Source organism: Xanthomonas sp. WHRI 1810A, from assembly GCF_040202885.1.
Classification (GTDB): Bacteria; Pseudomonadota; Gammaproteobacteria; order Pseudomonadales; family Pseudomonadaceae; genus Aquipseudomonas.
In genome coordinates this window covers 215,987-273,238 of sequence record NZ_JBEGED010000008.1, presented here as the reverse complement: position 1 = coordinate 273,238, position 57,252 = coordinate 215,987, and the positions used below count along the sequence as shown (strand labels likewise).

Genomic DNA, 57,252 nt, shown 5'->3' with positions numbered 1-57,252 from the left:
CCTGCCGATTACGCCGCGTGCGTCTTCCCCAAATGGCAGAAGGCCCGGCCCGAAGCGACCCTGTCCGAGGGCAGGAACCACTTCAGGATCCTGGTCTCCAGCAAAGTGTCGGGCGACGAAATCCTCGAGATCTACAAGGGCAACCCCACCACTCGCGTCTTCCTGTATCAACGCACGCCCCTGGCCTCACTGGTCCACAACCGTCTGGAGAAGGCCGCGCGGGACTGCCTGTGATTCAGCGGGCCGACACCCTCAAGCGATAGCCCGGCCCGTGGCCTCACACAGACTCGGTGGTACGCCCCTCGAACGCCTTGGCCAGCTTGGCCGCCAGTTCATCTTCGCTGTAGGGCTTCTGCACGATCAGTTGCTGGTCGACGTTGAGGATGTCGGTGTCGGCGAAGCCGGTGATGAACACGATGGGCAGCGACGGATAACTGCGATTGACGATGTCCGCCAGCTCGGCACCGGTCATGTTCGGCATGGCGAAGTCGGTGAGCATCAGGTCGATGCCGCTGCCGATCTTCTTCAGCGCATCGTTGCCGTCCTCGGCCTCCACCACCGCGTAGCCCAGGGCATCCAGCATCATGGCGGTCACCGAGCGCACGTCGACGTCGTCGTCCACCAGCAGGATGGTGCGACCGGTAATACCCCGTGCCGCGACCGGACTCAGCTCCGCCTGCAACGTCACCCGCTGGACGGCGTCCGGAATGCTCGGCAGGTACACCTTGATGGTGGTGCCGACATTTTCCTGGGTGACGATGCTGACCCCGCCCCCCGACTGTTTGGCAAAGCCGAACACCTGCGCCAGCCCCAGCCCCGAGCCCTTGCCCACTTCCTTGGTGGTGAAGAACGGTTCGAACGCCTTGGCCAGCACTTCCTCGCTCATGCCCGAGCCTGAATCCCCCACCGACAGCACCACGTAGGCCCCCGGTTCCGGGTCTTCGGGGCGCTGCGGCAGGCGATAGACCATTTCGTTGTACGTGTGCAGGCTCAGCTCGCCGCCCTGGACCATCGCGTCACGCGCGTTGATCGCCAGGTTGAGGATGATCATCTCGGTCTGGGTCGGGTCCACCAGCGCGCTCCACAGATCGTCCGCCAGGGCGGTCTCGACCCACACGCTGCCGCCGAGGGCGCGGGCCAACAGCTCGCGCATGCCTTCGATGGTGTGGTTCAGGCTCAGCGGCACCGGTTCCAGGCGCTGGCGACGGGAGAACGACAGCAGCTGGCTGGTGAGTTTGGCGCCCCGCTCCCCCGCTTCCTTGATGTTCTGCAGGCGGCTGGCGGATTTGGTGAACACGCCTTTGTCCAGGTCCCGCACAAGAAAGCTGGCGCTGGTCAGGATCACGGTCAGCAGGTTGTTGAAGTCGTGGGCGACGCCGGCGGTCAGTTGCCCTACCACTTCCAGGCGCTGCATCTGCTGCAGCGCGGCCTCGACCTTTTCCCGTTCCTGGATCTGCTCGCGCAGGCGTTTGTTGGTGGCCGCGAGTTCATCCAGCACGGACCGTTCACTGGTGGTGTCACGCACTGCGGCGTACATCAGCCCATCGTCCGGCACCATGGTCCACGACAGCCAGCGGTAGCCGCCATCGGCGTGGCGCATGCGGTTGATGAAACGGGTGGTCACGCTGCCGCCGCCGACATTGGCGGTTTCACGCACGGTGGCCGCCACGTCATCCGGGTGAATCAGGTTGCGCAGCTGTTGCCCGGCGAGATCCGCGCGGCTCCAGCCCAGGGTCGATTCCCAGGCAGGGTTGAGGGCAATCGGGGTCATGTCGAAATGCAGCACGCCCAGCAATTCCCGGGACAATTCCCAGGTGCGGTCGCGTTCGCGGGTCCGTTGCACCACCCGTTCGCCCAGGGTTTCGTTGAGCTGATGCAGGGCCTGGGTGGATTGCTTGCGCTCGTCAATGTCTTGAATGACGCCGGTAAAGCGCACGCAGCGGCCGTTTTCGAACAGAGAGCGGCCGTTGGAGAACACCCAGCGCTCACCCACGCCTTCCACCAGCAGGCGGTACTCAGCCTGGAACCCGGTGTCGGCCTTGAGCGCGGCATCGACCTTGGCGCGCAACATGGCGCGGTCATCCGGGTGGCAGTGGTCGAAGACGAACGCCATGTCGGCCGGCGCATCGGGGGCCAGGCCGTGCATGGCTTTGCAGCGCTCGTCCCAGAACATCGTCTGGCTCAGCGGATCGTAGGTCCAGACGCCCATGTCGGCGGCTTCGATGGCCAGGTGCGCACGCACTTCGACATCTTGCAGGCTCTGCTCGGCACGGCGGCGCTTTTCCCGTTCACGGACTTCAGCCACTGCACGGTTGACCGCCTTGGGCAGCATCTTGAGGTTCTGCTTGAGGACGTAATCCACCGCCCCCAAGCGCATCATTTCGACGGCATGCTGCTCGCCGAAAATGCCGGACAAAAAGATGAACGGGATCTGCGGCGCGATGCGCTGGGCGCAGTGCAGCACCTCGGCACCGGACGAACCGGGCAGCAGGAAATCACACAGAATGAGGTCGTAATGTCGGGCCGACAGCGCCTGTTCGACGCCGTGATGATCGTAGACCAGCGTGGATTCAATGGTGAGGCCTGCACGCTCAAGCGTGAACAGGGTCAGCTCGGCGTCGTGCGGACTGTCTTCAACCAGAAGCAACTTGAGAAGCGATAGCGGCATGAATAATCGTCAATGGAAGCTAATAGGGCTCGCCCCGCCCTGCGTCTGCCGAAGCCAACGCGGGGATGGTACGCGTGCCATCAAGACCCGGGACGTCGGGCCAGGCGCAATGAACCGGGGGGTGGTTCGTTGAGTACGGCCCAGAAAATGCCCAGGTCGGAGATGGCCGACACAAATTCCTTGAATTCGACCGGCTTGACGACGTAAGCGTTCACTCCCAGCGCGTATGCCCGCTGCAAATCGGGTTCTTCGCGCGAGGAAGTGAGCATCACCACCGGGACGCTGCGCACTTCCTCGGATTCGCGGATGGCCTTGAGCACTTCCAGGCCATCAACCTTGGGCAGCTTCAGGTCCAGCAGCAACACCGCCGGGTTGCCGAGCTTTCGGTCGCTGTGATCGTTGCGCCGGAACAGGTAATCCAGCGCCTCTGCGCCGTCGCGCAGGACAATCACTTCATTGGCCAACTGACTGCGCTCAAGGGCGACAAGGGTCAGCTCCAGGTCGTTGGGGTTGTCTTCCACCAACACAATGGGTTTTAACATTGGGCGTCTCCTCGGACACTCAAGGGGTTACGTTCAGGTGACGTTTCGGGAGGGAGAAAAAGAAGGTAGCACCCTCTCCCAATTGGCTTTGGGCCCAAACCTCGCCGTCGTGACGCTCGATAATCCGGCGCACACTGGCCAGGCCGATGCCCGTGCCCTCGAATTCTTCCATGCGATGCAAACGCTGAAACACGCCAAACAGCTTGCCCGCGTACTGCATGTCAAAGCCTACGCCGTTGTCCTGGATGCAGACGACGGTCTTCCCATCGACTTCGCGTGCGGTGATCTCAATCACCGCCGGGTCGCTGTCGCGGGTGTATTTGATGGCATTGGAAATCAGGTTACGCAACGCCAGGTGCAGCAACGCGGCGTCGGCCACGATCACCGGCAGCGGTCGGGGGATTACCCATTCCAGTGTGCGGCCCTGATAATCGGGCTGCATTTCCCGGCGAATGGCTTCGACCAGCGCCTGCAGGTCAACTTCAGAGAAGCGCATGGCCGAGCGGCCCATCTGGGAGAAGCTCAGCAGGTTGTCCACCAGGGTCCCGGCGAAGCGCGCCGACTCACCGATGTTGTCGAGGAAACGCATGCCGCGCTCGGACAGTTTCTCGGCTTCGATGTCGGCCAGCAGCTCGGCGTACCCGGCGATATGACGCAGCGGGGCGCGCAGGTCATGGGACACGCTGTAGGAAAACGCCTCAAGCTCCTTGTTGGACTTTTTCAGTTCCTGCGCCAGCTCGGCCATTTCCTCGGCCTTGCGCAGGACAATGCCCAATACCGCTGCGCGCAGTTCGACCACGCCTTCGGTTTCCAGCGCATCCCACGGCGCCGAGTAGCCGCTGACGGTTTCCTGCCAGGTCTCGAAGCTGTGCCGGGGGCTGAGTGCGCCCGTCTCGGTGCTGACCGCTTTTTCCGGTTTGCCGGCCCAGTTCACCAGACGTCTGCGCTCGGGTTTGAACCAGAGGATGAAGTTGGAATGCAGTTCGGAAATGGCCACGGCCAGCACCCCTGCCACCGACTCCGCCAATTCGGGCAGCTGGGCGATGTCACGGCCCACGTTATCGGAGTGGAACACGTCCGCGTCGCCACGTTGGGTCAACCATTCGGTGAGCGCGACGATGTGCTCCCGAGCCGGTGTTTCGCCGTAGACATCAATCGTCGAGCCGGACACCACGGCCGCGCCGCTGGCCTGTACGAAGTTCAACAGCACCTCGGGCAAGGCGCGCAGGCCCAGGCTCACGCTGTCCAGATCGGCCATGGCCGCCAGCATTTGCACGATCTGCCGACGCAGGCTCAACAGGCGCTGGCTGCTGGCCTGGGCTTCCTTGGTCTCGATCTGCAACGACAGCGCGCTGCCCAGCAGTTCGCAGGCGGTGCGCGACTGAAACCGCACCCCGCGCGGGGTGGCGTGGTGACAGGAAATCAGCCCCCACAACTGGCCGCGGACCACGATGGAAATCGACATCGAGGCCATCGTCTGCATGTTGCGCATGTACTGCAGGTGCACCGGCGACACACTGCGAAGCGCCGCAAAACTCATGTCCAGCGGCGCGCCGGTCAGCGGGTTTTCGCTGGGCACCAGGGGCGACGGCTGGTAATTGGCGTCTTCGATGACCCGAATGCGATTGGCGACGTACAGCGCCCGCGCCTGGGACGGGATGTCCGACGCGGGAAAGGTCAGGCCCAGGTAGCTCGGGTAGTCCGGATCGGCTGCCTCGGCGTTGACGTGGCCGTTGCCATGCTCGTCGAAGCGGTACGACTTGACCCGTCCGAACCCGGTGATGCGCTTGATCTGCTCTACCGAGCGCTTGCACAACGCGTCAATCGTCTCCGCGTCGTCCATGTGCCCGACGAAGTTACGCATCAGCGGGTAGACGTTGCTGTAGGCACCGGCCATGTCGCCGGCCGGTTCGAACTCGGCGATCAGCACCTGATCGTGACGGTGGACCATCATGTCGATGGGCGCGCCCGCCCGGATGCCACTGCGGAAACTGACTTCGCCTGCATGGAAGGGGTTCTGGTCGTCCTCCGGCAGGCTCTTGAGCACCGAGGACAGCCGATCGGTCTGGTTGATGACATCGTGCAGCGTCATGCCCAACAACCCGGCAGGCGCGATGCCCAGCCAGGTGTCGACGTTGGCGCTGACCTGCACGATGCGCATCGTGGACTCATCAATGACCAATAAAAAGCCGTGGGGCTGAATGCTGCCAGGGATTTTGATGGGTTCGCGGGCGCATTGATCAATCGCGCTCTGCAAGCCCAAGTCGTCTATGTTCTGGAGCAAACCAATTCTCCTACAGTTCCAGTCAGTCGATGAACGATGGGAACTTCATTAAACCCAACCGTTCAGTGCGCTGAGCGTTCGGGACAATCATGTGGCGTCTACCCGCCGTCAGCGCGTGTGGCGCTGTCGAGCATGTGGCTGACCTTTTCAAGAAATTCGTTGAGCTGGAACGGTTTGACAATCATGTCCATGCGCTCGCCCAGGAAATCCTGGCGGTTCAACGCGTTCTCGGCGTAACCGGTCATGAACAGCACCGGCAGGCTGGGACGCCAGCGACGTGACAACTGTGCCAGTTCGCGGCCGTTCATGTGCGGCATTCCGACGTCTGTCAGCAACAGTTCGATGGAACCGTCGTGTTCCAGCATCTCAAGGGCCGTCTTTACATCGCCGACCTGGGTGCAGCGGTAGCCGGCGTCCACCAGTACTTCATTGACGAACATCCGCACCGAGGCCGTGTCCTCGACGATCAGAATATGCTCGCCGGCACCGGGCTCGGTGGGGGCCGGCTTTTCCGGGTCAGCCACCAGATCGTCGCGGCCCGCCGGCAGCATCAGGGTCACCTCGGTGCCGTGGCCGACCGCACTGCGAATATGGGCGTCGCCGCCGGACTGACGGGCAAAACCGTACAACGTCGACAACCCCAGGCCGGTGCCCTGGCCGATGGGTTTGGTGGTGAAAAACGGGTCGAACACCTTGTCGATCAGGTGGTGTTCGATGCCCATGCCGTCATCGCGCACGGTCAGCGCGATGTAGGGGCCGTCTACCAGGCGCGGGTTGCCCTGAGAGTAGGCCTCGAAGGTGGTGATCCAGATATTGCCGCCGTTGGGCAAGGCGTCCCGGGAGTTGATCACCAGATTGAGCACCGCACTTTCCAGCTGGCTGGAATCCACCAGCGCCACGGCGCTTTTGGACGTCAGTTCCAGGGTCAGGGTGATGCGCTCGCCGATGGTCCGGCTCAGCAGGTCCTCGACAGACCGCACGTGTTTGTTGATGTCGATCGGCCGCGCATCCAGCGGTTGCTGGCGGGCGAAGGCCAGCAGGCGATGGGTCAGCGCGGCGGCACTGCGGGCAGACGCCAGCGCAGCATCGGCGTAATCAAGGACTTTGGCCGGGCGATTGTCCAGCGTGCGCTTCTTGATCAGCTCAAGGCCGGTGGTGATCCCGGTCAGCAGGTTGTTGAAGTCGTGGGCGATCCCCCCGGTCAGTTTGCCGATGGCGTCCATCTTCTGCGCCTGGAGCAACAGCGCCTCGCTGCGGGCGCGCTCGGCCACTTCATGGGCCAGCCGCGTGTTGACCGAATCGAGCAACTGGCGCTGGGACAGTTCGCGGCGCCGCTGCTCGGTGACGTCTTCGACGAACACCAGGCTCAGGCCCGGTGTGCGGTACGGCGATACCTGCCATTCGGTTTCCCGGACTTCGCCCTTGACCCGCATGCTCAGGGTGCCCTTCCAGCGTTCTTCCTCGTGCAACGCGGCTTGCAGACCGTGCAGCACGGTGGCCTGATCCTCGGCAAAGCTCTGCGCCAGGCTGGTTTGCGGCGTGTCGTGGGTGATCAGTTGGGCGAACGCGTGGTTGCATTCGTGGACTTGCAGGTCCTTGTCAATGACCGCAATGGGCGCAGACACATTGACGAAAATCTCGCGAAAGCGGTCTTCGCTGTCACGCAGGGCGTATTCGGTGTCACGCACTCGCAGCAGCGTGCGCAGGGTCGCCAGCAGCACATCGGGGTCCACCGGGTGCACCAGGTACGCGTCGGCGCCGGCTTCGAGGCCGGTCACGATGTCGCCGGTCTGGATCGACGCGGCCGACACGTGCACCACTGGTAACAGCGCGGTCCGTGCTTCGGACCGCAGCTTGCGGACGATGTCGAAGCCACTCATGTCCGGCAGGTTGACGTCCAGAATCAAGGCGTCCGGCAACTGGGCGGCGATCATCTCCAGCCCGTCGCCGCCGGTGCCGGCCTCGAGCACGTTAAAACCCTGGCGCTCCAGGCGACGGCGCAACGCGTAACGGGTGGCCGCATTGTCATCGACAATCAGCAGGCGGCTTTCACGCTTCATCGTTGTGCTCCGGGTCAAGCGCCAGTGGAATGATCACGAAGAAGGTCGACCCCACTCCGGGCTGGCTTTCGACGCCCACGCGCCCGCCCAGCAGCTCGGCGAAACGCTTGCACAACGACAGCCCCAGGCCGGTGCCGCGCAGGCGTTTTTGCAGCGGCGAATCAACCTGGGAGAAATCTTCGAACAGCGCGCCGTGCATTTCCTGGGGAATGCCGATGCCAGTGTCGCTGACCGCAAAGCGCACCGCGTCCTCGCCTTCCAGCCGCGCCGACACACGGACTTCACCGCGCTGGGTGAATTTCAGGGAATTGGAAATGAAGTTGCGCAGAATCTGCGCCAGCTTTTTATCGTCGGTGAACAGCCGGGGCAAGCCCGACGGCTTCTCGAAAATCAGGTCCACGGTGGAGGCGTCGACAATCGGTCGGAACATGCCGCGCAACGCGGAGAACAGGTCGAACATGTCGAACCAGGCCGGAGAAATGCTGATGCGCCCGGCTTCGATCTTGGCCAGGTCCAGCAGGTCGTCGACCATGTCGCTGAGCTCGCGGGCGGCAGTGCGCACGAAGATCACCTGCTTGTGCTGCTCGGGGCTCAACGGGCCGTCGAGTTCGTCGGTCAGCAGGCTGGCGATGCTCAGGATCGAGCCCAGCGGCGTGCGGAACTCATGGCTCATGTAAGACAGAAAGCGGCTTTTCAGGTCTGAGGCCTGACGCAGCTGGTCCGCCTGCATGTCGAGCTCTGCGTACAACGCCAGCACGCCCTGATTGGTCTCATCCAGTTCGGCGCGCAGCGCAGCGGCCTCGTCCCGCAGCTGTTGGAGCTCCAGGGACTCGGCATGCACGTTTTGAGGGGGAAGTTCAGGCATCGAGCGTCTCCAGGGCGATTACCAATACTGTTACGTCATCCGTGGCGCGACAAAAATCGCGGTGCAGCACGGCAGCGATTATTGCCGGGTGACGAAACATCAGACCCGGATAATCACGCAGGTTCCAGCGCGATTGCAGGCCGTCGCTGTACATGATCAGCAGTTGCCCGGCCGACTGCGGATAATCGAACGCCTGGTGCTTGCGGTACTGCAAACCGACGATGCCCGGATGCGAGACCAGGCCCCGGGTTTTCTCGGTGCCGATCAGGGTCCCGCCGATGTTGCCGATGCCGATGAATTGCAACGTCTGGCTGACCGCCTCGAAATGCGCAATCGCCACCGCCCCACCGCGAGTGCCACGCATGGCGTGGTGCATGTCTTCCAGCAGCAAGGCCGGTGAAGCCAGCGGCTGGCGCTGATAGACCTCGGCGCCGGCCATTGCGCCTGCTTCGGCGTCTTCGCCATGGCCCAGGCCGTCGATCACCAACACGCTGATGCGCGCGCCGTCGAACGCCAGCCCCCAGACATCGCCACACGCCGGATCGCGGTGCAACGAGTGCTGGGTGATCCCCACCCGTGGGTCCTTGAACCCGGAATGACGCGGATAAAAGCGCGTCAGCAGCACCGTCCCGCGGTGATCCGTGTATACGTCGAACACGTCGGCCTGACGCTGGATCGCGCTCAGGCCGATGCCTTGCGTGCCACGGGTCGAGAAACCGTCCGCAAGCCCTTCCTGCAGATCGAAGCCCTTGCCCCGGTCCACCGCAATGACCTCCAGACCCGGCACGTCGGAACCTGCGCTACACAGGGTGCGCAGGTGCAGCTCGCCATGACGCGCGTGCTTGAGGATATTGCTCGCCAGTTCGGTGACGATCAGCGCCACCCGCCCTGCATCGGTGGCGTCGAAGGCCAGGTCCTCGGCGAGTTTCTGCGCCGTGCGACGGGCGTAGCCCACTTGGCTCTCGTCTTCGACCGGTATGACCAGGGTCAGGCTGCTGCGCAGGTTCAGGTCCATTTGGCGATCATTATTCGCGTGCCTTTACCGGGTTCGGTCTGCAGATCGAAATCATCCACCAGCCGCTTGGCACCGGTCAGCCCCAGGCCCAGCCCGCCACCGGAGGTCCAGCCGTCGGTCATCGCCAGTTTGAGGTCGGGGATGCCCGGGCCTTCGTCACGGAAGGTCAGGCGCAGCCCGACCCGTAACCCGTCTTCCACGATTTCCCAATCCATGTCGCCGCCACCGCCATACACCATGGTGTTGCGCGCCAGCTCGCTCACCGCAGTGACCAGCTTGGTCAGGTCGATCAGGCGCAGGCCACACTCCTGCGCCAGCTTGCGGGTCAATTGGCGTGCGAGCACCACGTCCTGCTCGATCAGGATCGGCTGACTGCCATTGCTGCGCACGGTCATTGCGAATACGCCCGCTCGCGCAGCAACTTCATGCCCCGCTCGACATTCAGCGCGGTGCTGACGCCCGGCAGGGTCATGCCCAGTTCAACCAGGGTAATCGCCACCGCCGGCTGCATGCCGACCAGCACGGTTTCGGCGTCCATGATGCGCGAAAGGCCGGAAATCATGCCGATCATGCGGCCGATGAAGGAATCGACCATGTCCAGCGCGGAAATGTCGATCAACACGCCCCGTGCCGAGGTGTTGCTGATGCGTTCCGACAGGTCGTCCTGCAAGGTCAGCGCAAGCTGGTCGTGCATGTCGACCTGAATGGTGACCAGCAGAAAGTCACCCATCTGCAGAATCGGGATGCGTTCCATCGGCTTACACCGCCTTGCTGACGGTGACGCCCAGGCGACGCAAGGCCAGGGCCAGCGCGTCGGCCAGGTTGGCTTTGGTGACCACGCCCTGCAAATCCAGGCCCAGGTGAACGATGGTCTGGGCAATCTGCGGACGGACGCCGCTGATGATGCAATCGGCGCCCATCAAGCGGATGGCGGTCACGGTTTTCAGCAAGTGCTGGGCCACCAGGGTGTCCACGGTCGGTACGCCGGTGATGTCAATGATGGCGATTTCCGAACCGGTGTCGACGATGCGCTGCAGCAAGGATTCCATGACCACCTGGGTGCGCTGGGAGTCCAGGGTGCCGATCATCGGCAGCGCCAGCACGCCATCCCACAGCTTGACCACCGGGGTCGACAGCTCCAGCAGTTCTTCCTGCTGACGCTTGATCACTGCTTCACGGGATTTCTGGAAGGTGCGGATGGTGTGCATGCCGAGGGCGTCGAGCAATTGGGAGATTTCCCACAATTGTTCAGCCAGCAGCGACGGCTCGGTGCCGAATTCGTTTTGCAGCATGGTGAACAGCGGACCCTTCAACGAGAAGATGAAGTTGGCGGTCTGCTGGGAATCCTGGCCGACGATGGCCCGGTTGTGCGAGAGCTTTTCCAGAAACTGGCGGGTTTCGTCCCATTCCGGGGACGTGATGTTCAGGGAGCCGCCTTTTTCGGCGACGCTGGTCATCAACCGCAGGAAATCAGCGGTTTGTTGTTTGAGTTCTTCAGCCTTGAGGTTGCGCGTCGCGCCACTCTGTTCCAGATCGGCCAGCCATTGGCTGGTCAGTTGTGCATCGCTGGTTTTCAATGCATTCACGGTGCGCTGTTGCAGTACTGCCATGTGACTGAGCTCCTGATGCCTCCGGTTTCGACGTATCCATGCGACGGCATCGACTGAAGAAGGCTGACAAGGTGAGAGGTGGGCGGCTGAGTATATGAGTCTGTCTCGCGCTGTGCGAGAGATCCGATGCTCAAAGCGCGCGGATTTGATGCGCACTGTTAGCGTCGGCCAGCGATAGTGTCAACGTAACATCAGCCAACCGCAATCGTTCCAAATGCGCCGCGTCGTCCCTGCCCCGCAAGCCTGGCACTAACAGCCCTGAGCCCAACGCCCCGGAGAAGCCCGTCGTAGACGCATGCAAAGGCCCGGACGGTCACCCGTCCGGGCCTTCGAAACAACATGGGCCGCCGTAAATCGATCAAGCAGCTTTCATCGACAGGCTTTTTTTCATGTCGGCTTTCATGTCGGCTCGCATGGCTTCCATTTGCACGCCCAGCTCGTCGAGCTTGTCCTTGCCCAGCAATTCGAGGGCCTGAGGGAACATTTCTTCCTCTTCCTCCTCGATGTGGTGCTCAAGCAGTTCTTTGACCACTTTGACGCGGCCGGAAAATTCCGGGGTGCCTGGATCGGTTTGCTTGAGGTCGGGAAGCACCAGCGCGTCAACGGTGCGGTGCTCTTCCTTGGCTTCGTAATACATGACGTCCTGTTCCTTGCCGCCGGCTTCTTTGAACGCCGGGTACAAAATTTCTTCTTCCAGCTGGGTATGGATGGTGATCTCCATTTCCAGCTTGGCCAGCAGCTCAACGCGCTTCTTGAGGGCGCGATCGGTGGATTCACTGAGCTGGGACAGGATGTCTTTGACGCGGACGTGGTCTTGGGTCAGCAGGTCGATGGCATTCATTATGGTTATTCCTCTGGTTCACGGTTGTATACCCGAGGAACATTGCAGAGAGCTTGCCAACTTTGACTCCACTTTCTTTGTTATATAAAACAAAGCGTTATCAGAAGAGCAATTCAGACACAGCGTGCAAACTGCATGAATGGACGGCGGCATCGTGCAGCGTGCCAGCTTTGATTTGGTTCAATCAAAACGCCGAATCGGTGACCTGCGCGTAGATCGAGAAGGCACCCAGCAAAAACCAGAAACCGCTGAACAGCCAAGGCGTGCGCATGGAGAACATCAACGACTTGCGATAGCCCTTTTCCGAGGATTCGTGCTCGCTGAACAGCGGCGAATCGTCGTAGGCCATCCCCATCGCCGGGGAGCTGTGCAGCAACTGGCTTTGCTTGAAGTGCCAGTGATCGATGATCTCGTACGCGGCGCGGATACCCGGCCAGGCGTGCATCGAGCAGATCAGCCCGAGCAGGGTCAGAAACGGCGGGACCACCAGCGTGAACAGCTTGCCCCATTCCGGATTCATATTGGCCATGGACGACGCAAACGCGATCACCAGAAACGATTGCGCGGACAGGTAGGCGTTGGTGCGGTTGGACAGGATGGCGGTTTCGTACTGGATTTCCCGGCGATAGAAATCCAGGCGGTCCTTGGGGGAGCCGAACAGCATGGCTTCGGCCGCTTCGGTCTGGGCGTTGCTTTGCGGGGTGCCGGCTTTGTCGGGCGGGATCGGGGTGGTGATGATGTCGGACACTACAGAACTCACGTTTCTTAGGCAGGTTTTCAAAATGCAAAGAGCCGCAGGGGTTTCCCTACGGCTCTGTGCAATCAACTCAGGCGTTGCTTAGCGCATCTCGTCCGACAGCGGCGTCGGCGCATTGGCCCCAGGCGTCGCGGCGGTGGGCGGCTCGTCCCAGTCGACCGGACGCGCGTGGGACTCGGTGCCGGCGCTGGCCGGTGGCTCGTCCCAGTCAGCCGGACGGGCCTGATCCTGTTGTTCGTGGATCAGCTTTTCTTCCAGCGCCTGGTTTTCTTCGATGTCTTCATCGTCCATCGCGTCCGGATCAAGATCGCTTTCGACCGGCGTGGTAGGCGGCACGCTGGTGGGAAGAATGGCAGGGTTTGCAGGGTCGACTGACATACGCACCTCAGGATCGGGAAGACCGGACAGTCCGGGCATTAGGCAGGTTGGAGGGCCAAACCGGGCCAGTGGTGCCCTTGACAGGACAAACGGTCAAGGGCACGACTCGCTTACAGGATCGGCGTGCCGCCGGTGACGCCGATGCGCACACCGGAGATGTAGCTGGCTTCATCGCTGGCCAGCAGCACATACAGCGGCGCCAGTTCGGCAGGCTGGCCCGGGCGGCCCAGAGGCGTTTCGGCACCGAAACTCTTGATGTCGTCTTCGGTCATGGTGGCGACGATCAACGGCGTCCAGATCGGGCCGGGTGCGACGCTATTGACCCGAATGTTCTTCTCGCCCAACAGCTGCGCCAGCCCGGCGCTGAAGTTGGCGATCGCGCCTTTGGTGGTCGCGTACGGCACCAGGGTCGGCTTGGGTTTGTCCGAATTGATGGAGCTGGTGTTGATGATCGAGCTGCCTTCGGGCATGTGCTTGATCGCGGCCTTGCAGATGCGAAAGATGGCCGTGATGTTGATGTCGAAGGTGCGCAGCCATTCTTCGTCTTCCACCTCTTCCAGGGACGGGTGCGACATCTGGAACGCGGCGTTGTTGACCAGCACGTCGATCCGGCCGAAGCGCTCGACCGCCTGATCGACGATGCTCAGGCATTGGTCCTTTTGCGCGATGTCGCCGGGGATCAACAGGCACTGACGGCCGGCTTTCTCCACCCACTGCGCGGTGGCCTTGGCGTCTTCGTGCTCATCGAGGTAAGAGATCACCACGTCCGCGCCTTCCCGGGCAAACGCAATGGCCACCGCACGGCCGATGCCACTGTCGGCCCCGGTGATGACCGCCACCTTGCCGTCCAGCCGGCCGTGTCCGACATAGCTTTCTTCGCCGCAATCGGGCACCGGGTCCATCAGCGACTGCTGGCCGGGGACGGGTTGCTTCTGCACGGGAAACGGCGGGAATGGATAAGACTTCATGGGTGTTCTCCAGTCAGTGGATGGATGATGTGTTGTTGCGACCGGTGCAGGATTGGAGGGGTTCAAGGCAATTGCGTGAATGGTGTGGGTCGGCAGAACTGGACGTTGCCGTCGGGCCACGCCGTGTCTGCCCGGAGGGTGAAGCAGACGACGTTCAGCTTGGCTTTTGATTCTGGCCGCAGGCCGTGGCAGCGCAGCTTGTCTCTGGGCCGCAGTCGGACGATGGGGTGCGCGGCGGCCCTTAAACCATTCACCCGAGGTGTGTCAGGCATACCGCATCCGCAGGGTTTGCTGCCGCTTCGCGCCAGATCGCGGGCAAGCCTCGCTCCCACGCCTTCGGCAGAAGCATTTCTGCAGTGATCGTTCCGCACGCTCCGCGTGGGAATGCCGTGGATGACGCTCTGCGTCAAGGGAACAGCCTGTCCGGCGCCGCTGAATGTTGCGAAGTGCGTCATGTTCGGATGTACTTAGCGCCCTGCGCTGTCAGCGCCTGTCCATCCGGCTGATGACCCGTCGGGTGTCGACGTTACCCGCGCTGAGCAAACCCTTTTTTTCACGAACACACCAGGTAATACGAATGATCGAGGTCACAGAGGTGTCCATCGCCGCACTGCGTACCGCGCTTGAGTCCGGGCAGACCACCGCCGTTGAACTGGTGCAGGCTTATCTGGCACGCATTGACGCCTACGACGGGCTGGAAACACCGACCGCGCTCAACGCTGTCGTGGTGCGTAACCCGCAGGCGCTTGAAGAGGCCCGGGCGTCCGATCGGCGCAGGGCGCAGGGCGAGACGCTCGGCCCGCTCGACGGCATTCCCTACACCGCCAAGGACAGCTATCTGGTCAAAGGCCTCACCGCCGCCTCCGGCAGCCCGGCCTTCGCCACCCTCGTCGCTCAGCGCGACGCCTTCACCATCGGCCGGCTCCGGGCAGCCGGGGCAATTTGCCTGGGCAAGACCAACATGCCGCCCATGGCCAACGGCGGGATGCAGCGCGGTGTCTATGGCCGCGCGGAAAGCCCGTACAACGCCGACTTCCTCACGGCGCCCTTCGCGTCCGGCTCATCCAACGGTGCCGGGACTGCCACCGCCGCCAGCTTCGCGGCGTTCGGCATGGCCGAGGAAACCTGGTCCAGCGGTCGCGGCCCCGCATCCAACAATGGCTTGTGCGCCTACACCCCGTCCCGGGGCGTGATTTCGGTGCGCGGCAACTGGCCGTTGACGCCGACCATGGACGTGGTGGTGCCCTACGCCCGAACCATGGCCGACTTGCTCGAAGTGCTCGATGTGATCGTCGCCGAAGACCCCGACCCGCGCGGCGATCTGTGGCGGCTGCAGCCCTGGGTGCCGATCCCGAGCGTGACGTCGGTACGCCCCGCCGCCTACGCCGACCTGGCCGAAGGCAGCCAGGCGTTGGCCGGCAAGCGCTTCGGCGTGCCGCGCATGTACATCAACGCCGACCCCGACGCCGGTACCTCAGAGAAACCCGGCATCGGCGGTCCCACCGGCCAACGCATCGTCACCCGCGCCTCGGTCGTCGCGCTGTGGCAACAGGCGCGCCAGGCCCTTGAAGCCGCTGGCGCAGAAGTCGTCGAGGTGGATTTCCCGCTGGTCTCCAACTGCGAAGGCGACCGTCCTGGCGCCCCCACCGTGTTCACCCGCGGCTTCGTGTCCAGGGAATTCCTGCATCATGAACTGTGGGATTTGTCCGCCTGGGCGTTCGATGACTTCCTGCGGGCCAACGACGATCCGGCGCTTAACCGCCTGGCCGACGTCGACGGACCGCAGATTTTCCCCCACGACCCCGGCACCCTGCCCAACCGTGAAGACGATCTGGGCGCCGGCATGGACGAGTACGTGCGCATGGCCGAACGCGGCATCACGCCGTGGGACCAGATCCCGACCCTGCCGGACGGCCTTCGCGGACTGGAGCACACGCGCCAAGTGGACCTGGAAGACTGGATGGACGGCCTGGGCCTGGACGCGGTGCTGTTCCCCACCGTGGCGGACGTGGGCCCGGCGGATGCCGATGTCAATCCGCAATCTGCCGACATCGCCTGGAGCAACGGCGTGTGGGTGGCCAACGGCAACCTTGCGATTCGCCACCTGGGCGTGCCGACGGTGACCGTGCCCATGGGCGTGATGGCGGACATCGGCATGCCGGTGGGGCTGACCTTTGCCGGGCGGGCTTACGACGACTCGAACCTGCTGCGCTTCTGCTCGGCGTTCGAATCCCTTGGCACGCAACGACTGGTCCCGCCCCGCACGCCACCGCTGGCCGGCGGCAAGCACTAGGGGCAACCAACGCTCAGCCCATGGATGCCGGGCTGAGCCGACGTTGGGTATACGCCAGATCACGTATGTCCAACGTGCCCCGCCTGCCTGAAACTGTCGGCCACTTCGGTGGCTCGGCCACACCCATCACAGAACGAGGAGCGCGCTGTGTCTTCAATCGAACATCTTTACCGTTATCCGGTGAAAGGCTTCTCGGCAGAACCCCTCGACTCGGTGGCCCTGAGCGCCGGCCAGGGCATGCCACTGGACCGGAAATTTGCCATCACCAACGGGCGGTGGGCGTTCGAAGCCCAGGGCTATGCACCGCGCCCGAAGACCGACTTTCTGGTGCTGGTCAAATTCGAACAGCTGGCGGAATACCGCACCCGCTACGATGAATCCACCCACGTGTTTTCGGTCACCGGCAAAGACGGCGTCACCCACCCTTTCAGCTTCGCTTCGCAGCCTGATCGCGAAGCGCTGGCCCGCCTGTTCGCCGAACGACTGGCACTGACCGAAACGCCGCAATTGGTGGAAGTCGAAGGCATCCGGTTCACCGACGTCAGCGTCATGTCGACGCCCATGATGAATTCCATTTCTCTCATCAACTTGACCTCCGTGGAAGCGCTGCAAGCGGACATGGGCGTGCCGGTGGACCCGCTGCGGTTTCGGGCGAACGTTTATTTTCGGACGGGGACGCCCTGGGAGGAACTGGAGTGGGTGGGCCGTGAGGTGAGCGTGGGCACGGCGAGGGGAAAAATCGTACTGAGGACACGGCGCTGCGTGGCGACCAACGTCGATCCGGTGACGGCGCAGCGAGACCTGTCGATCCCACAAACCCTGGTCAAAAAGTACGGCCACCCGGACATGGGCGTCTACGTCGAAATCACCGACGGCGGTCAGGTCGCGGTCGGGGACGCCGTCACGCTTCTCTGACGTCTCAACGCGTGAGGGCTGGCTCCCCTTTTAAAAGCAGCCAGCCCTCGCTGCATCAACCCGGCGGGTGCTCAAGAAACGCTGCGCCCCTCGAACACCCGACCGTCTGCGTTACGCCGCAGGTTTGAGAATCACCTTGGTCCAGCCTTCTTCACGGGCGTCGAAGTGCTTGTAGGCATCCGGCCCGTCAGCCAGGGAAAGGCGGTGGGACACGATCTGCGATGGCTTGGCGCGGTCATGATGAATCAGCTCGGCCAGGCGGCGGTTGTAGGCTTTGACGTTTGCCTGCCCGGTGCGGATCTGCTGGCCCTTGAACCAGAAGGCGCCGAAATCGAAGGCCATCTTGCCCTCTTTGGCCAGCTCGTTTTTCGCGCCAGGATCTTCCGGCACGAACACGCCCACGACACCGATCCCGCCTGTGGCTTTGGTCGAGGCCACCAGGTTGTTCATGGTCAGGTGGTTGGCTTCATGGCCGTGTTTGTCGCAGCACTGATAACCCACGCATTCGCAGCCGCGGTCGGTGCCCTTGCCATGGGTCAGGTTGAGGATCTGATCAACCGCCTCTTGCTCCAGGGAATTGATCGGCGTGGCGCCCATTTTGGCGGCCAGCTTCAAACGGTCAGGATGGTTGTCGACCACGAACACCTGCGACGCGCCCTTGATCATGGCCGAGTGCGCCGCCATCAAGCCAACCGGGCCGGCGCCGTAGATGGCGATGCTTTCGCCCGGCAGCAGGCCGGCCAGTTCGGTGGCGTGCCAGCCGGTAGGGAAGATGTCCGACAGCATCACGTAATCTTCTTCTTTTTCCTGCGCGCCTTCAGGCAGGAGCAGGCAGTTGAAGTCGGCGTAAGGCACGCGCAACAGTTCGGCCTGACCACCCTGATAGGCACCCATCTCGGCGAAACCGTAGGCTGCACCGGCGGTGCCGGGGTTGGTGATCAGGCAAAAGGCGGTCAGGCCCTTCTCGCAGTTTTCGCAGAAGCCGCAGCCGATGTTGAACGGCAGGCAGACCCGGTCGCCCACCTTGATCCGGTCGACGCCTGCGCCGACCTCAATCACTTCGCCGAGGTTTTCGTGGCCAAATACCCGCCCGGTTTCCATGGAGGTACGGCCTTCGTACATGTGCAGGTCGGAGCCGCAGATGTTGGTCGAAGTGACACGGATGATCGCGTCGGTTGGTTTTTCAATTCGGGCATCGGGCACGTTCTGCACACTGACGTCACGTGGCCCGTTATAGACGATTGCTTTCATGAAAAAATCTCCGGTTCTAGCGTCGAAAGAATCATTCGTCCGCTTGCCGGGTATTGGTCCGCACCGGAACACATTCGATCAACGGAATGTGTGAACGACTGACGAACGGTCATTCGAAAGCCGCGACCTAGAGCCCCTGAATCGCCTCAATCGGACGCAAGGCAAGGGTCTGCGCAAGCTCATTCGCTGGTAGCCATTTGGGCGGCGGTGTGTCGCGCCGCCAGTGGTCGGACCAGGCTGAGCAGGCCCAGCAGCGCCATCCCGGCGCCCACCCACAGCGGCGCTCGCAACCCGAAACCGGCATCGATGGCCGAACCGCCTGCCCAACTGCCCAGCGCCAGGCCGGCGGTGATCACCGAGGTGTGCAACGTGTTCACCAGCGCGCCGGGCTCGGCGGCTTTCATCACCCGGGCGACCATCGCAGGGTTCAGCGCCACGCCCGTCAGGCCGATGGCGATGAAGCAGCCCAGGTTCAGCCACAGCCGGTCTCCGGCCAGCGCGAATCCCGCCAGGGCCAGCACCAGCAGGGCCAGACCGAAGCCCAGAACCGAAAGCGTATGACGGTCGGCCAGGCGGCCCACCACCATGTTGCCCAGCAGATTTGCCACGCCGTACAACGCCAGCAGCGGCGCGACATGGCCGGGCGCGACACCGACCTCCTGGATCAGGATCGGCGTGCAATAGCTGAACGCGGCGAACGTCGCGCCGATGATCAGTCCGCTGGTGAGGTACGCGGCCCACAGGCTGCGATTGTTCAAGGTGAGCCACTGCTGGCCCAGCGCCGGTTCACTCACCGCTTTGCCCGAAGGCAGACGCGTCGCGGCCAGCACGGTGCAGATCAAGGCCAGCACCACCACCAGCCAGGCGCTGGCACGCCAGCCGAAATGCTGTTCCACCCAGGCGGTCAACGGCACCCCGGCCACCGGCGATAACATCAGTCCGGCCAGCACCACCGACACCGCCCTGCCCCGGGCATCGGGTGCGACCAGCCCGGCGCAGATCGTCATGCACAAGCCGATGCAGGCGGCACTGGACACGCCCATCAGCACCCGCGCCAGCACCAGCACGCCGTAGCTCGGCGCCGCCGCCGCCAACACCGCGGCCACCACATAAAACGCCAGCAGCCCGACCAATGCGTGCTTGTTGCTGAACCCTCGGGCCAGCAGCAGCACGGTAACCGGCGGCCCGCCCAAGGCCATGCCCAGCGCGTAATAGGCAATGAGATTGCCCACCTGGGCCAGGCTCACCGAAAACGCATCGGCCAGCGCCGGCATGATCCCGGCGACCATGAATTCGGCGGTGACCAACGAAAAGATCGTCGCCCCCAGCAGGTAGACGGTGGGCGGCAGGGTTGAACGGCGGGTCATGGGCATCTCGGGCAGAAAAAAAGAGGCGACACCCTAACACCGCTGACGGCATGAGGGTTTGGCCGGTCACCGCGACGCAGATCGCGGTTGCCTTTGATTCTGGCCGTAGGCCGTGGGAGCGCAGCTTGCTCGCGATTGGCTGCGCAGCAGTCATAAAACCGTCTATCGAGGTGCGTCAGGTCGACCGCATCCGCAGGGTTTACTGCCGCTTCGCGCCAGATCGCGGGCAAGCCTCGCTCCCACGCCTTCGGCAGAAGCGGGAGCTCGGTGGCCTTTGATTCTGGCCGAAGGCCGTGGGAGCGAGGCTCGCCCGCGATTGGCTGCGTAGCAGTCATGAAATCATTTGCCTGAGGCGTGTCAGGTCGACCGCATTCGCAGGTCTTACTGCCGCTGCGCGCCAGATCGCGGGCAAGCCACGCTCCTACGCCTTCGGCAGAAGCGGGAGCGCGGTGGCCTTTGATTCTGGCCGAAGGCCGTGGGAGCGAGGCTTGCCCGCGATTGGCTGCGCAGCAGTCATAAACCGTCTATCGAGGTGTGTCAGGTGAAACCGCATGGGCAGGTTTTGCTGCCGCTGCGCGCCAGATCGCGGGCAAGCCACGCTCCCACGCCCTTCGGGCAGAAGCGGCAGCGCGGTGGCCTTTGATTCTGGCCGTAGGCCATGGGAGCGCAGCTCGCCCGCGATTGGCTGCGTAGCAGTCATAAACCGTCTATCGAGGTGTGTCAGGTGAAACCGTATGGGCAGGTTTTGCTGCCGCTGCGCGCCAGATCGCGGGCAAGCCACGCGCCTACGCCTTCGGCAGAAGCGGGAGCGCGGTGGCCTTTGATTCTGACCGTAGGTCGTGGAGCGAGGCTTGCTCGCGATGGGGTGCGCAGCGGCCCTCAAACCATTCACCCGAGGTGTGCCAGGCAAACCGCATCGGCAGGTCTTGCTGCCGCTTCGCGCCAGATCGCGGGGCAAGCCTCGCTCCTACGCCTTCGGCATAAGCGGATCGACGTGCGGCTCCGCGTCACCGGGCGCCGTGATGGCTGATGCCCAACTGACTATTTCAACGCACCGGACGCCCGCGCCATGCACCTGGCGCGGCGGTCGTCTACGCGTTGGGCGAACCAGGCGGTGGTGAGCTTGCGGGTGATTTTCGGGCTTTCCAGCACGATGCCGGGGAGGATCGCCCGGGGGACCGGTTTGCCAGCGGCTTTGTCGGCCAGGGCAAAGACGTCCCGATACAGATCGGTCTCTTCAAACTCCAGGGTCTCGCCCTTCTCCAGCTGGCTGCGAATGGTGGTGTTGCGCATGTCCAGCTGACGGTGCAACGAGCGCACGGCCAATTCCGTCGCGCCGAGGGACGGCGTGAATCCGTAACTGATCAGGTCGCCGTCCAGCGCCAGCCGGGTGCCGGTCAACTGGCTCACCGCACTCTGGAACGCGGCGTTGCGGCTGGCGTACCAGCCAGCGTTGAAGTCCGCGAAACGGTAGATCGGCTGGGTGTAACTGACCGGATAGCCCAACAGGTGCGCGATGCCGAAGTACATCCCGCCGCGACGGGTGAACACTTCGTGGCGAATCGTGCCTTCCACCGTGTAGGGATAATCCTGGGCATGGCGTTCAGCGAATTCGATGCTGACCTGCATCGGGCCTGCGGTGTGGACCGGGTTGAAGTTGCCGAACAGCACCTTGCCCATGGGCACCATCCCGATGAAATCATCGAATATCGCGCTCAAATCCTTTTCCGTGCGCGCCGCGTTCAGGCGTTCGCTGTAGGTCTTGCCGCCGGGCGAGCGAATGTCCAGCGCCGAGCGCACCAGCAGGCTGGGGACGTGCACCCTGGCGGCGCGGCGGTCGATCTCGTCCCGGGCGATCTTGCCCATGCCGGGCACAGCGGGGTCGACTTGGTAATTGGATTCCTGCTCCGCGACGGCCAGCACCGAACACAGGTTTTCGACACTGGGGTCGAGGTCCTGGGCGTTGAACGCCGCGTAGATGTCGGTCGCCCAGCCCGGCCGGTCGGACACGCTGGCGGGCAGCAAACGGACGATTTCCGCGCGCACGACTTCAGGCGGTGGCGGCGGTGGCCGTTTGGGCTGGGAACTGCAGGCGGCCAGCAGTGCTGTCAGCAGCACCAAAGAAACGGCAGGCACGTGCCGCAAGGCGTGGGTCGGTCGCATGAAATACATGGGTTCTCAAAAGGTCGGTGCGAATGGGCCATGTTGACCTGTCCAAGGATCAGATGATTCAGACAGCGTGAGGTGCGTCTATCATCCCATTCCCGCCATCACCTCATCGAGGCAGCAGACATGTCCAGACAAGCGCTCATCGTAGTCGATATCCAGAACGACTACTTCCCCGCCGGCAAGTGGCCGCTGGTGGGTATCGAAGCCGCGGCCGACAACGCCGCACGGATCATCCAGGCCACCCGCGACGCCGACGGGCTGGTGGTCCATGTGCGGCATGAATTCACCGCCGACAACCCGCCGTTCTTCGCGCCGGGCTCCGAGGGCGCGAAGCTGCACCCCAAGGTCATCAACCGCTCGGAAGAGCCGGTGGTGCTCAAGCATTTCGTCAACGCGTTTCGCGACACCGAACTCAAGGCGCTGCTTGATCAGCACGACGTCGACCAACTGGTGATCGTCGGCGCCATGAGCCACATGTGCATCGACGGCATCAGCCGGGCCGCTGCGGATTTGGGCTACACCGTCACGGTGGTGCACGACGCCTGTGCCTCGCGCGATCTGGAATTCAACGGTGTCACGGTGCCCGCAGCCCAGGCCCATGCCGCGTTCATGGCGGCGCTGGCGTTCGCGTATGCGAGCGTGGTGTCGACCGAGGAATACCTGGCAGGCGCCGTGTAGGACGGCGCGTCAACACCCGTCATGCCCAAGGGCCAAAATTGTCTGCAAACGTTGCAAGCCATGGACAAATGGCCCTTGAACAATAATGCCGTGGGTGTAGGATGCCCTTAGTTGTACGACGACGTATAACGCCAGCTTCGTATTGTGTTGCCCTTTCAACGTAAATAACGAGCCTCTAATAAGAATGAATCCACACACACGCACCCCCACTCCGCCCGTCTATCCCCTGGCATTATGGCCAGAGCCCCCACCTTCCTCGCTTCGACATCGGCTGCTGTCGCCCAGGCATTAGTCGCCGGCATGAGCGTGCGCGGACATCTGTCGGCTATCTGTTTTGGCGCTGTCGTCATACGACACACCACACAGTGTGCGATGAATGCCGTTTGAAGCCGCGCAACCCCTTGCGCGCAGTTCCCTACCCAAGACCTGACCCTGAACACGGGTGACGGAGAGCGACATGGACTTAAGAATAACAATCATCCTTTGCCTGACCGTGGGCTACTTCGCTGTGATGTCGTACATCGGCTACAGCGTGCGCAAACACGCCAACAGCAGTGACGGTTTCACCGGCGGCGGCCGCAGTTTCCCGCCGTTTCTGATTGGCGCCCTGCTGCTCTCGGAATTCATCGGCAGTTCGGTGAGCATCGGCACCGCGCAAAAGGGCTTCGAGGCCGGCATCTCCGCCGCCTGGAACCTGGTGGCGCTGTCCCTGGGCTTTTTGCTGCTGGGCATCTTCCTGGCCAAGAAGTACCGCGAGACCGGGCTCAATACGATCTCCGGGATTCTGGCGCAGAACTATGGCCAGGGCGTGCGCTACGCCGCGTCGATCCTGACCATCTGCGCCCTGAGCATCGTCTCGGTAGCGCTGTATGCCAGCGGCGGCGCAGTGCTGGCGGCGGTCCTGAACATCGACAAGACCCTGGCCATCCTGATGGTCGGCGTGATCACGGTGTTCTACGTCAGCCTCGGCGGCATGCGCTCGGTGGTCTACACCAACTTCGTGCACGCGGTCGTCAAGTACATCGGCATCGCCCTGGCCCTGGCCTTCGCCCTGAAAGCCAGCGGCGGCATCGCCAACCTGCAGGCTAATCTGCCGGAGAAGATGTTCGACCTGACCGGTGTGGGCTGGGGCCAGATCTTCGCGTGGATGATCGGCGGCGTGGGTTCGATCTTCGCCACCCAGTACGTGATTCAGGCGCTGGTCAGCACCAAGGATGAGAAAACCGCCAAGCGCGCGTGCTTCTACGTGTCGTCGCTGATGATTCCGTTCGGTCTGATGGCCGCGCTGATCGGCATGTGCAGCGCCTTCCTGTACCCCGGCATCAAGTCCATCGACGCCTTCCCCGCGCTGATCGCGCACATGCCGACCTTCTCCGCCAGCCTGGTGGTGATCGGCCTGGCCGGCGCGCTGTTCGGCGGCATCTCGGCCAACACCCTGGCCTCGGCGACGCTGGCGATGAAGGACTTCTACGACCCGTTCTTCAACAAGGAAAAGAGCGACCGCAAGTCGGTGATCTTCATCCGTCTGGCGATCATGGTCATTGGCTTCCTGCCGCTGATCCTGGCGCTGTACGCCGACAAGATTCTGCTGATCGCCTTCTTGGGCAAGGCCCTGCGCGCCACCCTCGCGGTGATCGTGCTGCTGTGCTTCTACGCGCCGAGATTCGGCACTGGACGTGGCGCCCTGGCCGGTGTGATTCTGTCGGTCATCTCGACCATCGGCTGGTTCCTGGCGGGCAACCCTTACGGCATCGACAGCTCGTACTTCGCGCTGTTCTCGCCGATGCTGACCATGGCCGTGTCGGAGCTGTTCAAATCACGCGGTGGTGACATTCCGCAACCGGCGCTGAACAAGAACGTCTGAGCCCGCTCAGCAGGCGGCTCATAGAAAGCGCGGCATCGGCCTGTGATGCCGCGCGATGAAAGGAGAAACACATGTCCGACAAGAAAGGCGACGTACTGGTCTGGGGCCCGATGCACGCCTCGTTGACCGAAAACCTGAATCGCGATTTCACCGTGCACAACCGCTGGGAAATCCAGGACCTGGACGCCTGGGCCGCAAGCCACGGCGACAAGGTACGCGGCGTGATCACCAGCGGCGTCTACGGTGCGGACAACGCGCTGCTGGACAAACTGCCCCATCTGGAAGTCATCAGCAGTTTCGGCGTCGGCTATGACGCAGTGGACGCCGACTACCTCGCCCAACGCGGGATCAAGCTGAGCAACACTCCGGACGTGCTGAACAACGCAGTGGCCGAGACCGCCATGGCGTTGATGCTGTGCGTCTCGCGCAAGATCAGCCAGGCCGAGCGCTTCGTGCGTGCAGGCCAATGGGCATCGGGCAAATTCCCGCTGGGCAACGACCTGTCGGGCAAGACCTGCGGCATCGTCGGCCTGGGCAAGATCGGCAAGACCATCGCCAAGCGCGCGGAGGCGTTCGACATGAACATCGCGTACTTCCGTCGTGGCCAGGCGTATCCGGACGTGTCCTACACCCATTTCGCCGATTTGCAGGCGCTGGCCAAGGCGTCGGACTACCTGATCGTCATCGTCCCGGGCGGCCCGGACACCCAGCACCTGATCAACCGTGACGTGCTGAAAGCGCTGGGGGCCAAGTCCTACCTGATCAACGTCGCCCGCGGTTCGGTGGTGGATGAGCAGGCACTGGTGGCGTCGCTGCTGGAAAAAGAAATCGCCGGGGCGGGTCTCGACGTGTTCGAAGACGAACCCAACGTGCCCGCCGAACTCTTGACCCTGGACAGCGTGGTGCTGACCCCGCACATCGGCAGCGGCACCGTCGAAACCCGTCAGGCCATGGCTGACCTGGTGTTCAGCAACATCAGCCGCTACTTCGATCAAGGCTCGCTGGTCACGCCCGTCGACCTGTAACCGTTACCCGCTTACCCTCGACAGACAGGTCCTGCAGGTGCGCCCTCAGGACCTTTCCCACCCGACCGCCGATCATCTCCTACGCGCACCTGCCAACTTTTCTGGATAATGCCGGTCCATACGGCCCTGAACCTGATCACGTGAACCGGGAGAATCCTGCTTGAATATTGCTGGCGTCATCTTCGATTGCGACGGAACACTGGTAGACAGCGAACGTCTGGCGGCAGGCTTGCTGCGCGACGTTCTTCTTGAGCACGGTGTCTCGATGAGCGTCGACGAGGTGCTGAGGCGTTTTCGCGGCGTGCAGTTTGCGCTGTGCCTGGAAGGCTTGGGCGCGGACTACCCGTCTCTCCCCACCGAGGAAGTCGAACGCACGTTCCGAAGCCGTACCTTGCCGCTGCTGCGGGAAAAGCTCGAAGAAATGCCCGGCGCCGTGGACTTCGTGCGCGGGCTGGCGCTGCCCAAATGCGTCGCGTCCAACGGCCCGCGCAGCAAGATCGAAACCTGCCTGAGCACCGTGGGCCTGCTGGACGTGTTTCACGGGCTGATCGTCAGCGCCTATGAAGTCAAATCCTGGAAGCCCTCCCCGATCCTGATCCAGACCGCCGCCCAGTTGCTGGGCCTGCCAGCGCGTCAATGCCTGCTGGTGGAAGACAGCGTGCCCGGCGTCATGGCCGGTCTGAGCGCCGGTGCCCAGGTGGCGGGTTACGGCGACACCGATTTTTCCGAGTTTCATGATCACGCCGATTTTCACCGGGTGAAGGATTTCGGTGAGTTGAAAACATTGGTTCAGCGGATGAGCTGACGGCTCGGACCTGTTGGAGCGAGGCTTGCCCGCGAAGCTTTTACTGATGTTCGATCGTCTTCGCCAAGGCTGGCCCCTTCGCGGGCAAGCCTCGCTCCAACAAATGTGCGTGAGTTGCCGGGGCCGTTCATCGCATGCCGGGCCCTGCACCAAAAACCCCCTTGTGACCCCGAACGCAACCCGATACTGTACATAAAACCAGTATCCGGATGTGTCCCCATGCAGTTGATCGACAAGCTGAGCATTCTCGCCGATGCCGCCAAGTACGACGCCTCCTGCGCCAGCAGCGCCGCGCCCAAGCGCAGTTCCGAGGGCAAGTCCGGGCTGGGCTCCAGTAACGGCATGGGCATCTGCCACAGCTACACGCCGGACGGGCGTTGCGTCTCGCTGCTGAAAATCCTGCTCACCAATTTCTGCCTCTACGACTGCCAGTACTGCGTCAACCGGCGCTCCAGCGACGTGCCCCGCGCGCGCTTCAGCCCTGAGGAAGTGGTCACCCTGACCCTGGACTTCTACAAGCGCAATTGCGTCAGCGGCCTGTTCCTCAGCTCCGGCATCATCCGCTCCGCTGACTACACCATGGAGCAGCTGATCCGGGTCGCCAAGTTGCTGCGCGAAGAGCATGAGTTCCGGGGCTACATCCACCTCAAGACCATCCCCGAAGCCGACCCGCTGCTCATCGAAGAAGCCGGTCGCTACGCCGATCGCCTGAGCGTAAACATCGAGCTGCCCACCAGCCTGAGCCTGCAGACCCTGGCGCCGGAAAAGGAAATGGGCTCGATCAAACAGGCCATGCAGACCATCTACACCGGCCAGCAGACCGTGCTCAACGAACCGAATGCCCCGCGCTTTACCCCGGCCGGGCAGAGCACGCAAATGATCGTCGGCGCCGATGACACCGACGACAGCACCATCCTGCACAGTGCCGAAGCGTTGTATGGCGATTTCCGCCTCAAGCGCGTGTATTACTCGGCGTTCAGCCCGATCCCCAACAGCCCGAAGAGCGTGCCGCTGGCCGCCCCGCCGCTGATGCGCGAACACCGTTTGTACCAGGCCGATTTCCTGCTGCGCAGTTACGGCTACAAGGCCGACGAGCTGCTCAAGGGGCCCGGCGATCTGGCGCTGGACATCGACCCCAAGCTGGCCTGGGCGCTGGACAACCGCGAGATGTTTCCGCTGGACCTGAACCGTGCGGAGCCGGCGATGATCGCGCGTATTCCGGGGATCGGCATCCGTACCACCAAGCGTCTGGTGGAGTTGCGCCGGCAGCGGCGTATCCGCTACGAAGACCTGACCCGCCTGCGCTGCGTGCTGGCCAAGGCGCGGCCATTCATCATCACCAGCGATTACCACCCGCGTCAGGCCGACACCACCAGCCTGCTGCTGCGCGAGCAAATGCGCGACCGGCCGCAACCGCAGCAATTGGGACTGTGGGGATAAAGCGCCGATGATCAGCCTCGACTGCAATGACCTGTTCGACACCTGGCGGGCCCAGGCGCGCTGGTTGCTCAGCCATCAGATCGATCCGGCGCAGGTGAGCTGGAGCGTCCCGGATGACGCCGACCTGTTCGCCAGCGACAGCCACTATCCCGAGCAGCCGGGGCCGTTCCAGGCGCGCATCCCGCTGGCCTTGCTGGACCTGCTGAAAAACGCGGCGCAGTACCGTGGCGAGCAGCGCTGGAGTTTGCTGTACGAAGTGTTGTGGCGGGTCAGCCACGGGGACCGCACGGCGATGCTGGCCGGGGACAAACTGGGCAGCGAGCTGCATCGGCGGCTTAAGCAGGTCAGCCGTGAATCCCATCACCTACACGCGTTCCTGCGTTTTGTCGCCCTGCCCCAGGACCCCAACGCCGAAGACGAACTGGCCAAGGCTGCGTTACTCGACACGCCCAACCTGCCGCAATACGTGGCGTGGCACGAACCGGCCCACGACATCCTGCACACCGCCAGCGAGCACTTCATCGGGCGCATGGGCCGGCACCGCTGGATGATCGCCTCTCCCCAGGACGGCGTGTATTACGACGGGCAGCAGTTGATCCATCGCCGGCAGTGCCCCGACACCTGGCGCCAGTTGGCGAAAAATGCCGACGATCCTTACGGCCAGCTGTGGCTGACCTACTACAGCCACATCTTCAACCCCGCGCGGTTGAACCCCAAGGTGATGCAAGGCCACCTGCCCGCGCGCTTCTGGAAAAACCTCCCCGAAGGCCCGTTGATCCCGGCATTGATCAGCGAGGCACGCACCGGCAAACAGCGCGACGGCCAGGCCAGCCAGATCGCCGCGCGGCCGGGCAAGCAGATTCGTGGCGAGAAACAAGGCAAGACCCTGTAGGCCCCCGAAATCGCCGAACCCCCCGTATCCCGTGACTTTCCGGTCAGCAATGGACCTTCGCGTGCCAACTTGAAAATTTATGTAGTGCCTTAAAATAATCACTACATAACGGTTGACGAAGCTTTTTTTCGCTTGCATAGTTCAACCGTCTCCCCGATCGGGAGCGCTGGTAAACCCAGTGTGAGCAGGTTCGACGAGCCCTCGAACCTTGACTGAAAGGCCCTGCCCACAAGGCAGATTGACGAAGCTGAACCGGCATGATCGTCCAACCGGGATCGAGCAGCTGGCGAAACGTCCTCATGACACTTGTGGCCGACCCCATCAGTCGCCTGTGTCTTCATGACGTCCGCTACTTCCCTCCCCTCCGGTTTCGACCTTCTGCGTAGTCACCCCTCGTCAGCACTACATCCGTGTGCCATGGCCGGTTTCGTGTACCCACGAGACTCGTCTGCCGGTACCGGAGAGCACCCCATCAACGATTGATTCACCTAAACGCTTGAACTCACCCGACGGATAACCTGCGGTCAAAGGAGTAACACAACATGAACCTGAACAATCAACCCACCATTGATCAACTGGCTCAACTGTTCGCAGCGCGCAAGGACTCCCTCGACAGCCATATCCTGTGGATTTGTGAAAAAGGTGACGTGCACATGGACGGACTGGGCGCCTGCACCGAGGAGCAGCAATTCGTCAAGGATCACCCGCACATGCGCGCTCGCCTGAAGATGTACCGCAAGGGTCAGGGCTATGTCGGCAAGAAAGCCGCTGCCGACAAGGACTTCCTCGGCCGGGTGCTTCAGACCCTGAGCAGCGAGTGGGGCGCCGCGCAGCGCGAACCGGGTGTTCGGGTCATCGACAAGCTGTGCTGACAGGCCTTACCGTCCAGCAATCCTGTTGAACTCACAGGCGTTGAGTGCTTCAGAAACAAGGCCTGCGAGGAATCTTCTCGCACGCCCTCCTGAACATTCAGCGCCCTGCGGGGCGATCAAGGTGCTGTCATGGATTTGAAAAAGCTTGAACAACATATCAAGGCCGGTGAAGTCGAGGACTTGAACCTCATGTCCATCGAAGGCGGGTCCTACGTCATTCACGCGCAAATGAACGGCCAGTCCCACGCCGTCAACAGCCCCAACGGCGAAGTGCTGCACGTGGCGTCCGTCGATGAAGCTCGCAAGTGTCTGTCAGGGGTGCCGGAAGTGCCGCTGTTTATCGTGCATCCGGTGGTGTACGACGAAATGGTGGGGCAGTCCACCCACGATCCTTTGAGTGCCCGCGAGCCGATTCCTTTCCGCTCCTCGCTTTAGTCGAAACAGCCCCGGCGGCGCGTCTTGAATCGCCGCCTGCAGGGCTGCTCCCCAGGTTTGAGCTGATTACTCTTTGGTGTCGTACGGCGGGTATTGTTGGTCTTTTACGCGCTTGTCATCCTGGATGTTTTCGCCGCTTTCCGGTGCAGTGGCCGGGCCGACCGGATCAACCTGCGGATCGGCCACGTCCGGCGAGTCCGGGTCGAAACCCAGATCGTCCTTGGCCTTCTCAGTGCTGCGCGGGTCATTGGGGGTGGCATTCATGGCGCATCTCCTTGGCTGTCGATAACGGATACCCATCTGAAGCTGCACGCCGGCAGAAGTGCAGCCGGACCGATGAATGGGTCTGCCCCGGCCCTTTTCGCCTTGCTGGCGCTTCAAAGCTAGACGCCAGAGCACTCGCGCTCCGCTAAACCTTTTGCCCGCACTGTCGATACACCGACTGAAGATTCCGGCTATGCCGGGCACGATCAGATGAAGGACAGGCACCCCCATGGACACTATTTTTCTGTTGGTTGAACACGGCCGCGAACAAGGCGAGGTGTATGTCCTCGGCTGGTTTGATGACGAAAAAACAGCGAAGGACACCGCTGAAGCGATGGAATGGAAAACCTATCGCGAAGCGATCAAGCGCCAGGGCCAATGGTCCAGCCAGGGTCCGCTTTCCCCGGCGGAAACCGTGCACCGGCGGTTCTGGGTCAAGCACATCGCCAAGTTCGGTCACACTTTCACGCAGAAATCCGCCGCCGTGCATTGAGCTCGGGCTCAGTCGTGTAACTGCCTGGCCGCATTCAGCAGCCCGCGAAATTTCAGGTAGCGGGCGTGCAGCACTGGCTGGGTCTGCGGGTCGGGCGTATAACGCGCCTTGACCGGCATGCCCTTCATCAACAGCGCCGCGCCTTGCCCCGTCGCCAAAGACGTTGCCGCCAAAAACCCCAGTTTGGCCGCGCCGATGCAGGCGCTCAGCTCGCTGCCGTGCAGCGTGTAGATCTCCCGATTCAGAATGTTGGCCAGTAACTGGGCCCAATAATCGCTGCGCGCGCCGCCGCCCACCAATGCACAGGCATTGACCTGCGCCCCCGCTGATTGCACCGCGTTCATCGCATCCAGCAGGCCGAAGCCCACCCCTTCCAGCACCGCATACCCGAGCATCGCCGGGGTGCTGTCGTGGCCCAGATTCATGAAACCGCCGCGCAGCAACGGATCGTTGTGCGGCGTGCGCTCGCCCGCGAGATACGGTAGAAACAGCGGATTGACCGTCGCCACAGGTTGATCCACGGGCAGCTCGGCGTTGATCAGCGCCAGCAAGGTCTGTTCATCCTTCTGGCCCAACAGGCGCGTGACCCAGCGCAGACAACTGGCACCCGCGAGCATGGCGCCCATGGTGTACCAACGCTCGGGCAGTGCGTGGCAGAAACTGTGCACGGCGCTGGCCGGGTTGCCGGCGGCCTGGTCGGTGATTGCAACGATGGCAGCGCTGGTGCCCAACGTGATGAACGCATCCCCGGCATTGATCGCGCCGATACCCACCGCCGACACCGGGTTGTCGCCGCCGCCAGCGCCCACCGGCAGCCCCGACGGCAAGCCCAGCCGCTGGGCCGATTCCTGCAAGCGGCCGGACAAAGCGGTGGATTCCAGCAACGCCGGCATCTGCGCCAACGACAGCCCGGTGGCGCGCAGCATCGGTTCGTGCCAGGCGCGCCGTTGCACATCCAGCCACAAGGTGCCGGCGGCGTCCGACATGTCGCTGATGCGCGCGCCGGTCAGGCGCAGGCGCAGGTAATCCTTGGGTGACAGCACGCACGCGATCTGCCCGAAGACGTCGGGCGCGTGCTGTTGCAGCCACAGCAATTTGGGCGCCGTCAGGCCGGCCATGGCCAGGCTGCCGGTCGCCTGGGCATAGGCCGGGTAATCGCGATTGAGCTGCTCGGCCTGCTCCATGGCGCGGGAGTCATCCCAGAGCATCGCCGGGTACAGAATCCGGTCGTCGTGCCCCAGCAGGACCGCGCCGTGCATCTGACCGGACAGGCCGATGCAGACGATGGCGGCCCACGCCTGAGTATGGCTTGCGCGCAGTTGATCCAGCGCCGACAGACACGCTTGCCACCAGTCTTCGGGGTCTTGCTGCGACCAGCCGGGCTGCGGGCGGGAAACGGTCAACGGCGCGCCAGCGTGGGCCAGTACGCGACCACTATCGTCCAGCAAAATCGCCTTGAGTTCGGAGGTGCCCAGATCGATACCGAGTGAAACGCGTTGCTGCATGGAATTCTCGCTTGCCGTTGAACGGACCGGCCATGCCGATATTGGCGGTCCAGCGCCAGCCCGTGGGAGCGGACCTGTCCGCGAAGACTGAGGTTCAGGCGCCAGAGATGCATCGGCTGTACCGACACCTTCGCGGACAGGTCCGCTCCCACATGAACGCGTATGCCCTCAGCAATGGGCATGCCCGTCTGTCAAAGCGTCATCCGCGCTCAACGCTTGCTGGACCAGCCCTTGTAGTCGCCGATGTTGTCACGGGTGATGAGTCTGGGGGTCAGCAGGGTCACGGCTTCGGCGGGTTTGTTGCCGTTGAGGATGTCGTTGCCCAGCACCACCGCTTGCTGCGCCATGGCCCACGGGTCCTGGCTGGCGGAGGCCTGGATCGATGACTCGGTCTTCAGGGCGTTTTCGATGTCCGGCGCGCCGTCCACCGAGGTGATGATGATGCCGCTGCGTTTCAACTGACGGGCCGCCAGGTCGCTGCCGATGGCTTGCGGGTCATTGATGGCGAACAGTCCGTCGATTTTCGGGAAGCGCGTCAGGTAGCCCTGCATCGCATTCAACCCGCCTTCGCGCGAACCCTTGGCGTCCTGATCGTCGGACAGCACCTTGATCCCCGGCGCAGCGGTCAGCGCGGATTTGCAGCCGGTGACCCGATCCGTGACTGAAGTCACCTGCGGGCCGTTCTCGATGATCACGTTGCCCTTGCCCGAGAGCTTGTCGATGATGAACTGGCAGGCCAGGCGTCCGGCTTCGACGTTGTCGGTCTGCACGGTGGCGTCGACGCCCTTGGCGTTCACATCCACCGCCACCACCACGATCCCGGCACTGCGCGCCTTCTTGATCGCCGACTCGATGGCGTTCGGATCCACCGCGTTGAGCAGGATCATGTCGACTCCCGCCGCGATGAAGTTATCGATCTGGGTGAACTGCTTGCTCAGGTCGTAATCGGCGGAGACTGAGGTAATTTTGGCGTTGGGGCTCAACTCCAGCACCTTGGCCTTGGCGCCTTCGGTCAGGGTCACGAAATACGGATTGCCCAGGGAGCCCATGGTCATGCCCACGGATTTCAGGTCACGGGCCTCGACGCCCTGGGACAACAGACCGGCCAGGCACAGGCTCAGGACAGCGGGGAATTTGCGTTTGAAGTTCATGATTGCTCTCTTGTGATTATTGTTGAGGCCTTTTTGAAGCACTGTAGCGGGTGATTCAGGTTCTCGCGCCGGACTGCCGGTACCGGTCCAGCGCCACGGCGCCAATGATGACGATGCCCTTGATGATGTATTGCCAGATGTCCGACACCCCCATCAGCACCAGGCCGTTGGTCAGCACCGCGATGATCAAGGCACCGATCAAGGTGCCGCCGATGGTGCCGACGCCACCGGTAAAACTGGTGCCGCCCAGGATCACCGCGGCAATGGCGTCCAGCTCGTAGGACTGGCCCAGTTGCAGGCCATTGGCGGCGAACAGGCGTGAGGCGCTCATCACCGCACCCAGCCCGGCCAGCGCCCCGGACACCGCGTACACGAACAGCAGGACTTTCCAGACCTTGATCCCCGACAGCCTCGCCGCCTCGGGGTTGCCGCCCACCGAGTAGATCTGCACGCCCATCACCGTGCGCCGCAGGATGAACCACGACAGGGCAATCACCGCCACCGCGATGATCACCAGCCACGGCACGCCGAGCACCGAATCATTGCCGATGAAGGCAAATGGCAGATCAGGGTTGAACACGGTTTTGTCGTCCGCCAGCAGACGGGCCAGGCCACGCATGGCGGTGAGCGCGCCGAGGGTCACAATGAACGGTGGCAGGCGCATGAAGGCGATCAGTCCGCCATTGACCAGCCCCAGCAGCAGACCGAAACCGATGCCGGCGGCGATGCCCAGCATCCCGTATTGCGGCGACATCGACGCCTGCAGCGCCACCACGGCGGAGGCCGCGAGAATCGCCCCCACCGACAGGTCAATGCCCGCCGTGAGGATCACAAAGGTCATGCCGGCGGCCAGCACCACGTTGACCGAGGCCTGTTGGGTGATGATCGACAGGTTCTGCCAGGTCATGAAGCTTTCGCTCATCAAGGCGAAGCCCACCAGCAACAGCACCAATACCGGCAGCATGCCCACCGTGCGCATCAGTTCGCGCACGCGTTCGCGTTTGTTGATCGCAGCCACGGTGGCGGGTTTGTCTACGGTCAGGCTCATGGCCGTGCGTCCTCTTTTTTATTGTTGTTGAGTAAGGTGGAGCCGACGCCTGTAGGAGCGCGCTTGCCCGCGATGACACTATTTCGCTCGCCACATGTGGGTCGGATGTACCGACGCCATCGCGGGCAAGCGCGCTCCTACAGGGAATCGCTCCCGGTCGCCAGATCAATGATCCGCTCCTGGGAAATCTCATGGCCCGACGCGCCACCGACTTCGGCCACCAGTTGGCCCTCGCGCATGACCAGCACACGGTCGCAGGTGCCGATGATTTCCGGCAGTTCACTGGAAATCACCACAATCCCCACCCCGGCCTTGGCCAGTTCATTGATGATGCGATAAATCTCGGATTTGGAGCCGATGTCCACACCCCGTGTCGGTTCGTCGAGGATCAGCACATGGGGCTTGATCTCCAGCAGCCGGGCCAGCAGCACTTTCTGCTGATTACCACCGGACAGCGCGCCGACGCTGATTTTGCCGGAGGCGACCCGGATCGACAGCGAGCGTATCGCTTCGATCGCGCGTTTCGCCCCCCGTGGACGATCCAGCACGCCGCCGGCATGGGCATCGGGCACGCAAGCGCAGACGTTGATGTTGTCGCGCACGCTCATGTCCAGAAACAGGCCCTGGGCCTTGCGATCTTCAGTGAGGTACACCACGCCCGCCTCGATGGCGTCGGTGGGGGTGTTCAACGGCGACACGATGCTCCCGGCGATTTCCACGGTGCCGGTGGTGCGCGGGTTGGCGGCGAAAATCAGCCGCGCCAGCTCCGTGCGCCCGGCGCCCACCAGGCCGGCGATGCCCAGCACCTCGCCGATGTGCAGGTCGAAACTGCAGGGGCGTACCCGCTTGCCATCGGCCATGTCCCGCACGCGCATGACCACCGCGCCCGGGTCATAGGCCGCGTGTTCCTTTTTGTAGAAACCGGACAGATCGCGGCCCACCATCATTTTCACCAGGGCCTCGGCCGACAGCCCGTCGCGCTCCAGCTGACCGACGTATTCCCCGTCGCGCAGCACCGAGACGCGGTCCGCCAGCTCGTAGATTTCCGCCATGCGATGGCTGATGTAGATAATCGCCAGGCCCTGATCGCGCAGCTGCTTGATCAAGGCAAACAGACGGTCGGTTTCCCGGGAAGACAGCGGCGTGGTGGGCTCGTCCATCACCAGCACCGACGCATTAGCGTGCAGCGCGCGGGCGATTTCCACCAGTTGACGCTCGGCAATCGACAGCACACTGACCGGCGTGGTGGCCTTGAATTCGGCGCCAAGACGGGCCAGCACTTCGACGCAGCCCGCCTCCATGGACGCCCGGTCGATGGTCCAGCCGCGCTTGAGTTCGCGGCCCAGGTAGATGTTTTCCGCGACCGTGAGGTTCGGGCACAGACTCAATTCCTGATAGATCACCGCGATGCCTTGGGCCTTGGCCGTCAGCGGATCAAACCCGCCCAACACCCGCCCATTGATCCGGATCTGTCCGCCGGGGTCCGCCTGATAGGCGCCGGAGAGGATTTTCATCAGGGTGGATTTGCCGGCGCCGTTCTCGCCCATCAGGGCGTGGACTTCCCCGGCGTAGACCTTTAGGGAGACGTCTTTGAGCACGCGCAGGCCATTGAAGGTCTTGGAAATGCCGCGCATTTCGAGCACAGGCGTGGTGCGGATTTCTGGAAGGAGAGATGACGCCATGGACGAGGCGCTCATGAGCGGACGCTCATAGCGTGGGGGGTGCAGGTGTGGCCGAAGAGGCGCACCCGTGTGAGCAGACCAGGCTGGCTGTTCATTTCAATCCTCAACGGTTCTTGTTTTTATACCGGCGGCTCCTCGTCAACGGGCGTGTTGACGGAAGGCACTCGGGAAGCAACTGGAAACACTCTAGATCGGCTGAAACGATTCACGCAAGTGTTTCTGGGCGTGCCAGGCATAGATTTTCATCACTGGCACACCGACTGACGGGCTTATTCGTTGGTTTCAGGATCGTTCTCAGGCTCGGGAAACAAGGCGTCCAGACGGTGGCGCTTGTTGCCATTGCGCACCGGCGCCATGGCGGCGGACTCGGCCAGTCGGGTCGCGATGTCCCAGTGCCGGTCCTGCTGCCCTTCGGGCTTGCCTTCGGTTTCCCAGATTGCCTCGGCCAGTTGGCGAATAGTGTCTTGGTCTACGCTCATTCCCATTCCCCCCATATGCCATTGCGTGGTTGAGCCCGGCCTCAAAGGGAGGCCGTGGCCGTTCAACGAGGCCGCTCGTTGCCGAAACGGTGCGGCCAGCTCTGCCCGTTTCGAGCCGTCCGCCGCCGCGCTGTTGCGCCGCAGCATACGCTCGTTACTCAGGTAGGTAATCCCCATGAATCACCAGGCGCCCGGCGGAATGCCGTCCTTGTTGAAATCCTTGAGTCGCTCCTTTTCCTCGGGGGTGGAATGCGCGGGGACGTCGTCGTCTTCAACCGGTGGTTGTTTGCTTTCTTCGGGATCACTCATCGCGGGTCCTCCTCAGGGCAATCGGTTTATTACGGTGGATCAGTGGTCGCGGCGGTTGAGCACGATGCTCACCAGCAGGCCGATACCGGCGGCGGCGGCCACTGCCTGCCAAGGGTTGGCCTTGACGTAGGCCTTGGCGCTCGACAGCGCCTGGCTGCTGCGGTCGACGGCCGTGTCGTAGGACGTGACCGTGCTGGCCGCGCTGTCCAGAAACGCATTCAACCGCTGGCGTGCCTGGCTGGTCCGGTCTTCGTTGATCGCATCGCCGGCCTGGAGCAGTGCGTCCGTTTCGTTGAGAAACGTGCTCAGCTCCGAACGGGTCTTGTCGTAAAGATCGTCGGTCAGTTGTTTGGTGATGTCCTTCGCCATGATTGCGTACCTGATTTAAATGCTCGAAAAAGGTTGACCCGGCGCAATGCCGGTTCGTTCCAACAGACTGAGCACTGGCGTGAGCGCCGTGCAGCAGCCGATCAATGGCCGCTGATCACACCGGTCATGGCGGTGAACTGGCTCTGACGGTTCTGCAGTTTGTCGAGCACTTCCGGCGGGGTCGATTCACGAAACACCACCATGTGGCCTACGTCCTTGCCGCCCTCTGTCACCCGCTCGATGTCGTTGATCATCCAGGTTTTCAGCTCATCGGCGGTGATGCCCAGTTGCGCGGCGATCTCCAGATGAAACCGTTCCTGATCGTACTGATTGAATGATTCGCTGTTCATGGGGCTGCCTTCTTCGTCAGTGATCTAGTTAGGGCTGCGAAGAAGGCCAACAGTTCAGACCAATCCGGGGCCTGCCTTCAGGATGCGGGGACAGGCGATGGCGCAACGGGTGTGACGGGCAGGCCGTCAGTGCAACGAGGAGATCATCAGGCGGCCACCCGCAAGACCGGCCTGCTGGGCGGTTTCGAGCTGGGAGTAGCTGTGATGGTAATCGCGCCAGACCGGCGAGATGCGATCGTCGCCCTTGTGGGTCACTACGTCGATGGTCCAGGGGGCAGCGGAACCGGTGCGGTAGGCGTTGACGGTGATCTGGAACGCGCCTTCAACGAAGTCGCGGGAGAGATAGGTGCTTTGCATGACGTGCTCCTTACAGCGCGATCCCAGGAAACCTGGGAGGTAGGGCAGTCAAAGCGGTTACTGGCAAGAGCAACATTTAACCGGACCACGTTTCCATGGTCACGTTTATACGACGGCTCCGCATCCTATTCGTTCAGATTTGATTGGAATTTGACGGCATTCATTTGACATTGTCGCAATCTGAAACACTTTAATAATAAGAATAATTACTATTCACTACTTTGTGAAAATCTTGTTAATCTCGCTCCCGAAATTCATAGCCCTTTGCCTGCATTCGATATTTCAGGAATCCCCCCATGCTCCGTCCCGTTCTTCCCGCACTGGCTACCACCCTCGCCCTCGGCTTTAGCGCATCTGTTTCAGCCGCTCCGGTGCAGGTCGATGTTCCCGCGCAGTCTTCGCCCACGCCCAAGACGGGGGCCATTTCGCTGGACGGCGTGAACATCAACGCCGACTACGGCGTCGCGGGCACGGCCACCACCGAGAACAGCGGTTCCTATACAACGGGCTCCATGAACACGGCCACCAAGCTGCCGTTGTCGATCCGCGAGACGCCACAGTCGGTCAGCGTGATCACCCGTCAGCGCATGGACGATCAGGGGATGAACGACCTCAATGACGTCGTGAAATATGCGCCGGGCGTGACCTTCCACAAAACCGCATCGGATCGGCAGGAGTTCCTGGCGCGGGGCTTCAAGATCGACAACATCATGTACGACGGGCTGCCGACCAGCATCAGCACCTACACCCAGGACGTGATTTCCGGCGCTGACCTGGCCATGTACGACCGCGTCGAAGTGGTGCGCGGCGCCACTGGCTTGATGACCGGCGCCGGCAGCCCTGCCGCGACCCTGAACCTGGTGCGCAAGCGTCCGACCGCTATACCGCAGGTCAGCATTACCACCGCCGCCGGCAGCTGGGATCGCTACCGCACCGAGGTCGACGCCTCCAACAAGCTCAACGATGCCGGCACCGTGCGTGGGCGTGTGGTTGCGGCTTATCAGGACGGCAACAGCTTTTCCGACGTGCGCGACAACCAGCGCCAGACCTTTTACGGGATTGTCGAAGCGGACCTCAACGATTCCACGACCTGGACGATCGGCGCCTCCAAACAGCGCGACGACAACACCTCGGACTGGGGCGGCTTGCCCAGCGGCCCGAACGGCGAAGACCTGCACCTCAAGCGCTCATCGTTCCTGAGTAATGACTGGTCGTACTGGGACAAGGACAACTACAGCCTCTTCACCGACCTGACGCACCGCTTCGACAACGGCTGGTCGGCCAAGCTCGCCGGGCAGAAGATCTGGGCCAATGCCGACACCTTCTCCACCTACCTGGGCAACTACGACGGCGCCGGCTTCCAGCAGTACGCCGGCAAGTACATGGATGACGACGACCAGACCAACCTCGACGCGTCGCTGTCCGGGCCGTTCAAATTGTTCGGTCGCGAGCACGATCTGGTCGTGGGCGTCAGCCACCGCGAGGAGAAATTCGATCAGTGGGGCGGCTGGACCGATGGCACGCCCATCGACATCTACAACTTCGATCACTCGTCGGTGCCCAAGCCTGCGGTCGACACCACCCTGTATGAAAGCCGCAACACCACCAAGGAAAACGGCCTGTACGCCGCTGCCCGCTTCAACCCCATCGAGCCGTTGCACATCATCGTCGGCGGGCGCGTCAGCTGGTTTGACTACGACAACCGGGCCGGCACCGGTGATTACACCGTCAACCGTGAAGTCACGCCGTACGCGGGCATCATCTATGACCTGAACGACACGTACTCGGTCTACGCCAGCTACACCGAAATCTTCAAGCCACAAAGCCAGATGGACGCCAGCCGCCAGGTGCTGGACCCGATGACCGGCAAGAACTATGAAATCGGCCTGAAGGGTGAATATTTCGACGGCTCGCTGAACGCGTCGGTGGCCTTGTTCGACATGGAACAGGAGAACCGCGCTTACCTGCTGGACAACCAGAACGCGACCAATTGCCCGTCCTTCCCGGCCTCCAGCTGCTACGGCGCGGCTGGTAAAGTCCGCAGCCGCGGTATCGACAGTGAAATCAGCGGCGCGCTGACCCCGGACTGGCAGGCCTCGGCGTCCTACACCTACGTGCTGAGCCAGTACGTCGAAGACGCCACCGAAAGCAACGAAGGCAAGCTGTTTGCCCCTGAACAACCCAAGCACCTGTTCAAGGCCGCCACCAGTTACACCCTGCCGGGCGAGCTGCACAAATGGCGCGTGGGCGCGGATGTATACGGCCAGAGCAAGACCTTCAACCGCGTGGGCAACGGCACTGCCGATCAGGACGCCTACGGCATTGTCGGCCTGATGGCCGGTTACAAGTTCGACGAAAACTGGGACGGCCGGGTCAACGTCAACAACCTGATGGACAAGCGCTACTGGCAGGGCATCCCCAACGCCGGCGGCACTGGCGTGTACGGCGACCCGCGCAACGTGATGTTCTCGGTGAAATGGACGCTTTGATCGCCAGTCGCAGACCGCATTCGCAGGTTTTGCTGCCGCTGCGCGGCAGATCGCGGGCAAGCCTCGCTCCCACGCCTTCGGCAGAAGCAGACCTGATGCCGCAGATCCACCGTGGGAGCGGCAGATCAGCCGTTCTGATTGATCGTTCCCACGCTCCGCGTGGGAAGGCCGTGCCTGACGCTCCGTGTCACAGGGCCACGGAGCGCAGCAACGCTCATTGCCTAGTCCGCCTTACTCACTGCAGCGTGCGGCAGCTCGACCGGCAGCGCATTGAAGTCGCGCAGGCTTGAGGGGCTGTGGGGGTTGCCGATCAGCAGGGGGACCGGTTTGAAGTCCGGGCTGATCAGGCTCTCGGACGGGACGAGCTCGTCGAAGCGCAGGCCCGCCAGGTCGCTCCAGGTATGGATGAAGTGCGAAGTGCTGTACGGCCGGTGCAGATACGCGTCGTCCACCGGCGGATTACCCTGGGCGGCTTTCCAGCTCGGGGAGCTCCACACAATGAACGGAACGGTGTACATCGGCCGGGTCGGCGCGGCTTCGTTGCGGCCCAGCACGTTGGGCGCCACCGGGTCGTAGACCGATTCACCGTGGTCGGACAGGTACAGCAGAAACCCGTTCGGGTCGGTCTGGCTGAAGCGCTTGATCAACGAAGACACCACAAAATCGTTGTAGCGCACCGCGTTGTCGTAGCTGTTGTAGACCTCAAGCTGAGCGTCGGTGACGTTGGCCGGCACGTCCTCGCGGTCCTTGAAGTAATCGTAGGTCGGCGGGTAGCGATACTTGTAGCTCATGTGCGTGCCCAGCAGGTGGATCACGATGAGCTTGCGCGGCGCGTCGTCGGTCAGTGCCTGGGAGAACGGCTCCAGCACGTCTTCGTCGTACTGGCTGGTCTCGTTCTAGTCGCGGTTGTTGTTCAGGTAGGCCTGCTCGTCCGCCTGCTTGGAGAACAGCGTCAGCATGGTGTTGCGCTTGGTCATGGTCTGCTGGTTGGTGATCCAGAAACTCTTGTAACCGGCCTGCTTCATGACACTGACCAGGGTCGGCGTGCTCAGGTACAGATCCGGGTGTTCCTCATCGGCGAAGGTCAGGACCTGTTGCAGGGTCTCGATGGTGTAGGGACGCGGCGCGATGACGTGGTCGAACACCTGCAGCTGTCCCTTCAGCTGGTCCAGGTTCGGCGTGGTCGGACGGCCGTAGCCGTAAAGGCTCATGCGTTGGCGGGTGGTGGATTCGCCGATCACCAGCACCAGCGTCGAGGGCTGCCCGGCGTGGTTGTCGGTGAGGTGTTGGAGCGGCGGAATCTGCGCCTGAGTGGCCAGCATGTTCGACATCTCGTCCAGTTGCTGAACGTACTGGTGATAGCCCACCACCAGCTGCCAGGGCGCTGCCGCTTCGATGTTTTCCTCGAACTCGGCGACGGCGCGCTTGACGGTGTCGCGCTTGATGTACTGATGAATCGCGTTGTAGCCCACCGAGACGCCCAGCAACAACACGCAGCAGACCACCCGCCCCTGGCGCGGCAGGTACACCGGCCGCACCCGGGTCCATAGCAGCAACCCGCCCAGGCTGTAGGCAACCACCGCCGCCACGATGGACCAGGAAAAATAATGCCCCAGGTACTCGCTGGACTCCTGCAGGTTCGAATCGAACATGATGAAGATCACGCTCTGGGAAAATTCCTGCCCGTAGACCAGAAAGTATCCCAGCCCTGCCAGGGACGATGCCCACAGGACAATCCCCACCACGCCGGCGATCAGCCGCGTGTGCCGGGGAAACGCAATCAACGGGATCATCCACAGCATCGTCACCATGGACGCTTCGGCCATGCCCTTCCAGCCAGCCACCCCGGCGTGGATGATCAGCAGTTGCGCGACGCCGGAGAAATACCAGAAGAACACGAACATCCAACCCAGCCCCTTCCAGTTGACCGGGCGGGGTGTCACCGCTGCTGTGTGGCTGGCTTGCATAACGTCCTCAATCAGAAAAAAAAACGCCTGACGCGCGGGGGCATGGCGTCAGGCCGGCACATCGGCCATCAGTTGACGAACCAGTTGCATGCACTGGGCCTGCACCGCGTCCATCGGTTGGCGGGCATCCACGTCGACAATCCGCGCGCCATTGAAGCGCAGCAGCGGCGTGGCCTGAACCTTCTGCCGCAGCAGCGCCAGATTGTGATCCGGCTTGCGGGCGAAGGCGGTGTCGGCGTCGATGTTGAGGCGAATGACCAGGGTCGGCCGGTAGCTGACCATCCGTTGATACAGCCGGATTTCCCGTTGCGCCAGCCAGGCGGCGAAGCGGTTGGCGGGACGCGCCGCGGACAGCCCCGGCCCGTCGTAGAAACCGGCGACGTCGAGCTGCGGGTAGCGGTCGCAAATCACCAGCCCGGCCAGGGTTCGCAGGGCCAGCATCTGCCGGAAGCGGCGCACCCGCTTGCGGGAAAACACGTAGATGACCAGCGCCGTGAGGGTGCCGGGGATGCGCTCGCCTTGGGTGCGTGCCTGTTTGGCCTTGGCCGTCAGACGCCGCGCCAGCACCGGACCAATCAACGGCCAGGCCTGGATTTTCAGGGCCAGCGTGCCCGAGCCCAGGCCCAGGTAGGCGTAGGCCGCGCCTTCCCCGTGCAGGGCGGCGCACAACGAGGCGGCCAGGGTGGTTTTGCCGGCGCCGTCGGAGCCGATGATCGCGATCAACGGTGCCAGCGTCGGGTCGTCAGGCCCATGGCCGTCGAACCGCCGCGTGTCGTGGTCGTTCATGAGGCATTCATCGGTGGCTTAAGCTGCTGGCGACCGCCGCTTTTGCCTGGGCGATCACGTCGCTCAACGGCAGGCGGCTGTCCAGGTCCAGAATCGGCGCACCCTGATACTCAAGCTTCGACACCTGGGCGATCTTCATGACCAGGGACTCGTAGCGGTGATCGGGCTTGCGGGCGAAGGCGGTCTCGATGTCGACGTTCAAGCGAATGACCAGATCCGGACGGTGGCGGGTCATGTGGGCGTACAGGGCTTTTTCCCGCCGGGCCAGAAAGCGCACGAAGCCGTTGCGCAGGTGAACCCCCGCCAGTCCCGGTCCATCGGCTTTCAGGTTGGCCACCGCGATCTGCGGAAAACGGTCGGCGATGACCGCCACCCCATTGCGCCGCAGCACCATCATTTTCTGGTAACGCCGCCAGCGCCGCACGGACAGCAGAAACATCGCGAACGCCGCCAGATTGCCGGGACCTTCAGCCGTGTGTTTCGAGCTCGGCTTGTCGCGCGGCGCATGGCGGGCAATCAGACGGCCGATGGAGGTGCCCACCAGCGGCCATTTCATCATCGCCTCGCCCAGGGCCTTGGACTGAATGCCCAGGTGGCAGCTCTGGGTGCGGCGGGTTTCCTGCATCCAGCCCAGTACCGCCTCGGACACGGTGGACTTGCCCGCGCCGTCGCAACCGACAAACGCAATCAGCGGCGCCAGCGTCGACTTACCCACGGGCGATCGAAACGGGGTCAGGGGCCGACGTCGTCAGCCGGGTAATGATCCCGTCCTTGACCTGCACCACTTCATCGGCAATCTCGATCAGATGCGGTCGGTGGGATACGGCGATAATGGTGATTTCCGGCGTCAGGGCTTTCAGAGAATCGCAGATCTCGCGCTCGGCTTCCGGGTCCAGCGCACTGGTGGCTTCGTCGAGAATCAGCAAGCGCGGGTGATGCGCCAGGGCGCGGGCGATGACGATGCGCTGGCGCTGGCCGCCCGACAGCTTGCCGCCCCGCTCGCCCACCACCGACAGCATGCCGTCCGGGAGTTTTTCCACGAACTCCCAGGCACCGGCCTGACGCAAGGCGCGCTCGGCGTCTTCGGCCGTCAACGCCGGTTCGCCCAACGTCACGTTGGCCAGGATGGAGTCGTGCAACAGCAGGGTTTCCTGGGTGACGTAGCCGATCATCCGCCGCCACTTGCGCCGGTCGATGTCCGACAGCGGGACGCCATCCACGCGGATGTGCCCGGACTGGGGGCTGAGCAGCGCGCACAGCAGGTCGAGGATGGTGGTCTTGCCCGCACCGGAAGGCCCGACGAGGGTGGTCATGCTGCCGATGTCAAAGCCGAACGTGGCGTTGTCCAGCACCGTGCGGCCTTCGTACATGAACGACACGTTGTCGAATTCGATGCGCTGGTGAAGCGTCGGCTGCACGCTGCCGCCCTTGGGCTCGGCCTGCGCGGCGGCGGTGTCCACCGCCTCACGCAAGGCCCAGAAGGCACTTTCCTGAGCGGCCATGCGGTGGTAACGCTGCTGGGCCTTGTGCATCAGGCCCAACACCCGCACCACCATGAAGATCAGCACCATCACCGAGGACAGCGGCAGTTGCCAGATCACCAGCCCGGCGTACAGGCCCGCAGCGGCAAGGATCGCCAGCAATGGTTCCTGAAGCGCGCGCAGGGTTTCACGGCTGGTGACTTCCTTTTCCATGGCGGCGTTGAGTTGGGTCGCTTGATGACGCAGCAGGGAATCGGCGATGTCTTCCCGGGCCATGGCCTTGAGCGGTTTGACCGAACCCAGGGTGTCGCTGAGGCTGACCAGCAGATCGCGCATCAGGCTGGTCTGGCTGCGGCCGGCCTTGCGCGAGGTCTTCACCAGGCCGCGAAGCGCCAGCAGAATCCCCAGACCCACCAGCAGACAGACCACCGCCGCCTGCCAGGACACGATCAACGCAATCACCCCGTAAGCCACCGCCTGAATCGACAGCGCCACCATGTTCGCGGCGTGCTCGTACGCGGTGGAGGCGCGATAGGCTTCGGTGGCCACGGCGTTGGCCAGCGCGCCACCGGGTTGGCGCAGGTAGTATTCCCAGCGGCTGCCCAGAGTGGCGTTGATCAGGTCCACCCGCAGGTCGGTGGCCACATGAGCCACGGTGTAGCCCACTTGCCGGTTGGCAATCAGGATCATCAGACTGCTGAGGGCCATGCCCACCACGATGATGGTCAGCAGCACGACAATGGTCGGCTCCATGCCAAACCACGCCATGGCGTTGATGATGTGCTCGCCGAAGGCCGAATGCGCGTTGTCACCCAGCATCACCGACATCAACGGCAACATGGTGGTCAGGCTCACGCTCTCCACCAGACCCGCCACCACCAGGCTCAGCAGCATCAGGGCCGTACGCAGCGGGTAGGACCGGCCAAAGGCAAAAATAATTCGCATAACGCTCACATTGAAAATCAGGTTCTACGCCGCAGGTAGCCCCGCGGCGGATGACGTGTTGCGTGCGCCTGTCCCGTCACGCGCAGCCCCCCGCCAGGTCAGCGAGGTGCGGCGGTGCGACGGCGATCAGCCCGCTAGGTCGGCCAGGGGACGCAACACTGAAAATGCCTGAATGATCTGGTCGATCTGTTCCGGGGTGTGCGCCGCACTGACGCTGCAGCGCACCAGTGTAACGCCGGCCGGCGTCGCGGGCGGCAATACCAGATTGACGTACACGCCCTGCTCGATCAGCGCGCGCCAGAACTGCAGGCCTTGCTCCTTGGTGCCGACCATCACCGGGACCACCGGGCTGACGTGGGGGCCGAGGGAATAGCCCAGGTCCACCAGGCCGTCATACAGCCGATTGGCGTTGGCCCACAGCTGTTCACGCAGCTGCGGCCGGGTGGCGATAGATTTCAGCGCAGCGCGCACCGACGCCACCACCGAGGGAGACGGCGATGCCGTGAAGATGTACGGACGGCTGGCGTAGCGCAGCACTTCCATACTGGCACTGCCGGCGGCGAACCCACCGATGGCGGCCAGGCTTTTGCTGAAGGTGCCGAGGATGATGTCGACGTCGGCTTCAACGCCCAGTGCTTCCGACAGGCCGCGGCCGTTGGCGCCCATGACCCCGAACGAGTGCGCTTCGTCCACCAGCAGATACCCGCCCAGGCGCCGTTTGATCTCGACGATTTCCCGCAGCGGCGCGGTGTCGCCGAGCATGCTGTAGATGCCCTCGACGATGATCAGCGCGTCCTTGGCCCGCTCGCCGAGACGCAGCATGCGCCGTTCCAGGTCCTTGGCGTCGTTGTGCTGGAAACGGATAATTTCTGCACCGCCCAACGTGCACGCGTCGTAGATGCTCGCGTGGCAATCGGCGTCCAGCAGCACCACTTCACGGGGACCGGCCAGGGAACCGATGATCCCCAGGTTGGCCACGTAGCCGGTGGAAAACACCATCACCGAAGGCCGGTCGAGGAATTCGCCGAGTTCGGCTTCCAGCGCCGTGTGGCCGCCGTAGCTGCCGTTGGCCATGCGCGAACCGGTGGTGCCGGTGCCTTCGACCACCAGCGCGTGCTGCGCGGCTTCGATGGCCTGGGCGTCGAAGGTCAAGCCCAGGTAATTGTTGGTCCCGGCCAGGATGACGTCTTTGTCGCCGATGCGTCCTTCGGTGGGCGAGTACACGGCATCGATGCTGGTGCCGAACGGGCTGGCCCCGCTGTCCTGGAAATGGGCCCGTTCAGCCGCCAGACGGCTGAATTTGTCATACAGCCCCATGACTTTTCTCCACGTAGGCCACCAGGGAGCTGGCCAGCTGCCGGGGCGTTCTGACGTCCATCAGAGTGTTGATCGGGATGGACAGGTCGTATTCGTCTTCCAGCTTCATCAGCAGGTCCATCATCTTCACCGACTCAAGCCCCAGGTCATCGACCAGGTCGCTGTCAGGCCCTACGTGCTCCGAAACCGGAACCATCTCCCGGAGACAAACCAGGACGTTTTCTAAAATGGTGTCTTGCGTAAACATTGTTGACCTCTTAAATCCAATGGTGCGCGCTCAGAACAGGCCATCCTGCAGGGCGCGACGCAGCTTGATCCGGGGCTCCCAGCCAGTGGCGGCCGTGATGTCGGTGTTGCTGCAGGTCCAGTCGTGGTGGATCAATTCGTTGACCTTGCTGGTGGTCAGCATCGGCGCGCGTTGCAGCAGGTACGACAGCGCCAGGTTGGCCGCGGCCAGGGCTTTGAGCAGCGGGACCGGCACCGGAATCTGCCGCACCCGTGCCTTGCGGATGTCCGCGCCGATACGCGCCAGCCCTTTCCAGCTGTAACCGCCCAGGGTGCCGTCGCTGATCTCGTACGTGGCCGGCCGCGCCACGGGCGACGTCAGCCATTGCATGACTGCGGCCGTCAGGTCGAACACGTGCACGAAACTCAAGTGCGCCTCCCCTGCCCCCAGCCGGACCAACAGGCCGCGCAGCAGCCAGGCGAACAGCGGCTGCAACTCTCGGTCTCCCGGACCGTAAACGGCGGTGGGCCGGAAGATGCCGACACTCACCGGGCCGGCAGCGTCCAGCACCGCCTGCTCGGCGTCGAATTTGGAGCGCGAGTACCAGGACAACTCCGGATGGCGGGCGGCCAAAGAAGACATGAGCAGAAAGCGCTCGCAGGTGCCGGACGCACGCGCCGCTTCCATGACCCGACGGCTGCCGTCCACGTTGACCGCGCGAAAGCTGTCGGCGTCGCGGCCCCGGACGGCACCGGCGCAGTGGATCACGGCACGGGCGCCAAGCATCAGGTCGGCCAGGGACGCTTCATCTTCCAGACTGCCGCGTACCCAGAGCACGTCGTTCTTGAAACCCGACTGGGTGCGGCTCAGGGCCCGGACAATGAAGCCCTGGGCCACCAGCATCCGGGCGATCTGCCCGCCGATGAAACCGCTTGCGCCGGTCAGCGCGACAATCGGCGGCATCAGGCAGTCCCTGCCGCCGCCAGCGCCTCAGACGGCATGGAAATCTGGCTCAGGAAACGCTTGCGCGCTTCGGCACGGGCCGGCTTGCCTGACGAGGTGCGCGGGATGCTGTGGGGCGGCACCAGATCGATGGTCGGGGACAGGCCGAATTCGCTGTGGATCTTGGCGAACAGGGTGTGCAGCAGACGCTCGCGCTTGTCCTCGGCCAGCAGCCGGCACTGCACCTGCATGACCACCGCCGGCTCGCCGTCCTTGTGCACGATGAACACGATGGCGTCGCCCGGCCGAACGTCGGCCTCGGTCTCGGCCACCAGTTCGATGTCCTGGGGCCAGATGTTGCGGCCGCGAATGATGATGAGGTCTTTCTTGCGCCCGGTGACGTACAGGTTGCCGTCGAGCAGATAACCCAGATCGCCGGTGTCCAGCTGTCGGGTGTCGGCCAGTTGGCGAGTGGATTCGGGGTCCTGGAAATAACCCTGCATCAGGCTCGGCCCGGAAATCACGATGCGCCCGACACTGCGCTCCGGCAGCGGATGGCCGGCCTCATCGAGCACCAGCAACTCATGACCCGGCAACGGGCCGCCGCAATTGACGAAAGTGCTGATGGCGGTGGAGAGCTCGGTGGCCGGCACGGCCTTGCCTTCCAGTTCGAGGATGTCGCGGTCGACGCGATCGGTCTGCCCGCCGGCGTCCGGGGCGGCGAAGCTTACCGCCAGGGTGTTCTCAGCCAGGCCATAGCACGGCATGAACGCGCTGGCGTTGAAACCGGCGGGCGCAAAATGCTCGGCGAAACGGTTCAGGGTGCTGATCGCAATCGGCTCGGCACCGACCCCGGCCACACGCCAGCGGGACAGGTCCAGGCCCTGCACTTCCGTCGGGCTGCAGCGGCGCACGCACAGGTCGTAGCCGAATGGCGGGGCCACGGACACAGTGCCGCGGTTGCGGCTCATCAGGTTCAGCCACTGCTTGGGGCGCATGGCGAAATCCTGGGTCTGCAAGTAATCCACCGACAACTGCGTGGCCACCGGCGTCAGGACAAACCCCACCAGGCCCATGTCGTGGTAGTACGGCAGCCAGGAAATGCAGCGGTCCCGCGGACGCAGGCGAATGCCGTCCAGGCTGATGCCGCGCAGGTTGGCCATCACCGAGCGCTGAGTGACGACCACGCCCCGTGGAAACCGCGTGCTGCCGGAGGTGTATTGCAGGTAAGCGATGTCGTCAGGCTGCGGCGGGACCAGCGCAACCTCCACCACCGGCAGCTTCTCCAGGTCCTCGGCGGTGCCGATGAACTTCTGGGTCGAAGGCTCGATGGCTTCGTGCACAAAGGACAACCAGTCCTCCCCGCCCAGTACCGCCGACGGCGAGCAACTGGCGAGCAGGCCGCGCAGCTTGTCGACGTAGGATTTGTGATGACCGACGCCCATGGGAATCGGCAGGGGCACCGGGATCAGGCCCGCGTACTGGCACGCGAAGAAAATTTCAACGAAACCCGGGGTGGTGTCGGCAATCAGCGCGACGCGATCCCCCTTGACCAGGCCCAGGCCCAGCAGCCGTTTGGCGGCGGCGACGGCGCGCCGTTTGAGCATGCGGTATTCCATTACGGCGGTCAGGTGACAGCGCCGGTCGTAGAAATTCATGCCTGTTTGCCCGAGTGCAGCGTAATCCAATGCATCAGCGAGAGAGGAAAAGTCTGCAAGGCGCTGCGCAAGTGAATGCCCAGAGCTTGTCTCCGACAAATAAAGAACAGCCATTGATTGTGAGCTCTCTCAGGTACTACGGCGTAAAAGCTCGCATTGAAGGCCTTGCCTTGCACAACGAAGCCAGAAATCCTCAACACTCCGCAGGGGCGATCAATCTAAAAAACCAATGCCTGCATTGCTTGGAAGGACAGCGAAATTCAATCGAATACAGTGTTACAGCCTACCAACATCAAGGCGGCGGTAGATTACTCCCTCCATACGAGGGGTCGAGTATCGAAACGGTCGATACTCTTAATTGATCATGACACATAGACGTAACAAAGTATTTCCTCCATTGTGGGCCGTTATGGCTCAATGTCATACACCGCGCAAAGGATGCGCGGCGACACCCTGTGGCACGCCGAACTGCCGATAGAAGAAGAAACGCCATCACATGAATACAATGACTTCCCCGATCGTCATGGAAGTGGTGAAGACGCGTCAGGACCTGAACGCCTTCATCGCCTTCCCGGGTTCGCTGTACACAGGGGACCCCTGTTGGGTCGAGCCACTGCACATGGAACGTCGCGAGCACCTGTCGGCCAAGAATCCGGCATCGTTGCACGTGACCTGGCAGGCCTGGGTGGCCAGGCGCGGTCACGTCATCGTCGGCCGGGTCATGGCTCAGATCGATACGCTGCACCGCGAACTGCATGGCGCGGACACCGGCCACTTCGGCATGCTCGATGCCGTTGACGACCCGGAGGTCTTTCGCAGCCTTATGGCGACCGCCGAAACCTGGCTGCGCGAACAGGGCGCACACCAGATCACCGGCCCCTTCACCCTGAACATCAATCAGGAAAGCGGATTGCTGGTCGAAGGTTTCGATACGCCCCCCTCGGCGTTCATGAACCACAACCACCCTTATTACCAGAAGCACCTGTCCGCGCTGGGCTACGGGCCGGCCGTGGACTTGCTCGCCTACTGGATGCGCACCGACGAGCTGAATTTCCCGGCCCCGCTCAAACGCATGATGGACCGCGAACGCGCCCGCATCTCGATTCGCACCCTGGACCGAAGCAAGTTCGAGGCCGAGATGCAGACCCTGCGGGACATCTTCAACGATGCCTGGGCGAAGAACTGGGGCTTCGTGCCGTTCACCGAGAAAGAATTCAGTGAACTGGGTGCGCAGATGAAAATGCTGGTGCCCGAAGACCTGATCTACATCGCCGAAATCGACGGCAAGCCGTGCGCGTTCATCGTGGCGATGCCAAACCTGCACGAAGCCATTGCGCCGCTGAAGGGCCGCCTGCTGCCGTTCGGCTGGCTGCGCCTGTTGTGGAAGCTCAAGGTGTCCGGCACCCGCACCGCCCGCGTGCCGTTGATGGGCGTTCGCCAGCAGTATCAGTTCAGCCGCCAGGGCCCGGTGTTGGCGCTGTTGCTGATCGAAGCCCTCTACCAGCCCTTTGTCCGGCGCAAGATCGAGGCGCTGGAGATGTCGTGGATTCTGGAAACCAACACCGGCATGCGCACGATTCTGGAACGCATCGGCACCCAGGCCTACAAGCGCTATCGCCTTTATGAAAAACGCATCTGAACCGGCGCGCTTTTCAGCGCTGGTACTGGCCGGGGATCGACACGCCAACGACCCGGTTATCGCCCTGGGCGACGCGGGTTGCAAGGCGCTGACGCCGGTCAACGGTGTGCCGATGCTGCACCGCGTGGTGTCCGCCCTGAACAGCAGCGAGCTGATCGGCGACATCACCCTGGTGGGCCCGAATCGCGCGCTGCTGGATCGCGACCCGTTCATGCACGCGCTGCTGGACAGCGGTGCGGTGTCGGCCCTGGAACCGGCCGCCTCCCCCAGCGCTAGCGCGTTGCGGGGCCTGCAACACATCGCCGCGCGGCCGGTGTTCGTCACCACCGCCGACCATGCGTTGCTGCGCCGGGAAATCGTCGACCATTTTCTTCAGCACTCCCGCACTAGCGGCTGCGACGTGACGGTTGCCGTGACCCCGCTGGCCACCGTGCTCGGCATGTTTCCCGACAACCGACGCACCGCCATCAAGCTGCAGGGCGGTCCGTACTGCGGCAGCAATATGTTTGCGTTCATGACCCCGGAAAGCGAAAAGATCGCGGCGTTCTGGCGCAACATCGAGCAGCAGCGCAAGAACCCGAGAAAGGTGATTGCCGGCGCACTGGGCTTTACCGCCACGCTGAAATACCTGCTCGGCCGCTTGTCGCTGGATCAGGCGATGCAGCGCATTTCCGCGGCCGTCGGGGTGCGTGTCGGGGCGGTGGTCATGCCGTTCGCGGAGGCCGCGGTCGACATCGATTCGGTCAGCGATCACCGCCTTGTCGAACAGACCCTGCGCCAGAGAATGAATGCCGAGCCTGTCGAATGCTCCTGATCGAACGCTACATCATTGCCGAAATACGTCGTCCGGTAACGGTCATGGTCGGGATCCTGACCTTCGTCTTCGCCAGCTACTCGGCCGAGCGTTACCTGACTCAGGCGGCCAATGGCACCCTGGCGTTGCAGGCGGTGCTGGACATGGTCGTCTACAAAGTGATCATCGCCCTGGAAATGCTGGTGCCGGTGGCGCTGTACGCCTCGGTCGCGATTGCCCTGGGCCGGCTGTATCACGACTCCGAAGTCACGGCGATTCTGGCGTCCGGCGCCAGCCCGTTGCGCCTGTACCGGGCCATTGCCCTGATTTCGCTGCCGATCGCCATCGCGGTCACGGTGCTCTCGGTCTACGGCCGGCCGTGGGCGTACACCCAGACCTATCGCCTGGAGCAGGAATCGCGCACCGATCTGGACGTCAACCACCTGCTGTCCCACCGCTTCAACCTCAATCAGGACAACGGCCGGATGATTTTGGCCGAGCGCATCGATCACGCCACCGGCACCCTGGAAAACGCGCTGATCTACGATCCCGGCGAAGGCAAGACCCGCATCTTCCGCTCGAACACCGCCAGCGTCGTCGACCCCAATCCGGATGACCCCATCGTGGCCATGACCACCGGTACGTCGTATTCCCTTGAGCACAAGGGCATCAAGGACGTGACCAGCGTGTTCACCAATATGCGCCTGCACCTCAAGCCCATCGAGCCGGAGCCGGACAACAAGCGCAAATCCACCTCCACCGCGCTGCTCAGCGTGTCGGCAGTGCCCCAGGACAAAGCCGAATTGCAGTGGCGCCTGACCCGTGGCGTGAGCGCGATTCTGCTGGCGTTGCTGGCCGTGCCCCTGAGCCGCACCGCGCCGCGCAAAGGCCGTTTCTCCACCCTGCTGCCGATTGCGACGCTGTTCGCGGTGATCTTCTACGCGGGCAACATCTGCCGGACCCTGGTGGGCAACACGTCGCTGCCGATGATCCCCGGCGTCTGGCTGGTGCCACTGCTGATGGCGATCGGGGTGCTGATCTTCATCGCCCGCGACCTTGGGCTGCTGCGGCGCCGCACTCAATGAGGATTACCAGCCTCTACCTGATTCGTAACGTACTGATCGGGTTTGTTGCGGCCGCCGCCTTGCTGCTGCCGCTGTTCACCACCTTCGATTTGATCAGCGAACTGGACGACGTCAGCTCCGGCGGCTATCGCTGGACTCAGGCGCTGCAAGTGGTGCTCATGACCCTACCGCGACGGGCCGTGGACCTGGGGCCGTTCATTGCCTTGCTGGGCGGGATCGTCGGGCTCGGGCAACTGGCTCTGACCCAGGAACTGACCGCCATGCGCACGGCGGGGATTTCCATCGTGCGGATTGCGATCACCACGGTCATGGCCGGCGTGATCCTGGTGCTGCTGCTGGGGGTGATGGACGAGTGGGTCGCCTCGCCGCTGCAGCAGCGCGGCGTGCAGATCAGAAACGAAGCCCTGGCGGTGTCCGGGGAAGCGGCCAGCCCGTCGGGGAGTATCTGGGCCCGGCGCGGTGACGAGGTCGCGCGGATCGGCGCCATGACGCGGCATAACACCCCGGTCAGCGTCGAGATCTTCCGCTACACCACCGAGCTGCGCCTCAAATCCTACGTGTTTGCCGACAGCGCGCAGATCCGCCCGGACGGCACCTGGCTGTTGAAGAACGCCCAGATCAAGGAATGGAACGGCGACGAGGAAAGCATTCGCCAACAAGACACGCTGGAGTGGAAATCGGTGTTTTCCGACCGCCGCCTGAAAGAACTCACGCTGCCGACCGACAGCTTCTCCATCCAGCAGCTGCACCACTACATCCTGTTTCTCAACGGTTCGGATCAGCCGTCGGCCGAGTACGAAATGGCCATGTGGCAAAAGCTCGGGCGACCGATCCTGACCCTGGCGATGATTCTGTTCGCCGTGCCGTTCACCTTCGCCCAGCAACGCTCGCCCGGACTGGGCGGCCGGCTGGCGGTGGGTGCGGTGGTCGGGCTGCTGATTTACGTAAGCAACCAGATCATCGCCAACCTCGGGCTGCTGCTGGCCGGCAACGTGCTGCTGACCACGCTGCTGCCGTCGGTGGCGCTGCTGGGGATTGCGCTGATGCTGATTTACCGTTTTGACCGAGCCCGCTGAATGAACGCCCTCACCGATTCGACCCCTCGCCCCGAACGCATCGGCATCGTGCTCAACCCGGCCAGTGGCTACGTGCGCCGCCATCTTCCGCGCCTGCGCGGGCTGGCGGCGGGGATAGCTGGCGCGACGGTCATCGAAGCCATAACCGACGAGCAGATTTCCAGCGCGGTCGACGCACTGGGCCTGGGCCCTGACGACCTGCTGGTGGTGATGGGCGGCGACGGCACTCTGCAAGCGGCGCTCACGGCGATGCTCCGGCGTGAGTCGCTGGCCGTGCCCTGCGTCCTCGCCCTGCCCGCCGGCACCACCAACATGAGCGCGGCCGATCTGGGTTCGCGATCCAAGCCTGTGGTGGCGCTGCAAGCGTTGAACGACTGGCTCGGCGGCAAGACCTCGGCCCCGGCCATCTGCGCGCGCTCGGTGTTGCAGGTGTCCGATGCCAGTGCCACGCCGCCTCGGTTCGGCATGTTCTTCGGCGCCGGGGCGATCATCAACGGGGTCCGCTACTTTCACAACAACCTGCGGCCCAAAGGCATACGCGGCGCCCTGGGTCCATCGCTGGCCTTTGTGCGCATGGTGCTGTCGCTGTTTCGCGGCGCCGAATACACCGCGCTGCCGGCAACCCCTGCGCGATTGCACCTCCAGCCGCATCCGGTGTTCGCGCCCTGGCTGCTGGTGTTGGCGACCACCCTTGACACCCTGCTCCTGGGCAGCACGCCCTACTGGGGCCGCGAAAAAGCCCCGATGCATTTCACCGCAATCGCTCACCGGGCCCCGCGCCTGTCGCGCTCGCTGTTTTTTCTGCTGCGCGGCAAGGCCAGCGCGACGATGAAAGGCAACCCGGCCTACATCAGCCACAACCTGGACCACACCGCCATTGATGACCTGACCGAATACCTGCTCGATGGGGAAATATTTCCGGTGCACGGGCAACTTCAGCTGTCGGCGACCCCAGCCGTGCGCTTCATCGTGCTTTAAGGATCGGCCATGCCAGACCTCCCCGCCGCTGCACCGACCCCCGCCCTGCTGGCCACGGTTGCCGAGCAATGTGCGTTGCCGGTGGCCGATGAGTTGCAGGCGTTGTCCCAGGTGCTGCGCACGCGCTTCGGTGACGCCCTGAGCGGCCTGCTGTTTTATGGCTCGTGCCTGCGCAGCGGCGACCCGACCGAGGGCCTGGTGGACCTTTACGTGTTGGTGGATGACTACGCCAACGTGCACACCCATCTGCTGCCGCGCCTGGCGAATCAGTGGCTGCCGCCCACGGTGTTCCTGCTCAAGACCGTGCTGCCCGATGGCCGGACGTTGCACGCCAAGTGCGCGCTGATCTCGCTGAAGCATTTCGAAGACGGCACCGGTGGCTGGTTTCAGAGCTACCTGTGGGGGCGCTTTTCCCAACCGTCGCGGCTGGTGTATGTCCGCGATCAAGGGGTTCAGGGCCGGGTGCATGTAGCGCTGGCCACTGGGGTGATCCGCATGATGTCCGAGACCCTCGGCGCCCAGGAGGCGACGTTTACCAGTTTCGCTTTTTGGGAACGGGCATTCGCCCTGACCTACGGCACCGAGCTGCGCCCGGAAAAGGCCAGTCGCCCGACGGAAATCGTCACCCACAACGCCGAGTACTACAGCCGCGTGACCCGCGACGCAGTGGCCTCGGTGCCCGGGCTGTCGCCGTCATTCAATCAGGCTGACGGCTTCATCCGGGATTGCGATGGCGCCCGGCAGCAACAGACCCGCCGCCGCTGGAAGGTCCGACGTGTTCAGGGCCGTACGCTGAACGTGCTGCGCCTGATCAAGTCATTCTTCACCTTTGAAGACGGTGTCGACTATGTCATCTGGAAACTGGAGCGGCATTTGGGCGAGCCGGTGAAGGTCAGCCCGCACCTGCACCGCTACCCGCTGATTTTCTGCTGGCCGCTGCTCTGGCGACTGCTGCGCAACCGGCGGCTGCGCTGAGTTTCTTTACCCGGCTCAGGTGCTCTGCTTGCCGGCCGACGCGTTGCACGCAGGCTTGACCGTGTTGGTCCGGGTGACGTCCACCGTGCCCAGATGCTGTAAGGTGCTGCGGCCGAGAATGACGGTGTAATCCTTCTTGCCGCGGCTCTTGAGCGCCAGCTCTTCCTGATAGGTCTGGTTGCCGATGCACAGCTCCATCTTCACCACCTGGCGATGGCCACCGCCGCCGATCAGGCCCTTGCCTTTTTCCGAACGCAGGATCTTGCGCTCGAACGGCACGTCCACCAGCGCACCGGTCAACCCCTTGGGCACCTGCACCGAGAAACGCACCCATTTTTCACTGCCCTTGTCGAACGGCACGATATTCGCCGCCGCCAGATAAGAGTTCTCGGCGGACGTGTCCATCTCGACCTTGACCGCGGTTTGCTCGGGCATCAACAGCGCCTCCTCCTCCCAACCGAACACCTGACTGGGCGCGGCGGCCAACGTGAGCGAGGGCAACATCAGGGCAAAGGCGGTACCGATGACGAGTGAAGTGAGGTTCTGCATTGAGGGATCTCCAGGACGTTTCGCATAGTGCCTCAAGTGCCAGAACGAGGCCATGCCTGGCGCCGGGCGGCAGATGAAACTTTACGCGGCCCGACCGCCATTCGCGTTGTGCCTGACCCAGCGCATCGCAGCCTTCGGCGGCTCCTACAGGGGTTCGGTGGCGCTCGGCGAATCCTGGCATATACGCGGTCCACTGTAGGAGCTCTCGGAGGTTACGACGGCAGCGATGGGCTGCGAAGCGGCCCCAAAACCTGCCACTGCGTTCCGCCTGACACACCGCGTACACAGGTTTCACTGCCGCTGCGCGACAGATCGCAGGCAAGCCAGCTCCCACGGCCTGCGGCC

Annotated in this window: 53 protein-coding genes and 1 pseudogene (1 of these 54 running past the window's edge); 19 read left to right on the top strand and 35 right to left on the bottom strand. The window is 63.1% G+C overall.

All coding sequences use genetic code 11. The features are described 5' to 3' along the window. On the top strand, positions 1-234 hold the 3' portion of the coding sequence (locus tag ABQX22_RS14590) for a hypothetical protein (RefSeq protein ID WP_349800563.1). 108 nt of this gene lie to the left of the window's left edge; only the last 234 of its 342 coding nucleotides appear in the window; its start codon lies beyond the left edge, outside the window; its stop codon occupies positions 232-234. Positions 235-277: 43 nt separating this feature from the next. Here the strand turns inward: ABQX22_RS14590 and ABQX22_RS14585 are convergent, their stop codons facing one another. From ABQX22_RS14585 to ABQX22_RS14525, 13 genes are all read right to left on the bottom strand, one after another. Then, entirely contained in the window at positions 278-2,668 is a 2,391-nt protein-coding gene (locus ABQX22_RS14585) for a response regulator (RefSeq protein ID WP_349800562.1), read from the bottom strand. A gap of 80 nt (positions 2,669-2,748) precedes the next feature. Beyond that, entirely contained in the window at positions 2,749-3,210 is a 462-nt protein-coding gene (locus ABQX22_RS14580; RefSeq protein WP_349800561.1) for a response regulator, read from the bottom strand. 19 nt (positions 3,211-3,229) lie between these two features. Continuing rightward, a complete protein-coding gene (locus ABQX22_RS14575; protein WP_349800560.1) occupies positions 3,230-5,494 on the bottom strand; it encodes an ATP-binding protein in 2,265 nt (754 codons plus the stop codon). A 98-nt stretch (positions 5,495-5,592) separates the two neighbouring features. Then, positions 5,593-7,554 carry a response regulator gene (locus ABQX22_RS14570; protein ID WP_349800559.1) on the bottom strand — a complete coding sequence of 654 codons (1,962 nt, stop codon included), beginning with the start codon at positions 7,552-7,554 and terminating at the stop codon, positions 5,593-5,595. Next, complete coding sequence (locus tag ABQX22_RS14565; protein WP_349800558.1) at positions 7,544-8,419, bottom strand: sensor histidine kinase; 876 nt, start codon at positions 8,417-8,419, stop codon at positions 7,544-7,546. Before ABQX22_RS14565 ends, ABQX22_RS14570 begins: the two co-directional genes overlap by 11 nt. Continuing rightward, entirely contained in the window at positions 8,412-9,434 is a 1,023-nt protein-coding gene (locus ABQX22_RS14560; protein ID WP_349800557.1) for an ATP-binding protein, read from the bottom strand. The genes ABQX22_RS14565 and ABQX22_RS14560 overlap by 8 nt, the downstream gene beginning before the upstream one ends. Then, the gene (locus ABQX22_RS14555; RefSeq protein ID WP_349800556.1) at positions 9,425-9,829 is read right to left on the bottom strand and encodes an anti-sigma regulatory factor; all 405 of its coding nucleotides are present in this window, start codon (positions 9,827-9,829) and stop codon (positions 9,425-9,427) included. The genes ABQX22_RS14560 and ABQX22_RS14555 overlap by 10 nt, the downstream gene beginning before the upstream one ends. Further along, positions 9,826-10,188, bottom strand: a complete 363-nt coding sequence (locus ABQX22_RS14550; RefSeq protein ID WP_349800555.1) for an STAS domain-containing protein — start codon at positions 10,186-10,188, stop codon at positions 9,826-9,828. Before ABQX22_RS14550 ends, ABQX22_RS14555 begins: the two co-directional genes overlap by 4 nt. A 4-nt stretch (positions 10,189-10,192) precedes the next feature. Continuing rightward, positions 10,193-11,044 (bottom strand): STAS domain-containing protein, encoded by an 852-nt coding sequence (locus tag ABQX22_RS14545; protein WP_349800554.1) that lies wholly within the window; start codon positions 11,042-11,044, stop codon positions 10,193-10,195. Positions 11,045-11,402: 358 nt separating this feature from the next. Further along, on the bottom strand, positions 11,403-11,885 hold the full coding sequence (locus tag ABQX22_RS14540; RefSeq protein ID WP_349800553.1) for a hemerythrin domain-containing protein: 483 nt from the start codon (positions 11,883-11,885) through the stop codon (positions 11,403-11,405). 184 nt (positions 11,886-12,069) lie between these two features. After that, complete coding sequence (locus ABQX22_RS14535; protein ID WP_349800552.1) at positions 12,070-12,633, bottom strand: hypothetical protein; 564 nt, start codon at positions 12,631-12,633, stop codon at positions 12,070-12,072. Positions 12,634-12,723: 90 nt separating this feature from the next. After that, entirely contained in the window at positions 12,724-13,020 is a 297-nt protein-coding gene (locus ABQX22_RS14530) for a hypothetical protein (RefSeq protein WP_349800551.1), read from the bottom strand. Between the two features lie 110 nt (positions 13,021-13,130). Further along, positions 13,131-13,988: a glucose 1-dehydrogenase gene (locus ABQX22_RS14525; RefSeq protein WP_349800550.1), complete on the bottom strand. Its 858-nt coding sequence runs from the start codon at positions 13,986-13,988 to the stop codon at positions 13,131-13,133. A gap of 577 nt (positions 13,989-14,565) precedes the next feature. Here ABQX22_RS14525 and ABQX22_RS14520 point away from each other — a divergent pair. Further along, entirely contained in the window at positions 14,566-16,281 is a 1,716-nt protein-coding gene (locus ABQX22_RS14520; protein WP_349800549.1) for an amidase, read from the top strand. A gap of 147 nt (positions 16,282-16,428) precedes the next feature. After that, positions 16,429-17,196 (top strand): MOSC domain-containing protein, encoded by a 768-nt coding sequence (locus tag ABQX22_RS14515; protein ID WP_349800548.1) that lies wholly within the window; start codon positions 16,429-16,431, stop codon positions 17,194-17,196. A gap of 111 nt (positions 17,197-17,307) precedes the next feature. Here the strand turns inward: ABQX22_RS14515 and ABQX22_RS14510 are convergent, their stop codons facing one another. The 3 genes from ABQX22_RS14510 to ABQX22_RS14500 form a co-directional block, all read right to left on the bottom strand. Beyond that, positions 17,308-18,447 carry a glutathione-independent formaldehyde dehydrogenase gene (locus ABQX22_RS14510; protein WP_349800547.1) on the bottom strand — a complete coding sequence of 380 codons (1,140 nt, stop codon included), beginning with the start codon at positions 18,445-18,447 and terminating at the stop codon, positions 17,308-17,310. Positions 18,448-18,626: 179 nt separating this feature from the next. Then, the gene (locus ABQX22_RS14505; protein ID WP_349800546.1) at positions 18,627-19,814 is read right to left on the bottom strand and encodes an MFS transporter; all 1,188 of its coding nucleotides are present in this window, start codon (positions 19,812-19,814) and stop codon (positions 18,627-18,629) included. Between the two features lie 1,041 nt (positions 19,815-20,855). Continuing rightward, positions 20,856-21,977: a DUF1615 domain-containing protein gene (locus ABQX22_RS14500; protein WP_349800569.1), complete on the bottom strand. Its 1,122-nt coding sequence runs from the start codon at positions 21,975-21,977 to the stop codon at positions 20,856-20,858. 129 nt (positions 21,978-22,106) lie between these two features. Here ABQX22_RS14500 and ABQX22_RS14495 point away from each other — a divergent pair, with 129 nt between their 5' ends. The 8 genes from ABQX22_RS14495 (at position 22,107) to ABQX22_RS14460 (ending at position 29,994) form a co-directional block, all read left to right on the top strand. Further along, positions 22,107-22,661 (top strand): cysteine hydrolase family protein, encoded by a 555-nt coding sequence (locus tag ABQX22_RS14495; RefSeq protein ID WP_349800545.1) that lies wholly within the window; start codon positions 22,107-22,109, stop codon positions 22,659-22,661. Positions 22,662-23,118: 457 nt separating this feature from the next. Continuing rightward, on the top strand, positions 23,119-24,525 hold the full coding sequence (locus tag ABQX22_RS14490) for a sodium:solute symporter family protein (RefSeq protein WP_349800544.1): 1,407 nt from the start codon (positions 23,119-23,121) through the stop codon (positions 24,523-24,525). A 71-nt stretch (positions 24,526-24,596) separates the two neighbouring features. Next, the gene (locus ABQX22_RS14485; RefSeq protein WP_349800543.1) at positions 24,597-25,550 is read left to right on the top strand and encodes a 2-hydroxyacid dehydrogenase; all 954 of its coding nucleotides are present in this window, start codon (positions 24,597-24,599) and stop codon (positions 25,548-25,550) included. A 160-nt stretch (positions 25,551-25,710) separates the two neighbouring features. Beyond that, positions 25,711-26,355, top strand: coding sequence for an HAD family hydrolase (locus ABQX22_RS14480; protein WP_349800542.1), 645 nt, complete (start codon positions 25,711-25,713; stop codon positions 26,353-26,355). A 219-nt stretch (positions 26,356-26,574) separates the two neighbouring features. After that, complete coding sequence (locus tag ABQX22_RS14475) at positions 26,575-27,795, top strand: putative DNA modification/repair radical SAM protein (protein WP_349800541.1); 1,221 nt, start codon at positions 26,575-26,577, stop codon at positions 27,793-27,795. 7 nt (positions 27,796-27,802) lie between these two features. Beyond that, positions 27,803-28,687: a TIGR03915 family putative DNA repair protein gene (locus tag ABQX22_RS14470; protein ID WP_349800540.1), complete on the top strand. Its 885-nt coding sequence runs from the start codon at positions 27,803-27,805 to the stop codon at positions 28,685-28,687. A gap of 542 nt (positions 28,688-29,229) precedes the next feature. Then, positions 29,230-29,559: a hypothetical protein gene (locus ABQX22_RS14465; protein WP_349800539.1), complete on the top strand. Its 330-nt coding sequence runs from the start codon at positions 29,230-29,232 to the stop codon at positions 29,557-29,559. A 129-nt stretch (positions 29,560-29,688) separates the two neighbouring features. Further along, a complete protein-coding gene (locus ABQX22_RS14460) occupies positions 29,689-29,994 on the top strand; it encodes a DUF6482 family protein (RefSeq protein ID WP_349800538.1) in 306 nt (101 codons plus the stop codon). A 66-nt stretch (positions 29,995-30,060) separates the two neighbouring features. Here ABQX22_RS14460 and ABQX22_RS14455 read toward each other — a convergent pair whose 3' ends face one another. After that, on the bottom strand, positions 30,061-30,258 hold the full coding sequence (locus ABQX22_RS14455; protein ID WP_349800537.1) for a DUF6021 family protein: 198 nt from the start codon (positions 30,256-30,258) through the stop codon (positions 30,061-30,063). Positions 30,259-30,487: 229 nt separating this feature from the next. On the opposite strand from ABQX22_RS14455, the gene ABQX22_RS14450 reads away from it, so the two are divergent. Beyond that, the gene (locus tag ABQX22_RS14450; protein ID WP_349800536.1) at positions 30,488-30,751 is read left to right on the top strand and encodes a hypothetical protein; all 264 of its coding nucleotides are present in this window, start codon (positions 30,488-30,490) and stop codon (positions 30,749-30,751) included. A gap of 8 nt (positions 30,752-30,759) precedes the next feature. On the opposite strand, the gene xylB is transcribed toward ABQX22_RS14450, so the two are convergent. The 9 genes from xylB to ABQX22_RS14405 form a co-directional block, all read right to left on the bottom strand. Beyond that, on the bottom strand, positions 30,760-32,256 hold the full coding sequence (gene xylB, locus ABQX22_RS14445) for a xylulokinase (RefSeq protein ID WP_349800535.1): 1,497 nt from the start codon (positions 32,254-32,256) through the stop codon (positions 30,760-30,762). A 209-nt stretch (positions 32,257-32,465) separates the two neighbouring features. Next, positions 32,466-33,407 (bottom strand): ABC transporter substrate-binding protein, encoded by a 942-nt coding sequence (locus ABQX22_RS14440; RefSeq protein WP_349800534.1) that lies wholly within the window; start codon positions 33,405-33,407, stop codon positions 32,466-32,468. Positions 33,408-33,462: 55 nt separating this feature from the next. Continuing rightward, positions 33,463-34,455, bottom strand: coding sequence for an ABC transporter permease subunit (locus tag ABQX22_RS14435; RefSeq protein ID WP_349800533.1), 993 nt, complete (start codon positions 34,453-34,455; stop codon positions 33,463-33,465). Positions 34,456-34,592: 137 nt separating this feature from the next. After that, positions 34,593-36,137 carry a sugar ABC transporter ATP-binding protein gene (locus ABQX22_RS14430; RefSeq protein WP_349800532.1) on the bottom strand — a complete coding sequence of 515 codons (1,545 nt, stop codon included), beginning with the start codon at positions 36,135-36,137 and terminating at the stop codon, positions 34,593-34,595. A 269-nt stretch (positions 36,138-36,406) separates the two neighbouring features. Beyond that, positions 36,407-36,616, bottom strand: a complete 210-nt coding sequence (locus ABQX22_RS14425; RefSeq protein ID WP_349800531.1) for a DUF2934 domain-containing protein — start codon at positions 36,614-36,616, stop codon at positions 36,407-36,409. Positions 36,617-36,796: 180 nt separating this feature from the next. Next, positions 36,797-36,925, bottom strand: a complete 129-nt coding sequence (locus ABQX22_RS14420; RefSeq protein ID WP_349800530.1) for a hypothetical protein — start codon at positions 36,923-36,925, stop codon at positions 36,797-36,799. Between the two features lie 39 nt (positions 36,926-36,964). After that, the gene (locus ABQX22_RS14415; RefSeq protein ID WP_349800529.1) at positions 36,965-37,294 is read right to left on the bottom strand and encodes a DUF883 family protein; all 330 of its coding nucleotides are present in this window, start codon (positions 37,292-37,294) and stop codon (positions 36,965-36,967) included. A gap of 101 nt (positions 37,295-37,395) precedes the next feature. After that, a complete protein-coding gene (locus tag ABQX22_RS14410) occupies positions 37,396-37,644 on the bottom strand; it encodes a hypothetical protein (RefSeq protein ID WP_349800528.1) in 249 nt (82 codons plus the stop codon). 126 nt (positions 37,645-37,770) lie between these two features. Next, positions 37,771-38,001 carry a hypothetical protein gene (locus ABQX22_RS14405; protein ID WP_349800527.1) on the bottom strand — a complete coding sequence of 77 codons (231 nt, stop codon included), beginning with the start codon at positions 37,999-38,001 and terminating at the stop codon, positions 37,771-37,773. Between the two features lie 296 nt (positions 38,002-38,297). Here ABQX22_RS14405 and ABQX22_RS14400 point away from each other — a divergent pair, with 296 nt between their 5' ends. Then, positions 38,298-40,490: a TonB-dependent siderophore receptor gene (locus ABQX22_RS14400; protein ID WP_349800526.1), complete on the top strand. Its 2,193-nt coding sequence runs from the start codon at positions 38,298-38,300 to the stop codon at positions 40,488-40,490. A gap of 221 nt (positions 40,491-40,711) precedes the next feature. Here the strand turns inward: ABQX22_RS14400 and cptA are convergent. The 8 genes and pseudogenes from cptA to ABQX22_RS14360 form a co-directional block, all read right to left on the bottom strand. Next, a pseudogene (gene cptA / locus ABQX22_RS14395) lies at positions 40,712-42,457 on the bottom strand (phosphoethanolamine transferase CptA). Between the two features lie 48 nt (positions 42,458-42,505). Beyond that, on the bottom strand, positions 42,506-43,243 hold the full coding sequence (locus tag ABQX22_RS14390) for a hypothetical protein (protein WP_349800525.1): 738 nt from the start codon (positions 43,241-43,243) through the stop codon (positions 42,506-42,508). Between the two features lie 7 nt (positions 43,244-43,250). Beyond that, positions 43,251-43,958 carry a hypothetical protein gene (locus ABQX22_RS14385; protein ID WP_349800524.1) on the bottom strand — a complete coding sequence of 236 codons (708 nt, stop codon included), beginning with the start codon at positions 43,956-43,958 and terminating at the stop codon, positions 43,251-43,253. Continuing rightward, positions 43,951-45,669 carry an ABC transporter ATP-binding protein gene (locus tag ABQX22_RS14380; RefSeq protein ID WP_349800523.1) on the bottom strand — a complete coding sequence of 573 codons (1,719 nt, stop codon included), beginning with the start codon at positions 45,667-45,669 and terminating at the stop codon, positions 43,951-43,953. The genes ABQX22_RS14385 and ABQX22_RS14380 overlap by 8 nt, the downstream gene beginning before the upstream one ends. 126 nt (positions 45,670-45,795) lie before the next feature. Further along, entirely contained in the window at positions 45,796-46,986 is a 1,191-nt protein-coding gene (gene spt, locus ABQX22_RS14375; RefSeq protein ID WP_349800522.1) for a serine palmitoyltransferase, read from the bottom strand. Continuing rightward, positions 46,973-47,182 carry an acyl carrier protein gene (locus ABQX22_RS14370; RefSeq protein ID WP_349800521.1) on the bottom strand — a complete coding sequence of 70 codons (210 nt, stop codon included), beginning with the start codon at positions 47,180-47,182 and terminating at the stop codon, positions 46,973-46,975. Before ABQX22_RS14370 ends, spt begins: the two co-directional genes overlap by 14 nt. A gap of 81 nt (positions 47,183-47,263) precedes the next feature. Next, the gene (locus ABQX22_RS14365) at positions 47,264-48,175 is read right to left on the bottom strand and encodes an NAD-dependent epimerase/dehydratase family protein (protein WP_349800520.1); all 912 of its coding nucleotides are present in this window, start codon (positions 48,173-48,175) and stop codon (positions 47,264-47,266) included. Beyond that, positions 48,175-49,926, bottom strand: coding sequence for a fatty acyl-AMP ligase (locus tag ABQX22_RS14360; protein ID WP_349800519.1), 1,752 nt, complete (start codon positions 49,924-49,926; stop codon positions 48,175-48,177). Before ABQX22_RS14360 ends, ABQX22_RS14365 begins: the two co-directional genes overlap by 1 nt. A 382-nt stretch (positions 49,927-50,308) precedes the next feature. Here ABQX22_RS14360 and ABQX22_RS14355 point away from each other — a divergent pair, with 382 nt between their 5' ends. Genes ABQX22_RS14355 through ABQX22_RS14330 form a run of 6 tightly spaced genes read left to right on the top strand, consistent with a single transcriptional unit; the run spans position 50,309 to position 56,358 of the window. After that, positions 50,309-51,451: a hypothetical protein gene (locus ABQX22_RS14355; protein WP_349800518.1), complete on the top strand. Its 1,143-nt coding sequence runs from the start codon at positions 50,309-50,311 to the stop codon at positions 51,449-51,451. Beyond that, on the top strand, positions 51,435-52,265 hold the full coding sequence (locus ABQX22_RS14350) for a nucleotidyltransferase family protein (RefSeq protein ID WP_349800517.1): 831 nt from the start codon (positions 51,435-51,437) through the stop codon (positions 52,263-52,265). The genes ABQX22_RS14355 and ABQX22_RS14350 overlap by 17 nt, the downstream gene beginning before the upstream one ends. Beyond that, positions 52,256-53,329, top strand: coding sequence for an LPS export ABC transporter permease LptF (lptF, locus tag ABQX22_RS14345; RefSeq protein ID WP_349800516.1), 1,074 nt, complete (start codon positions 52,256-52,258; stop codon positions 53,327-53,329). The genes ABQX22_RS14350 and lptF overlap by 10 nt, the downstream gene beginning before the upstream one ends. Then, entirely contained in the window at positions 53,326-54,405 is a 1,080-nt protein-coding gene (gene lptG / locus ABQX22_RS14340; RefSeq protein WP_349800515.1) for an LPS export ABC transporter permease LptG, read from the top strand. Before lptF ends, lptG begins: the two co-directional genes overlap by 4 nt. Further along, entirely contained in the window at positions 54,406-55,383 is a 978-nt protein-coding gene (locus ABQX22_RS14335; RefSeq protein WP_349800514.1) for a diacylglycerol kinase family protein, read from the top strand. It begins immediately after the preceding gene. A 9-nt stretch (positions 55,384-55,392) separates the two neighbouring features. After that, positions 55,393-56,358 (top strand): hypothetical protein, encoded by a 966-nt coding sequence (locus ABQX22_RS14330; protein WP_349800513.1) that lies wholly within the window; start codon positions 55,393-55,395, stop codon positions 56,356-56,358. Positions 56,359-56,373: 15 nt separating this feature from the next. Here ABQX22_RS14330 and ABQX22_RS14325 read toward each other — a convergent pair whose 3' ends face one another. Continuing rightward, complete coding sequence (locus ABQX22_RS14325) at positions 56,374-56,907, bottom strand: putative ATP-dependent zinc protease (RefSeq protein ID WP_349800512.1); 534 nt, start codon at positions 56,905-56,907, stop codon at positions 56,374-56,376. Positions 56,908-57,252 lie beyond the last annotated feature (345 nt).

Bases quoted from the DNA above. Each gene is read 5' to 3' on its own strand.
- ABQX22_RS14485 (WP_349800543.1), top strand. From the start codon at position 24,597: ATGTCCGACAAGAAAGGCGACGTACTGGTCTGGGGCCCGATGCACGCC.
- ABQX22_RS14530 (WP_349800551.1), bottom strand. From the start codon at position 13,020: ATGTCAGTCGACCCTGCAAACCCTGCCATTCTTCCCACCAGCGTGCCG.
- ABQX22_RS14500 (WP_349800569.1), bottom strand. From the start codon at position 21,977: ATGCGACCGACCCACGCCTTGCGGCACGTGCCTGCCGTTTCTTTGGTG.
- ABQX22_RS14425 (WP_349800531.1), bottom strand. From the start codon at position 36,616: ATGAGCGTAGACCAAGACACTATTCGCCAACTGGCCGAGGCAATCTGG.
- ABQX22_RS14555 (WP_349800556.1), bottom strand. From the start codon at position 9,829: ATGACCGTGCGCAGCAATGGCAGTCAGCCGATCCTGATCGAGCAGGAC.
- ABQX22_RS14525 (WP_349800550.1), bottom strand. From the start codon at position 13,988: ATGAAGTCTTATCCATTCCCGCCGTTTCCCGTGCAGAAGCAACCCGTC.
- ABQX22_RS14540 (WP_349800553.1), bottom strand. From the start codon at position 11,885: ATGAATGCCATCGACCTGCTGACCCAAGACCACGTCCGCGTCAAAGAC.
- lptG (WP_349800515.1), top strand. From the start codon at position 53,326: ATGAGGATTACCAGCCTCTACCTGATTCGTAACGTACTGATCGGGTTT.
- ABQX22_RS14430 (WP_349800532.1), bottom strand. From the start codon at position 36,137: ATGGCGTCATCTCTCCTTCCAGAAATCCGCACCACGCCTGTGCTCGAA.
- ABQX22_RS14565 (WP_349800558.1), bottom strand. From the start codon at position 8,419: ATGCCTGAACTTCCCCCTCAAAACGTGCATGCCGAGTCCCTGGAGCTC.
- ABQX22_RS14405 (WP_349800527.1), bottom strand. From the start codon at position 38,001: ATGCAAAGCACCTATCTCTCCCGCGACTTCGTTGAAGGCGCGTTCCAG.
- ABQX22_RS14475 (WP_349800541.1), top strand. From the start codon at position 26,575: ATGCAGTTGATCGACAAGCTGAGCATTCTCGCCGATGCCGCCAAGTAC.
- ABQX22_RS14400 (WP_349800526.1), top strand. From the start codon at position 38,298: ATGCTCCGTCCCGTTCTTCCCGCACTGGCTACCACCCTCGCCCTCGGC.
- ABQX22_RS14350 (WP_349800517.1), top strand. From the start codon at position 51,435: ATGAAAAACGCATCTGAACCGGCGCGCTTTTCAGCGCTGGTACTGGCC.
- ABQX22_RS14355 (WP_349800518.1), top strand. From the start codon at position 50,309: ATGAATACAATGACTTCCCCGATCGTCATGGAAGTGGTGAAGACGCGT.
- xylB (WP_349800535.1), bottom strand. From the start codon at position 32,256: ATGCAGCAACGCGTTTCACTCGGTATCGATCTGGGCACCTCCGAACTC.
- ABQX22_RS14325 (WP_349800512.1), bottom strand. From the start codon at position 56,907: ATGCAGAACCTCACTTCACTCGTCATCGGTACCGCCTTTGCCCTGATG.
- ABQX22_RS14360 (WP_349800519.1), bottom strand. From the start codon at position 49,926: ATGGCTGTTCTTTATTTGTCGGAGACAAGCTCTGGGCATTCACTTGCG.
- ABQX22_RS14495 (WP_349800545.1), top strand. From the start codon at position 22,107: ATGTCCAGACAAGCGCTCATCGTAGTCGATATCCAGAACGACTACTTC.
- ABQX22_RS14505 (WP_349800546.1), bottom strand. From the start codon at position 19,814: ATGACCCGCCGTTCAACCCTGCCGCCCACCGTCTACCTGCTGGGGGCG.
- ABQX22_RS14460 (WP_349800538.1), top strand. From the start codon at position 29,689: ATGGATTTGAAAAAGCTTGAACAACATATCAAGGCCGGTGAAGTCGAG.
- ABQX22_RS14390 (WP_349800525.1), bottom strand. From the start codon at position 43,243: ATGAACGACCACGACACGCGGCGGTTCGACGGCCATGGGCCTGACGAC.
- ABQX22_RS14520 (WP_349800549.1), top strand. From the start codon at position 14,566: ATGATCGAGGTCACAGAGGTGTCCATCGCCGCACTGCGTACCGCGCTT.
- ABQX22_RS14370 (WP_349800521.1), bottom strand. From the start codon at position 47,182: ATGGTTCCGGTTTCGGAGCACGTAGGGCCTGACAGCGACCTGGTCGAT.
- ABQX22_RS14330 (WP_349800513.1), top strand. From the start codon at position 55,393: ATGCCAGACCTCCCCGCCGCTGCACCGACCCCCGCCCTGCTGGCCACG.
- ABQX22_RS14580 (WP_349800561.1), bottom strand. From the start codon at position 3,210: ATGTTAAAACCCATTGTGTTGGTGGAAGACAACCCCAACGACCTGGAG.
- ABQX22_RS14450 (WP_349800536.1), top strand. From the start codon at position 30,488: ATGGACACTATTTTTCTGTTGGTTGAACACGGCCGCGAACAAGGCGAG.
- ABQX22_RS14560 (WP_349800557.1), bottom strand. From the start codon at position 9,434: ATGGACCTGAACCTGCGCAGCAGCCTGACCCTGGTCATACCGGTCGAA.
- ABQX22_RS14510 (WP_349800547.1), bottom strand. From the start codon at position 18,447: ATGAAAGCAATCGTCTATAACGGGCCACGTGACGTCAGTGTGCAGAAC.
- ABQX22_RS14490 (WP_349800544.1), top strand. From the start codon at position 23,119: ATGGACTTAAGAATAACAATCATCCTTTGCCTGACCGTGGGCTACTTC.
- ABQX22_RS14465 (WP_349800539.1), top strand. From the start codon at position 29,230: ATGAACCTGAACAATCAACCCACCATTGATCAACTGGCTCAACTGTTC.
- spt (WP_349800522.1), bottom strand. From the start codon at position 46,986: ATGGGGCTGTATGACAAATTCAGCCGTCTGGCGGCTGAACGGGCCCAT.
- ABQX22_RS14585 (WP_349800562.1), bottom strand. From the start codon at position 2,668: ATGCCGCTATCGCTTCTCAAGTTGCTTCTGGTTGAAGACAGTCCGCAC.
- ABQX22_RS14455 (WP_349800537.1), bottom strand. From the start codon at position 30,258: ATGAATGCCACCCCCAATGACCCGCGCAGCACTGAGAAGGCCAAGGAC.
- ABQX22_RS14380 (WP_349800523.1), bottom strand. From the start codon at position 45,669: ATGCGAATTATTTTTGCCTTTGGCCGGTCCTACCCGCTGCGTACGGCC.
- ABQX22_RS14570 (WP_349800559.1), bottom strand. From the start codon at position 7,554: ATGAAGCGTGAAAGCCGCCTGCTGATTGTCGATGACAATGCGGCCACC.
- ABQX22_RS14470 (WP_349800540.1), top strand. From the start codon at position 27,803: ATGATCAGCCTCGACTGCAATGACCTGTTCGACACCTGGCGGGCCCAG.
- lptF (WP_349800516.1), top strand. From the start codon at position 52,256: ATGCTCCTGATCGAACGCTACATCATTGCCGAAATACGTCGTCCGGTA.
- ABQX22_RS14435 (WP_349800533.1), bottom strand. From the start codon at position 34,455: ATGAGCCTGACCGTAGACAAACCCGCCACCGTGGCTGCGATCAACAAA.
- ABQX22_RS14420 (WP_349800530.1), bottom strand. From the start codon at position 36,925: ATGAGTGATCCCGAAGAAAGCAAACAACCACCGGTTGAAGACGACGAC.
- ABQX22_RS14545 (WP_349800554.1), bottom strand. From the start codon at position 11,044: ATGGCAGTACTGCAACAGCGCACCGTGAATGCATTGAAAACCAGCGAT.
- ABQX22_RS14415 (WP_349800529.1), bottom strand. From the start codon at position 37,294: ATGGCGAAGGACATCACCAAACAACTGACCGACGATCTTTACGACAAG.
- ABQX22_RS14335 (WP_349800514.1), top strand. From the start codon at position 54,406: ATGAACGCCCTCACCGATTCGACCCCTCGCCCCGAACGCATCGGCATC.
- ABQX22_RS14365 (WP_349800520.1), bottom strand. From the start codon at position 48,175: ATGCCGCCGATTGTCGCGCTGACCGGCGCAAGCGGTTTCATCGGCGGG.
- ABQX22_RS14410 (WP_349800528.1), bottom strand. From the start codon at position 37,644: ATGAACAGCGAATCATTCAATCAGTACGATCAGGAACGGTTTCATCTG.
- ABQX22_RS14440 (WP_349800534.1), bottom strand. From the start codon at position 33,407: ATGAACTTCAAACGCAAATTCCCCGCTGTCCTGAGCCTGTGCCTGGCC.
- ABQX22_RS14550 (WP_349800555.1), bottom strand. From the start codon at position 10,188: ATGGAACGCATCCCGATTCTGCAGATGGGTGACTTTCTGCTGGTCACC.